This window comes from Lysinibacillus sp. NPDC056959 (genome assembly GCF_042674095.1).
In the GTDB taxonomy this organism is placed as follows: Bacteria; Bacillota; Bacilli; order Bacillales_A; family Planococcaceae; genus Lysinibacillus; species Lysinibacillus zambalensis.
Map to the genome: position 1 here is coordinate 8,249 of NZ_JBHURE010000009.1, position 55,707 is coordinate 63,955.

Consider the following 55,707-nt stretch of genomic DNA (forward strand, 5'->3'; position numbering starts at 1 on the left):
AGCGATCAAAATCGTGGATAGACGAGGCAAAGTCGTGGATACAACGGTAAAAATCATGGATAGGAGAGTCAAGGTCGTGGATAGAGCGATCAAAATCGTGGATAGAACAGTCAAGGTCGTGGATAGAGAGATCAAAATCGTGGATAGAAGAGGCAAGGTCGTGGATAGAGCGATCAAAATCGTGGATAGACGAGGCAAAGTCGTGGATACAACGGTAAAAATCATGGATAGGAGAGTCAAGGTCGTGGATAGAGCGATCAAAATCATGGATAGAACAGTTAAGGTCGTGGATAGAGCGATCAAAATCGTGGATAGAACAGTCAAGGTCGTAGATAGAACGAATAAAATGCAACGATAGAAGAACCGAAGTGACGGCGCTCGCCCGGAGTCACTTATTTTATTTTTAAAAAGAATTTTATCAAAGTGAAACCTTTTCATAGAGTTATTGACTCTAAGTATTGAAAGGAGGGAACAGCGTGGAACATGACTTATCAATCGTCAAACAGGCTATTGCAGGGAATAAGGAGGCTTTTGAGCAGCTACTTATTCTAGAGGAAGAAAAATTATTTTATACTGCGCTTTCTTATGTTGGTCAAAAAGAGGATGCTTTGGATGCGATTCAAGAAGCAGCGTGTAAAGCCTTTCTAACCGTTCATCAGCTAAAGCATCCGGAATTTTTCTCCACATGGCTGTTTCGAATTTTAATACATGAGTGCTATCGGTTACTAAAAAAAGGGAATAAAATTATCCCCTATGAAGAAAGTGAATTATTAAATCGTTTACAGGAGCAAGAAAATGTTATTGCGAATCCAATCGATTTATCGGAATCCATACAGCAATTGAATCATTCTCAGCAAATGGCCATCATTTTATTTTATTATCACGATTTACCGATTAAAGAGATAGCAGAAGTAATGGAAAAGCCTGTTAGCACTATTAAAACGTATTTGCATCGTGGAAAAAAACAATTAAAGCGTGAATTAGAAAGGAGTGCAACGTTGAATGAAAAAGCTATTTAATGAAAACGGACCCCTTCCGGAATTCCCAAGAGATGAGGTACGAGCAGCAATTAGCAAAGGAATCCAACAAGCAGAGGAGCAAACAAATATGAGTCAAGCCCCTATTCAAATGAAAAGAAAAAGTAAACGTAAACCGTTATTGTATGTAGCAAGTGCGGCAGCAGCATTTTGTATTATGGTAGGTTCAGCCGCTTATGTATCACCAACATTCGCAAGTACATTATCACAGCTACCAATCGTCGGTTCGGTATTCAGTAACTCTGGCTTCCTTGGGCTAAAACAAGCAAGTGAACAAGGGTTAACAAGCACTATTGGAGAAAAACAAACAATTAACGGTATTTCCGTAACGATTGATGAAGTCCTTTATGACGCGTCAAATATTACGGTAGGACTTACAATTGATTCTGAAAAGGAATTAAGTGATTATTACTTCGGGGCAGGACCAGACTTTACGATTAATGGTACAAACCCTGAAGTGAGTTCTGGTGGCTATGGTGAAAAAGTTATAAGTCCAACGGTCCGTACAGGCATCGCAACATTAGAAGTGAAGGAGGACATGCCGGATTCCTTTGAAATGGGCTTAACATTAGAAGGTAAAGAAGGGGAAAAGTTGGAATTTTTAGTTCCTGTTAAAAAGATTACGAATACTATTTATGTTCCTGTCAATCATCAGCAACAAGCAGAGGGCATTCAACTAGATGTGTCCAAAATTTCATTCAGCCCATCGGGTATAGCACTTGACTTTAAAGCTACTGAAAAGGGCACAATTGATAATGCTCAAGTAGGCGCATCGTTTATAGAATTCCGTATTACCGATCAGAATGGCAAGGAGATTACATCGCATTCAGGTGGGGGAGAAGGTCATTTCGATAAAGGAGTATGGAACTTTAGTAGCACCAAGTCCTTTGACCCGATTTCTGAGGATGTTCAAAAATTAATAATTACACCGTATTTAATGCTTCCTTCTGGCGGAGGCGGTGTACAATTTGATAAGAATGGCGCAGAAACAAAGATACCATTCGATCCGTCATCACTAAAAGAAGTAAAGTTCCAACCATTTACCGTAGAAGTACCAAAGCAAACTAAATAAACAGTCAAGCGCCAAATGCAACCTTTGTATTTGGCGTTTATTTTATGTTAGGTTATAGGGAGCAAGTGTAATGAAGGAGCGAATATATTGAAGATTTTTACATACAAACAACCAGCGGCAATTGAATCGACAGAGTTAGTAGAAATCGTTAATGAAGCGGGGGAAGTATCGTCTACTGTTCAACGTGTTTATTCAAGCGGACTGAAAAAGGTGTTTGACCGCACGATGGACTATCGTTATTTTGTACGTTTTGATGTGAGCGATGTCGCTGGTCAGGCTCTTTTTACATGTAAGAAGATGTCGCGACGTGGGCGAGTGCATTTTCGAGGGAAGGATTTCGTTACAGGCAAAGACTATATGATTGCCTATGATGGCTGGCAAATTATGATTCCTGATTTAATCATCACGGATGGCGTCCAACAAATAAAACTGAACAAGGAAATGGAGGACTGGTCAGTATTTTCTCTTGATGATCAACCGATTGCTCGTTGGCAGGCAGTTTTTTGTGAGACGCATTTTGAGATTACGCTGCAAATTGAAGACAACAGCCCTATACAGCATGAAGCCTTTTTTATTGCGATCGGACAGGCCGTGTTGTTTGTAGGAGCGTAATATGTTGATAAATTTGAAAAAGTGTCCGATAAACTGAAAGAGTTGGGTGATAAAATGAGAAAGTTGGGCGATAAATCTAGAAAGTTAGGCGATAATTAAAAAATAGCCCTGAATAAAGTTTGATTAACTTGATATGAGAACATATTTAAAGAGCGTGTTTTAAATTAATCAAAACACGCTCTTTATTACAGTATGTAGCCCTCAGGTCATTTCGATTTGAAGTGCCAACAGCTGCTCCAGCCCATCTTTTAATGGGGGTAGGGCCTCTCGGGCTGCCTCTTCAAGTTCCTCTATGCTACCGAAAATCCGGCATATTACCATTTCACATTCATAAATCTCTTTGCCTTTCAGCGCCTCGAATAGTGCCTGGGAAAGCTCAAGACTATCAATGGTTAGATTTTTGACTAGCGTAGCTTCATCAATCCCTCCAAGCAAAATGGATACAATTACCGGCATATGCTCCGCCTTTACGCCATGCGCCTCAATAAACGCCTCTGCATAGCCATCATGTGCTAACTGATGCTCTGTATCTACCATTTCCATATAGCGACATACCAACGGAAAATAAGCCTTGCTGTACAAGCCTAGTCCCAATACCGCATAAGTGCCTGGCATGACCGATTCCTCACTAGGCTCCACATCACCATACCATGCGAACTCTTCCATAGCTGTTTCCACATATTCTGCAAGCTTCGGAAACAAAGTAGGGTAGCTAAGTGCATTCGCAAAAAATTGATGTAGCTCGGACTTTGCCAGTTCCGTCACAGGAAGGAAGTTCTTTTGGCTACTCTCCAGTTTTAGCAGATAACTTTTGGAAAAACCTTGCTTCAAAAGATTGATAATGTAATCTAGCGCTTCTTTATATGCTAGTTCTTCTCCGGAGAGAATTCGGATTTCGATTGTTTGTGTAATATCGTTGTTTCTGCCTTCTATCAGCTCTCCACGATATGTACGAACAAATTTTCCACTGCCTTCTTTTAAATAAATAGCAGCCTCCTTGGAGCCCAGTTGGACTGCCAATTCCATATATTTTTGCCGGATATCTGGCTCAGTGAAGCCAATCTGTAATGCTGCATAAAGAAAGAACTTCATCTCGCTTATGTCTACGGAAGGACGATCTTCTTTCAAAGTCCAAATCATTCCATAATGACTGGATCGGGTAAAATGCTGCAGTAAAAAGTAATCCAACGCCCAATTTTTTAACGCATAAGTAGACCGACTAATCCAGTCATTTTTGAGCTCATGTTCATGATCTAACTTGTCGGATAGACGACGAATTAACGGATCAATTACTTCCACTTCCTGTTTCATCAAATCAGGGTTGAGCAAATGATTGGCGAAAAAGAAAATGTCAATCTTTACAGGCAACACGGGCAGATCAGAAAGAATCATTGTTTGAATAAAATGATCCAGCTTCTTTTGTAGTTGAATCAACTTGGCCTCATTCAACAGCTGTTTGTTAAGCGTTAATTTCGAATTCTCCCATTCAAACTCAAATACAACTTCAAACTTGTAATCAAAGAAATCGTGTCCTTGTTCCTCCGAGCGGAACAATTCGTCTACAAGCCTGCACAAGGCAGGAAAGAACTCCTCAGTTAGAAGTTCATCGGTTAACTCCATGATGTAAGTATCCGCTCCAAATTTATTCGAGCTGGATAAAAATTTGGAGAAATCGATATAAATTTGACCTTTAGACCAAGTAAACTTGCCTTTTCTCCACGCCACCCGGAGGTAGTTGTGAACTCCAGCTTGCAACGTTCTTTGATCCTTAAACTCATTGATTCTTTTACTTTCTTGTTTGTAAATTGTAGTGATTTCCTGCCATACCTTATTTAGAAAAGCTTCTACAGCCTGATTCAACGGTGTCTCCTCCTAATATTGCATTCTACTTTCTCAGTTAGATAAAAGATGTAATATTTCTTTATAGTATTGCTCTAAAATATATTTTACAAAATTTAACACGGAAAGCGAACATCTTTTTTAATAAATCTACCTTGCTCGTTAGTTGAATTATAAAAATTCCCCGAAAAAAATATCATACCTCTAAGAAATCTATAGAGGTATGATATTTCAAATAGAATCTTTTAAAGAGGGTCTGTTGTCATTCAAATATCAATCATTTCATTCGCTAATTTCTTACGACTAATCCAGTATCCTTGCAGTGTAAAGACAATGAGTGTCGCGACTAAAAAGACGATACTCGTCATACTTAATGTGAAGAAGTCATAGTACGTCGGAGCTCCTTCGTCAATAAAGCTCAACATTCTCGTTAACGCTAATCCAAGAATTGTTCCAACTACTAGACCATATAACACAAATGACAACACTTGCGTTAAAATCAGCTTGATTAATCCGCTAGGGGAAAGACCAATTAGTCGTTGAATCGCATAATCGACACGTTTTGAATAAATGAAGTGAAGCAATGTTTGCAATACACCAAGGCAAGTAGCGATAATCAAAATAACGAAGACGCCAACAAAAAGGCTCCAGCGTTGGAAGATCATTTCATCGTTTTGCTCGATAAATGTCTCTTTATCAGTAATTTTTAAAGCTGGCCAGCGTTCCTGTAAGAAAGTGAGGTCTGCTAATGCCTGCTCTGTATCATCTGCTTCCACCATAATGTCGGTAATTATAGTTGAATCTGATACTATAAAAGAGGACCAATCGACAAACAAATCTATATATTCTTTATAAGAATCAAGGGCTATATCAACGACCAGTAATTCACCAATTGGCACTTCATGCTGTAGTGTTTCATCAAATGTCCCCGCCATTATATGATCACCAACAGCTAATTGATGTTTTTTGGCAAGTCGTTCTGTAATGATCACCCCATTTTTAAAATCTCCTTTAAAAGCATCAAGCTTTTCTAATTGGACGTATTTTTCAACATCAATGGCCTCGAAATTACTACCTTCCCAGCCATTGTCACCTTCAAGCACTATATAAGGTGCGTTACTTCGTTCATAGGCATAGGACACGCTCGGCAATGCCTCAATTTCTTTAATCAAAGCTGGTGTAATAGTTGGATCTTCTAATTCATTATCAATTTTTATAGATGTTTCATATTGAGAGTTTATATATCTATATGAGTTTTGCTGATTCGTTTTAAATAAAGAGCTACCGAATATTAAAATGACCATTAATCCAACAATACTAAGCACAATGGGCATATTTTTTCGCACCTGTGGCATGAGCTGCTGACACGCTAAGTATGCTTCTTTGCCAAGTACAGCACGAATGGGCTTCAAGGAAATTTTGAATAGTTCTGTAAAGAGATACGGCATGATATAGAGTAAAATCCCACAGACGAGTAATGTGCCGATTAAAATCATGAGTGCCCCTTTGCCACTACTTGTCCCGACTTGATAAGCATTCGCAAATAAGAATAGGGATATGAATGCAACGATGCCCATAACAATCGTTTTCCATTTTGTCCAGCGTAAATTTAAATTTTCATTTTCTGTGGCGATTTGTAAAGGTAATAGACTAGCACTTTTATGAACTTGCCATTGTGTGATTAGTTGCAGTAATAAAAAACTTGCAATAGCAATCACGATAACGAAGATCATCGGTAAGTCAGTTTTTGCGTCTGGCATTTTCATCAAGGTAATTAACTTTGGTAGCCAACTTTTTATCACTAATAAACTGACCGATGTCCCTAGCAATACGCCAAAGCCAATGATGATAGATAATTGCAATTGTACTATGCGTCTTACTTGCTTAGTGGATGCGCCAAGTGCACGTAATACCATAAGCTGTTCTTTAATTTTGTAAAATAATAGCTGGAAGGTTGACAGTAGTAAGACACTAGAAATAAGTAAGATAAAGAATGACAATACAATTATAAAAATTATTAATGCTTGTAAATTTCTCTTAATATCATCGTAGTCGTTCATGATATCGATACGTAATGTGTCATCAAGCTGTTTCAAATCCGCACCAACTGAAGTAGCAACATTATCGTTTTCCGTTTTAATGAGTGCAAACATCCCTGCAGTTTCTGCATCACTATTATCCATCCACGTTTTCAACACATCATTTTGGATCAGGATTATATTAGGACTATCTGTGCCCTTTAGAGGTGGAAGGATTTCTTGGATTGTAAAGGTACCTGTTTTTGCTTCAGCGGAGTTTCCGACTGTTTTATTGAACGTAACGTTTAATGTATCTCCGACATCCTTGTGGAAGAGACGGGCCATATTCTCAGTAATTACAACATCTTTCGGTTCAAGATTATCATTAAAATGATAGCGGCTTTTCACTAAGTCATCGTTTTCAACACCAACAGTATAAAATGATGTGTTTTTTTCATTTTCAACATTTGTATGAGTTAATGACACACTAGAAACTTTTGTAATTCCAGGCATTGATGCGAAATTTTTGATTTGCTGTGAAGTTAACAGCCTATGTTGATCAGGATTATAACCGACCAGCAAATCCATTTCGCCATATAATGCTTGTATTTCTTCCTTCATTTGACTAGTAGCATTCAATATGTAAACACTCATTGTCATGACAAGGCAAATAGAAATGGTAATAATACTTATACTCGTTAATACATTTGCCCACGCTGCACGGAATAGCTTCAGAGCAATGGTACGCATCGTAAACATTACACATCACCTCTAGTAATCAGCTTGAACTTTGATAAAATGCAATCTAAATCCTCTACTGTTTGCTTATTTTGATAGGAATCCACAATGGCGCCATCATGGAAGAATAATACACGGTTTGCATAAGTAGCAACATAAGGGTCATGTGTCACGAGTAAAATGGTTTGATTCATATTGTTTTGCAAGTTTACTAACAGCTCTAAAATTTCATCTGTCGTATTCACATCTAATGCACCAGTCGGTTCATCGGCCAGTAAAATTGGCGGGTTTGCTATAATGGCGCGTGCTATAGCTACTCGTTGCTTTTGACCACCAGAAAGCTCATTAGGTCGATGCTTCGCCCATGCGGCAATATTGAGTTTTTCCATCATTTGCTGTACACGCACTTTAATCTCTTTACTTGGCACATCATTAAGGATAAGGGGGAGCGCAATATTATCTTCAACTGATAAATCCTTCAACAGGTGGAATGATTGAAAGATAAAGCTGATATTCTCTTTACGGAATTTCGATGCTTTTGGCTCTTTATAAATATCATGCGCTTCCTGTCCAAATAAGAATAATGCACCTTCAGTCGGTTCATCGATGGCACTAATCATATTTAGTAGTGTACTTTTACCAGAACCGCTTGTCCCCATAATGGCCACCATTTCACCTTGATAAATCGTACAATGGATATTTTTCAATGCATTGACTGTATGATGCTTTTGTTGAAAGATTTTTGACATCCCTTCAATACGTAACACTTCTGTTAAACGTCCTTCAGGAATTGAAATCGCATTAATAACTCCTTTCAACGGATTGAACCCATTCATCTATATATGCCCCCTTTAATTGTTGTCGTAAAGATTGTAAGCCTCGGCGAATATGAGTTTTCACTGTGCCCTCAGGACATTGTAAAATCACAGCAATATCCTTTACCGAGTAGTCTTGATAAAAACGTAATAGTAAAACCGTTTTATATTTTTCCTCTAGCTTGCAGAGTGCATGCCATAAATCTAGTTCTTCTTCGATATATGTAGGTGATGTACTATTGAGATCCTCTAATGTATGTGGTTCGACAAGCTGTACAGAGTTTTTCTTGGCAAGATAAGTTTTACAGCAATTAATAATAATGCGCGTTAGCCAGGTTGAAAAATATTGAGGATCCTTTAATTGAGGTAGGCCCTCATACGCACGGATAATGGTCTGTTGAAAAACTTCTACGGCGTCATTTTCATTTTGGACATAAACATAAGCCATTCGATATAGCTTATGTTGCTCTTGTTCAATAAGCTGATAGAAAGCTTGCTCATCTCCGTTTTGTGCTAACTGTACTAATGATTGTTGCTTTGTAGTAATGAAAATCGCCTCCTTCCGACTATTAGACTTGGCAACCCATCATTTCGATTCAAGTTTTTTATTTTATTGGAAATTTAGTAGGTTATCACCATAACGTAGGGTTGATTTCCGTTCCTCTAATGTTAATCTCCAAGTGTTGAACGAATATCAACTTATATACATAGCATAAGTTTTAACCAATGATTACCTAAATTTTGATGTTGTTCTGATTTTTAGCCAATGTCCAATTTATGGTTATTAATTTATTGCTATAATACCATTTATAGGTGGAAGTGATGGGCGTTTAAAAAGAAAAACGAAAAAAACTAACTAGAAGCATTTTAGAATTAAGGTGCAAGATGAAAAAAATTGCTGTTCAAAGGATACGTATTTTCGATCTGCTCTGTTTAGCAACAAGAAAATAGATACTTATAGAAGGAATTTACCTACCTTTACTAGAAGGTCTTATATAAACAATCATAAAGGGGTGATTCGTTGCGATTAACGAAAGGGATTTCAGGTTTTGATGCAGAGCATCTAATCGAACAGGATATGCGTACTTTCCAGTCGATGGTTTATCATTTAGTGACAAGCGAACAAGGAGCAAAAGCGTTGCAATTTATCGATCAGCCTCATTTTGTTTATATGCAAGCGGTGATTCAACTGGAGGATGAGCGTTTGACAATTCTCCATCATAGGCTGATGCCTTATATTGCATTTGCTAAGTTTGATGAAGAACTAAGCTTTCAATTTTTAACAAAAACTCACTTACACAAATATTTTCCGATGCGTAAATGCCTTCCAACTGATACATTAAACACATTGTTGACGCAAGATAAGGATTTGCACAGTTTATCTGAGGTGGAGTGGACCTATATTTCACACTTTGACAGTAAAACTATAGGGGATGTTATTTTTAATTATTGGGATTAATTTTTAAATAGAAGGAACAGCTTGTTTTTTAATGCTGTTCCTTTTTTTGTGTGTGTTAAAAGTACTAATTTTGGTGTTTAAGTAGTCCATCTGCTTTATTTTTCAGATACTATAATCTGCTATAAATTACATGAAAATTAACTAGTTATTTCATTTAATATATAAAAAATTCCTGATTCATCCAAATTCGCCTTTGAAGTGGTAGATTACTAATGGTATTCAAATTATGATAAAGCACAATTTGCATTGTAAAATAAGGAGAATTTGAAATGAATTTTAAGTCTATTAGTAAAAGAATCGTTTTTTCTTTCAGCATTGTTATAGCAATCGTCATTTTATACATTGTTTACAATAACTTTGCAATACAACAAAGCAATAACGCAACGGAAAAAATCGTTGATAAAGAATTGCAATTACTAATTGCAGATTATGAGCAAGCTCAAACGATTTCGCTAAGAATTGCTGCAGCTAGAGGGTATGTACTTTCTGGAGAAGAAAAGTATAAGAAGATTTTTGAAGATACTGTAAAGCATGCTGTTGAGAACGAACAAAAGCGTTTAGAAATTACAGAGTCAGGAGATTTCGCCAAAATTGCGGAAATGGCGAAGGAATGGAATAGCTATGTTGAAAAAGAGGTATTTGATGTTTATGATCGAGGTCAGAAGGAACTAGCAACGAAAAATTTAGCTTCTATGAGTGATAAGGCGACGGAAATACGTGAAGGCTATGAAGGATTAGCCGAGCATCGTAAGCAATCGATTAATGCGGCTGGCGCAGACATTATCAGTGCAGGAGAGACTAAGCAGCTGACAGGTGGTATCGTAGGAATTGTCATTGTGATCATTACTATTATGATTGCATTGTTAAGTGCTCGACTGATTTCAAGACCAATCATCGCTTTGACAAATCGTATGCAACGAATTACTGAAGGTGACTTAAGTGAACCTGCACTTGCTGTGAAGTCCAAAGATGAGATAGGACAGCTTACAGAAGCGACTAATAAGATGTCCGATATTTTGAATCGATTATTAAAGCAAATTCAAACAGTATCTAATGACGTAGCTGCGCATAGTGAAGAGCTTATGCAATCATCGATAGAAGTGAAAACGGGTACGGAACAAATTGTCGATACAGTTACTGAAATTGCAAGTGGCACAGAAGTGCAGGCGAGCAATGCATCAGATGTAGCGACAACAATGACAGAATTCACCCTAAAGGTGACAGATGTCAACAATAGTAGTACTGATGTTCAACAATATTCCCAACATGTTATGGCTTTAACGAAAGAGGGCCAAAGTTTAATGGATGCATCAACTGCGCAAATGACATCCATTCATCATATTGTGAAGGATTCTGTTTATAAAGTGGATGAACTTAGTAAACAAACTCAGGAAATTTCAAAAATCGTAGCTGTCATACAGGATATTGCTTCACAAACGAATTTACTTGCTCTTAATGCAGCAATCGAAGCGGCTCGCGCAGGGGAGCATGGTAAAGGGTTTGCGGTCGTTGCAGACGAAGTTCGTAAACTCGCCGAACAAGTATCCGTCTCCGTGGACGATATAACGGGGATTGTTCAAAAAATTCAACAAGATTCTAACACGGTAACTTCCTCACTGGAAACTGGCTATCATGAGGTCGAAAAAGGTACGGCTCAAATCGCATCTACAAATGAAACATTCACCCAGATTGCAGAGGCCGTTTACGCCATGTCAACGAATATTGATGGCGTGATGACAAAGCTAGAAGAGGTAGTACAAAATACCGTTACGATTAATAAATCAGTGGACGAAATTGCCGCCGTATCAGAACAATCCGCTGCAGGCATCCAAGAAACTTCAGCAACAATCGAACAAGCAGCAAGTTCCATGGACGAAATCAAAAATAGCTCAGCCAATTTAGCGGGCATGGCAGAAAATTTAAATGACCTTGTTAGGAAATTTAAATTGTAATTACATGTATTGTGTTTTGTAGCAATTGAATTATGTAAATCGGTTAAACCAGCAATCGGCGAGAAAATCGTGTGATTGCTGGTTTTTTTTTATTATGTGGTTTAGAAAGTAGGTTGAAATCAAAAGAGTAAATACCTTTATCAAATATAGTATTGTCACTCTAAATAAAAGCTGGTTGTAAATTATTTATCCAAAACTTGAATAACAAGAAGTTCAATGAGGCTATAAATAAAATAAAACCGACAATTAATTTCATGTTTTCATGAATAAGCTTCGATAAGGAGTGTGGAGATGGCGACACTTATTGTAAAGAGAGGTATTATGTACAAATACCAAAGCATTGGGCAGGCGATTCAAGAGGCAAAGCCAGGAGATTTTATTGAAATCCGGGAAGGAATGTATGAAGAAAGCTTTGAAATTTCCCAAAGGCTTACATTGTATGGAGTAGGAAACGTAATCATTAAAGGTGGCGTGTTTATACGCTATCAAACACTTGTGAATATGCGGAATTTGCGTTTTACGCAAGGGCAAGGTATTTATGTAAAGGGAGATTTACAGCTAGAAAACTGTGTTATTGAGCAGCAAATGGTGCAAACACAAGTAACTGTAAGCTTCGGAAGTTTAATGATGAAAAATGTTGATATATTAGCGAGTCCTATCAATCATGTTGGCTTACGTATTGATAATGGTTCGAGTGTTATTCTTGTAGATACGACTATCCAGCATCATAAGAAGGCTCAAATTATGGTGCAAAATAGTGAAATCACTTTGACGAATTGTATGCTGTTGGAAGGGCGAGCGAATGGCATTTATGCAATACGAAATGTGAAAATGGAGATGGTGGATTGTGAAATTCATGGACATCAAAAGGCACAAATTGTTGCAGCCTCCAGTTCAATTTCAATGATGAATACACTTATTCACCAAGGGCAAAGTATAGGGATTCAAGTTTTCGAGAACACGAAGCTATCGATGGATGGCTGTGAAATCAAGCAACATCAAGACACGCACTTAGTTGTTCATCAAAGTGAGATGTTCGTGACGGATTCTATCTTTTCTGATGGAGTGGGAAATGGCCTTTTTCTTGGCGAGAAATCGAAGGCGATAGTGTACGATTGTAAGTTTCATCGTAATGTGAAATCACAGTTGTTAATTGAAAATAGTAAAGTGGAGTTTCGTACATGTAGAATAGAAAAAGGAGAGGCGACGGGAGTAACGGTTGTTAATGAAGCGGATGTATCGATGACAGAATGTAATATCCAAGAACACCCGCAATTTCAAATGATTGTTGACGCCAGCGGGCTAATGCTCAATCAGTGCATGATTCAAATTGGGCAGGCAGGTGGTATTTATGGCAATGATCACGCTAAGATTACGCTCCAGAATACCATAATTCGAGAGCTCGAAAGTCACCATATTTATATTAATAACGCTCGGCTCTTTACTGATAATTGTACTTTCGAACATATTCGTGCGAATGCGATTACTTGTATTGATGCTATTTTTGAAATAGCAAATAGTAAATTTAAAAACTGTTATGAAGGTCCGTATGCAATCGTTTGGTCTGATCAGTCAATGGGCCGTTTTAAGCATTGTACGATTGATGAAGCGGATCGTCCATTTTTAGCGGTGTCCAATCAATCTTTACTTGAGATGGTGTACACAGATCTAGTTTCTGTAAAAATTCCCTCTATTGTACAGGGGAAAAGTCAATTATTTATCGAAGGGTATACGAAAAAGGCATTGTGGAAGAGTGATTCATCGTCGAGAATAATGTATTTGCAAGACAATAATAAAACAAAGCACAGTGTAATAAATCAAGCAGAAGCAGCCGACATGCAAATACTGGACGAAAGATTACAAATACAAGTTGAAAATTTACAAAAACTTAACATTATAGGTACCGAATAAATAAGTAGGATAAGTAGTTTCAATTATTTTGAAATTACTTTTTTTTATGGGGTAAAAGTACTGTAATAACCGTGTAAATAAATATGATGGATACGTAAAAAGACACTTCTTCATTGTTCATAGCCATTTATATTTGTATGTAAACGGTTTCTTTATAATGATATTTACACTGTAGCGTCGAATTCTAAAATTCGACAAAAGCACTTGTTATTTTTATAATAGAATTAGTGAATAACAAGTATCGATTTAGGCATTGTATTAAAATTATTATTAAATAACAATGTTTTTTTGCAGAGGTTAAAATTTTATTACATTTAAGTAGATTTTGGATTGTTTAATTTGTATATGTTATCCTGTAATCAAAGAAAAAAGTTCATGAAATGCTTTACTAGTTCGTTGTTTTAGTAATATGAAAAATGATTGTAAAATAATAATTGGATGAAGTAGAGGTGAAAAAGGAATGTTTGGGCTGACAAAAGAAGAAATTATGTTAATGCTTGAGAAGGCAGGATTAGAGGAGATACAAAAAAATGCAATTGCGGACATCCTGCATCTTAACAATTTGCGAATCGAGCAACAACTTGCATTTATTATCCATCTAGTAATGGACGAGCGCGAAAGAAGTATTGCGAACAATACATATTTAAATTAGAAAATATTGTAGGATAAGTAGCTATCTTTTTGACATATTCCATATGGTTTGTAATTGATGACAACCAGTGTGAAAAATAATAAACCTTTATTACGATTATATTATCCTACTTATAGATGACAAAAATCACAAGTGCTATTTCCTAAAGGCACTTGTGATTTTTTTTGAACATAAACCTCCCTTATGATTGGTAAAATTTGAAACTTTTTTATTTTTCAGAACGTAAAGAAATAAGATAGAAAAAAACGGGGAGGGGGAGTAGTTTGAAGCAAGCGCTAATGATACTCGATAAAAAATAAACCGGATGCATAAATAATCCCAACTTAGTAACGTATTTAAAAAATAATGACATAAACGAGTTAATAGTAACAGGTGCATTTATAGAAGGTTGTGTCACAGCAACTGTGAAAGGGGCTCTAGCTAGAAGTTTTGCTGTAACAGTTGTGAGAGATGCAGTTGCAGGTGCTACAGATCAAAGTAAGGAAACCGCCTTAACAAAGCTAGCTACACAAGACCTCTCAATCCTTATTTCTCAGCAGGTTTTTAAAAGCGACAATGACAAGGGGGAATTTTAAAATGACACTTTTACAACGATTAATCGAACAAGCTAAACAACCACGAGGATTCGTAGGCTCATTGATGTTGCGAATTATGAATAAGGCACATAGCGGTATGAATACTTGGCTCATGAAACAGGAAGCTGCAAATGATGGAGATATTGTGTTAGATATTGGATGTGGAGGTGGCAAAACGCTTCAATCCTTATCGAAAATGAATCCAAGTGGTAAAATCTATGGAATAGACTTTTCTGCGCAGGCGGTTAAAGATTCTACGAACACCAATCAAATGGATGTGGCAAATGGAAAAGTGATCGTAACGCAAGCAAGTGTTTCAAGCACTCCGTACAAGGATAAGTTTTTCGATACGATTACAGCATTCCAAACGCATTATTTTTGGCCAGATTTAGCAAATGATGTGAAGGAAGTATTTAGAGTGTTGAAGGACGATGGGAAGTTTATCATCATTTCGGAGCTCTATAAAATTAATTATCATATGAAAGCTTATAAAACTAAGCCTGAAATCAAGCAGTTGTTTGAAAGTGTTGGGTTTCAAACTGTTACGATACGAGAAAACACGCAAAAAGGTTGGCTTTGTATTACAGGAATTAAATGAATCATAGTAAATGGAGGATATATCAATGAAAAGATGTGAATGGGTCAAGCAAGATGAGCCTTTATATGTTGAATACCATGATAAAGAATGGGGTATCCCAGTCCATGATGATCAGCATTTATTTGAAATGCTTTGTCTAGAAGGAGCACAGGCTGGTCTTAGCTGGTGGACGATTTTACAAAAGAGAGAGGGCTACCGGGCAGCTTTCGACCAATTTGATGCTTCGAAAATTATTCTCTATACGGAGGACAAGCTACAGGAGCTTAGACAGGATTCTCGCATTGTAAGAAATAAGCTTAAAATTGCTAGTGTTGTAACGAATGCTCAAGCCCTTCTACGTATACAGGAGCAGTATGGATCCTTCTCTCAATATATTTGGGGCTTTGTAGACCATCAGCCGATCATCAATGAATGGTCGTCCATTGCAGACGTACCTGCTACAACAGAAATTAGTGAACGTATGAGCAAGCAATTAAAAAAAGACGGCTTTAAATTTGTTGGTAGTACGATTTGCTATTCATTTATGCAGGCAACAGGAATGGTAAATGACCATGTCGTCGATTGTATTTGTCGCGGTGAAGAGGTAGCTGATGAAAGTTGATGATATTAAGGCTCAATTAGTAAGGCAAGCAACGATTTTTGAAACGGGTGGTATTAGACCTACATATGACCTGCTAGAAAGCTGGATAGGCTTTGTAGGATGGTCATTACCTGCAGAGGAGTGTCCACAAGGGTTTCTGCCACTTGCTTCATTATTTTTAAAGGAGCTTCCTTTTGTACCCACATCGCTTCAACATATTGAGCTGCTAACGTTATTTATGAATGAAGAAATATTTGATCACCTCATAGAAGATGATCTTAGCCGTTTTTTTGAAATAAGAGCATATACTTCTTTAGAAGGTTTAGTCCAGCAAAATTGGCAGTATGACCGAATTCGAGCTTTCCCACTTATTCCGAAATGGATTGATAATGATTATCCGACATGGGATGGGGGAGGGATTCCGTCTGATGTGGAAGATGAAATTTTGAGGCTAGAGCACGAGGAGGATGTTGAGTACTTCGATGATATCGTTGAAGAAATATACGCCGTGCATAAAATTGGTGGCTATCCAGCTTTTTGCCAAAGTGGTCGTGATTATGGTGAGGAATTTCCGTTTGTACTCCAAATTGCCTCAGACGGGAAGGCATATTTTAATATCGTCGATAATGGGAATTTCTATTTCTTTTTTAATCGTGAGCTAAACGAGTGGCGTGTAGATTGCGATTTTTATTAGCGGTAAAATCATTTTACGTTCAAACAGCAATGTTACAGTGATGGCATGATGAGGAGGAATGAAGATGAGGAGACATACTTCGGAAGTTAGAAAAGTAAAGAAGGTGAGAAAAATGGAAAACAAAACAGTCATTAAGAGTGGTATTAGTTTTGGCTCGGTATTGGCGATTACTATTTCTTGGAGTGTCAATCATTCGATCATCTGGGCCATCATACATGGTTGTTTAAGCTGGTTATATGTCATTTATTACGCAATATTTAGATAGAATCCAATCAAAGAAGCGCAAATACGGTACCTGACACTGTGCAATTGTTTAGCGATACATTGCATCGTATACATACAATAACGAATGTGTACCTCGTTCATAACTTTTGAGCATTTAGCATAAATAACTAAGTGCTCTTTTTTTGATGAAAAGCTCATATTCAGAAAGATTACTAACATCTTTCCATGTATCGTAGTAGAAAGGTTGATAGGATGACACATCAAGTAACCGGCAAAAACAATTTTGATTTTAATGCTTCAGGCGTTGATGAAATATTACAAAATGTAGCGTATATATTATCTACTTTCGTAATTTCTTGCCCTTTGTACAGAGATTTTGGTTTTAGACTAGACACTCTTCCACCTTTCCAGCTTGCCAAAAGACGAAATACTGCACGTCTTTTAGAAAGCATTCAACGTTTCGTGCCACAAGTTATAGTAATAGATGTAGATTATCTTGGAGATGCATATGTAGGAAAATTAGAACCTGTTGTGAAAGTTATCGTTAATAAATAAATTTATAGGTGATTTTTGTCCTTTACAACAAATTTGCCAGGTGAATTAAATGGTAGCCTGGCAACTTGATAAAAATCATTTCGATCATTGCTGTACAATACGGGAAAAAGGAATAAATTCATGATTTAAAAAGAGAAGCGTATTCTATTAAAAAGATGGAATGGAGAGAATATATGAGAGGGTTCATTAAAAGCCTTTTTATTTTATTTTCCGTGATCGTAATAGCTGCTGCCTTGATTAAGTATAATCAACCTTCAAATGAAAGACCCGTTCAAAAAAATCCCGATACAAATTATAATGAAGAAATTGGTAAAAAATTACAAAATACGAATTTTACAAAAAAAATTATAGTAGCGTTACGAGCAGCAGGCTATTATCCAGATAGTACGATCGGCTACTTAATTGAATCTCCAAACAATCAAGTAATCACTATACCATTACATAATTTAGATAAATTAGAAAAAAGTACAGAAAGCGAAATCCAAAATATCGTCAATAGTATCGCGGAAACAAATGATCTTCAGCTGTTTATCGTTAATGTCAGACTTATTGATGCATTCACAACAAGTAAGAATGGATAAAGGCCTCTAACAAGATACGAAAATTTGTGTGCTATAATCAAGAAAAGAGGTGATTATTCTGAGAATTTTAGTTTTAGGCGCCACTGGACGCGTTGGAAGCCACATTGTTTCCCTAGCTTTACGAGATGAACATAGCGTTACAGCGTTAGTTCGTACCCAAAATAAGCTAAACGTAAATGATGAAAATTTACAGATTGTACAAGGAAATGTATTAAAAAAACAAGATATAGAAAATGTTATGGCGAATGTTGATATAGTGATTAGTGCATTAAACACGGACGGCACCAATACATTAACCAAGAGTATGCCGCTAATTCTTGAAGCAATGGAAAAACAGCATGTGAAAAGAATTATATCGATTGGAACGGCGGGAATTCTACAAAGTCGTCTGACACCAAATGTATTGCGTTACCAATCGAGTGAGTCCAAAAGAAAAACAACCTTTGCGGCAGAAGAGCATCATAAAGTCTATCAGTTATTGAAGAAATCAGACTCTGATTGGACAATCGTCTGTCCTACATACTTACCTGATGGTGAATACACGGGTACCTATCGCATTGAACAGGACTTTTTACCGGATGGTGGGGGAGAAATATCTGTAGCAGATACGGCAGAGTTTGCCTATCAACAAATTCAGAGTAAGGAATATGTGAAATCGCGAGTAGGTATTGCATATTAGATTTTTAAATAAGAATAAGAAGCGGACAAAATGAGACAGAAAAAAGACTGCGGTTAGTGGAAGTTTGGCAAATCTTGTTCAAATAAAGGGAGCGTTAATCAAAGAATGATTAACGCTTTTTTGTTGAAGTGAAGTGATATTCAGTCAGAGGAAACCCACAACATTATGCGAAATTACTCATACAATCAATTATTTGATGTGGCATGCAATGGTGTAATTTAATGAAAGAAGATCTCTTTCTACAATGGGTTCTCCACCTGCTTTTAGACACCTTTCACTTGCCAAATTAATTTCCTGTTGATTAAAAAATGATTGCACCCCAGTTAAAAACACTACGCCAAAAACAAGTAATAGACCAATTTTTAAAAATGGCCTTTTCATTTTATCGCTCCTTCTTTTGAACATGAAGTTCTCTACTTCAATACCAATGAATCCTTTACTCCTAGAAGTCACATAACTAATAATTACCGTTTTATGGTGATGGCTATTATTCACAGTTTAATGGAAGAACAGAGGGAAGTACATATTACATAATTCCTTAAACGTTTAATGTTTCTGTTGTTAAAGTATGAAATTAGGAAACAGGAAATGAATAGAGAAGGGTAATTGACAAGTTGTATACATTTGTATACACTGTAAATGTAATCGATATTGTATACGAATGTATACAACGAGAGGAGAATGAAAATGAGAAGTGAAAAAATGAAGGAATTTAGAGAAGAAGGACATCATCGAGGGGGACGTCATAGAGGAAGAGATGGCTCTCATCAACGCGGACCTAAAACTTTCCGTCGAGGAAGAGCAATCGCTTTTTTAGAGATGATGAATTTAAAGCGTGCAACGATTAAGCAACAATTAGAGCAACCAGAGTTTCAATCGATTCAGCCAATATTAGTAGGTGAATTAAAAGCCATTGATATGGTCATCAATGAATTCATTCAATTATTTGAAATACATGAAAGTGAAACGCTGGATACACCCGACAATCAACAGGATGAAAAATCTATAAACCATGATGAAGAAGGGGGTAACGTAAATGAAAATAATTAATACTTACATTGATTCTATGTTTCATACGCAAGACTCTATTTTAGAGGAGGTTATTACGTCCATTCAAGAAAACGGGATGCCCGCCATTTCTGTTTCTGCTTCTTCTGGAAAACTTTTAACAATGCTTGTCTCGATGACTGGTGCTAAAAACATTCTTGAAGTAGGGGCTCTTGGGGGTTATAGTGGGATTTGTCTAGCTAGAGGGTTCGGAAGTGATGGGAAATTAACTTCGCTAGAATTAGAGGAAAAATACGCGCAGCTAGCTTACAGTAATTTAACGAAAGCAGGTTTTGCTGAACAAGTAAGCTATATGACGGGACCTGCATTGCAAAGCCTCGAAAAGCTGGAGCAGGGCAATGAGCGATTCGATTTTTTCTTCATCGATGCTGATAAGGATAATTATGAAAACTATTTAAATTACTGTGTGAAGTTAGCAAAACCTGATGCGATGATCGTTACGGATAATGTCCTTGCTAATGGGAGTGTAGCAGACTCAAATGCCCAACCAAAACGTTATACGGAATTAATGAAGAAATTCAATATTGCAGTAGCAAACCATCCTCAATTAGAGTCGATTATTATTCCAATTGGTGATGGCATGACACTTTCAAAAGTGAAGAAGTAAGTACTATTTTGTTTCGAAGGCGCTGACGTATAGCATGTTAGTGCTTTTTTGTTTTACAATTTTGCTAGTCTACAAGTATAAATAATTAAGTATCCACCCGGCAATCCCAGCAATAATTCCAACAATAATTAAAATAATCCCATGCTTTTTCTCATAATAATCACTTCTTAAAACAATGCCCATACAAATGGTCATAATACCAAAAAACAATTGAAAAAAGACAAGTGCAAAGGAAGCGTTTAACCAACCAATTAGTAAGAGTAGGGATTTATAGTTCTTTTCAGAGTTCATACACATTCCTCTTTTCGTGTTATGTATATATATCATTTTATTGGAATGTTTTATTGAAAATACATGATTTAAATTGGATATTATTAGTAGTGTATAAAAAAGGAGAGCCACGATAATTTAGGGTTTCAATAAAAAATGACTGCAATCAAACATAAGCTTGGTTGCAGCTTAATTTCAAATTAAATTATTTTAATAAAAGTAGAGGGGGACGTCTCTTATTTAATTCAATCTTAAATGTACTATTGGATAAGGGCGACCTGAACTATCTGTTGGATCTTCACTGACAATTGTGAAACCATTGTTCAAATAAAACATCTTTGCGTTTTCATTGTCTTTATTAACATCAACAGACCTTCCATTAAAATCTCTAATAAGTTGTTGTATTATTTGTTTTCCATAACCTTTTCCAATTTCAGCAGGTTCTAAAAATAGCATTTCTAAATGCTGATGATTGGTACCTGAAAAACCTATCAATTCATTTTTCACGAACCAAAGTCTCACATCAAGATGTGGGAAATACATAGGGATTTCCTTTTTAATGTCTTCCTTATCTTTTAAACTTAAAAAATCATGGGTTTTGGAAACGGATCTATTCCAAAGATTTATAATAGTTTCATAGTCATTAGTTGTTGCTTGTCTGTTTTTCACAATGTTCTCTCCTTTTTCTCTTCATGTATCACAGAATTGAGCTTCATTCCTCCCACTTCTTCAGAGGTGGGAGGAATGAAATGCTTTTTTCTTTATAGAACATATATTTGTATTGTATATTGTGAATAATCAAAAAATAAAGGAGTGACGAGTAATGACGAAAGGGAAGAAAGATTGTTTTGTTATAGAACTCAAGTTACTTATAGATATATGGCAAAAGGATATCCTATTAAAACGTTTTGAAATTGCCCGTACACTCTATAATACAACTTTGTCTTATGCAGTAAAACAATATACTTTAATGCAAGAATCAAAACACTATCGAAAACAATTACGTTACTACCAAAAAGCGAAAAAATCTAATGATTCAAAAGAGTTGAAGCAGATCGCAAAAGAATTAGATAACATTCGTCAATCTTTTGGGTTAAGTGAATATCAACTGCATGCGTATATTAAAAAGCATCAACATAACTATAAAAAACATATAGATAGCAATACTTCTCAGAAAATCGCCTCTACTGTCTGGAAAGCGGTTCAAGATGTTCTATTTAAAGGGAGCAAAGCACACTTTAAACGTTACGAAATGTTTCATTCTGTAGAAGGGAAATCTAATAAAGCAGGCATTCGATTTAAAGAGAATATTGTCTATTGGAATGGATTAACCCTTCCTGTTCGTATTCGCAAACAAGATTTGTTTGTAAAAGAATCCCTTGCTCTTCATGCCATTAAATATTGTCGTCTAGTCAAAAAAGTGATTCGTGGAAAACATACTTTTTACGTACAACTTGTGATGGATGGGATTCCTCCTGCAAAGAGAATTCCATCTACAGGAGCCTTTCGGCATTCCTATCAAAAACAAAAACGAGTAGGTATTGACATTGGTCCTTCTACCATTGCGATTGTTTCAGAAGAAACCGTTTTCATCCAACAACTCGCTCCAGAAGTACCTTTATTGGAGAAACAAAAAAGACGTTTATTACGTAAGTTAGATAGAAGTCGTAGAAGTACCAATCCTAACAATTTCAAAAAGGATGGTACTATAAAACATGGCGTCAAACTCCGTTGGACATATAGTAAAAACTATCAAAAAACAAAAAAACAAGTAAAAGAGTTATATAGAAAGAAAGCTTCCTACATCAAAGAAAACCATGGTGCATTAGCAAATAGAATCTTGTCTCTTGGCGATGAGGTGTACATCGAAACCATGCATTTTAAAGGATTGACAAAACGTACAAAAGAAACCAAAACAAATATACAGGGCAAAATCCAATCCAAAAAGCGTTTTGGAAAAAGCATTGGGAATCATGCCCCTGCTATGCTAGTGGAAATCATCAATCAAAAATTAGGTTACACAAAGCAAACAATACAGAAAGTAAATACGATAACCTTTAAAGCCAGTCAGTATAACCATGTGACGGATCGTTATGAAAAGAAAAAACTCCATCAACGTTGGAGTCAAATTGGAAGTCATCTCGTACAAAGAGATTTATATAGTGCGTTTTTACTGATGAATAGTGATACAAATTTACAACAAACAGATCCAGACTTATGCAATAAAACGTTTACTACCTTTTTAAAGTTACACAATCAACATATAGAAGACTTGAAACCAGTAAAGAAAACATTCCCTCTTAGCTTGGGTATCAAACAAATCAAGTGAGGAGTATTCCTCCGTAGGTAGAGCTACCTGCCTTCGTTAAAACTTATTGCCAACACAACATCGGTTGTGTAAATAAGAAAGTCTTATGGAACAGAAGATAAGTCAAAGATGTTGTACACAGGACATGGCAACACCATCTGTGGAGAGCTTTGTAACGCTTCTTAAGTACATAAGAACCCCACTGCTTTAGCTGTGGGAGTAGTCAGGCTCCTTTCCATTTTTTATTTGAAGATTTTAACGATATAGCACCAATCTATATAAAATTTCATTTTTTAATTTCCTTTCAAATTAGGGGATTTGTTGTTACAATTTTATGTAACGAAAATTGTAACATATGGCAATAGATGAAACAAAAAAGGACCACCACAATAGTAGTGACCCTTAGTATCAAGTCAGGAGGTGTAAGGCTAAATTAGCTTTACACTACTATTTATATGATGGTGAAGCAATTAAAGTTAGTTTTGTGCCTTCAAACTAGATTTATTTTTAAACTTATTACAGCAGGTGTCCAAACACTCGTTAAAATAGAGGAACTCAGTCAAAGTGCGGCAATACCGAAATCGTATCGACCTAGCACAAATACGATTCCGGATGCAATTGTGTGATTTATTGATAGGATACCACTATCACAAAATCCTCGACTTAACTAATTTTAGTTCCGTTTGGTACAGGTTGGTCAGGCGCTAATAAAATCACATCTCCTTCTATCGGAACGCCACCAATCACTAAAACTTCTGATTTAAAGCCTGCTACACGACGGGGAGGGAAATTAACGATTGCTACTACTTGCTTATGAATAATTCCTTCAGGTGTATAGTGTTTAGTAATTTGAGCAGAAGATTGCTTGAGTCCGATTTCTTCCCCAAAATCTATTTTCATTTTAATGGCAGGAACCTTTGCTTTCGGAAGTACCTCAGCTTGGATCACAGTACCAATTCTAATATCAAGATTCATGAAGTCTTCTATAGTGGCCATAAAAAAACTCCTTTATTTAATTTTCAATTTGTATAAATTCTTGTAAATTCTTTTCGATGAAATTATTTATTTTTTCTATAGTAGTTGGATAAATATTTTCGAACATTACATAAATCGATTCAAATGATGCATGGAGCTCTTTGTTATGATTTAATTCATCACGAGTGATTGAAAAATTCTCTAACGTACTAGGGTGGTTATGTCGTTTTAACTTCTTTCAGCGAGTGTAGAAACACCCGTTGAAAGAAGTTAAAACCTCCGGCGGATGTCACGGAATCAGAAAGGAGTTCTTTGTGCAAGCACAAAGCTGATTCCTGACGCAATTATGCCGAGGCATAATTGATTTCTTGCCCTATTTTCTCAAGGAGTAAAAGAAAGGATTCATCATTAAAATAATTTAAACATGCTTTGATAGCTGCCCAACTTTTAGGTTGAGCCATAAAATAAGCACTCCACCAATAAAATTCGATAAGAGATTCACTAATATGGGTATAATAAACATTAAACATAAATAATGCTTTTTGGCCTTCCGAAAGTTCCTCATAAAAATGTTCTTTCACACAGATATTCGTTTCTTCGGACATTCTTACCTTATAAATTTTAATTAGTGGTTCAAAGCACCTTTGATGTAGACTGGGGCCATTAAAATCAAAATCTTCTTCTCTTACCTTTATTATCAAAATAATCACACTCCTTCCCGATAATATAACATTATGGCTTGGAATGTGCAGCGTTATTTGCTTACATTTTGGACTGTTATTTGTTTTGTACAACTAAAAATTACAAAAATTAAAGCATTAGTTTAAACCTCAACTAATAATTTATTGTAAGAAAATGGATTAAATATTATTGGCGTTGTATAATTAAGTTCAGTATTTTCAAAAAAACTAAAATGGAACGGAAGTGGGAAGAGATGAAACAAATTATCGCATTAGGAGGAGGAGGCTTTTCTATGGAGCCTCATAATCCTTTATTAGATACATATATTTTACAGCAGTCTAACAAAGTTAATCCTAAGATCTGCTTTGTTCCTACTGCAAGCGGGGACTCAGAAAACTATATTGCAAGATTTTATTCTTTTTTTAACTCACAACAATGTACACCGTCCCACTTATCACTTTTTTCACCTCCAACGCGAGATTTAGAAAGTTTTATTATGGAAAAAGATATCATTTATGTCGGGGGAGGAAATACTAAAAACCTTTTAGCTTTATGGAAGGACTGGTCGTTAGATAGCATGTTTAAAACTGCTTGGCATGAGGGAATCCTATTAACAGGCATTAGTGCTGGGTCAATTTGTTGGTTTGAGGAAGGAATAACAGATTCATTCGGGGGAGAGTTAGAGCCGATAAAATGTTTAGGGTTTCTTCCAGGTAGTAATTGCCCTCATTATGATGGAGAAATCAATCGAAGACCAGCCTATCATAATTTGGTGAAAGCTAATAAACTGTCATCTGGAATTGCCGCAGATGATGGAGTAGCCGTCCATTTTATCGATCAAGAAATTCATAAAATCATTAGTTCAAAACCAAATGGTAAAGCCTATAAGGTCTCGTTGGATAAGGATATCAAGGAGGAAGAGCTAGTTGTGGAATATTTAGGGCATGTATAAATAATTACGAAGCTTTAAGTAAGCCACTCATGCCTTTTCCTGACTAGGATAGGCTTATTCATTGAAAAGAAATTAATCGTTACTACTAGCCATATAGAATAAAAAACACGTAACCTCTTAGTATCTTGTACTAATGAGGGGTTACGTGTTTTTAAACGTTAATGAAGCAATAAGAATGTCTAATTTTTATGAATAAGAGATTTTACGCCCTTTACCAAAAGGAATACATAATGGTGTGCCAAAAATAGGATCATTCGTCATTTGACAATCTAGATCAAAAACATGCTTTACCAACGTCGTCGTCATGATTTCTTCAGGTCTTCCTTGCTGGAATACGCCTTGGTCGCGAACCGTTATGATGTGGTCAGCATATCGACATGCTAAGTTAATATCGTGTAAAACCATAATAATTGTTCGTTTTTGCTGTTGATTTAATTCAAATAATAAATCTAAAATTTCTATTTGATGTGTTAAATCTAAGTAAGTAGTTGGTTCGTCTAAGAGGATAATATCTGTATCCTGTGCAAGTGTCATGGCAATCCAGGCACGTTGACGTTGACCGCCTGAAAGCTCGTCCACCGGTTTATCCTGTAAATGATCAACACCTGTTGCTTTTAAGGCGTTTAACACTATTTGTTCATCTTTTTCTGTCCATTGCTTGCGCCAGCTTTGATGTGGGTAACGACCTTGCTTAACAAGCTGTAGTACTGTTAATCCCTCTGGTGCTACTGGTGATTGCGGAAGAATAGAAAGTTTTTTAGCTACTTGTTTAGTCGATAATTTAAAAATATCTTGACCATCTAATAATACAGAGCCGTTTTTAGGCTTTAATAATCGAGCAATGGAGCGTAAAAGTGTAGATTTTCCGCAACCATTGGCGCCAATTAGCACAGTAATTTCATTCATTGGAATAGATAAATTCAGATTTTCAATGATATTGGAATCACCATAATTTAATGTAAGTGATTTAGTTTCTAAAGTTGTAGTCATGAAATTTGACTCCTTTATTTTCTAGGGTTTCTAAATAATAAATAGATGAAATAAGGAGCACCAATGGCAGCCGTAAACACACCCGCTGGTACTTCTAAAGGACTAAATGCTGTTCGTCCGATAATATCTGCAACCATTACAAGTAATGCGCCAATTGCAGCAGATGTAGGAATTAATACACCGAATGAAGGCCCTACAATGCGTCTCGCAATATGTGGTGCCATTAAGCCGACAAATCCTATCGCTCCTGCAAACGCAATCGCACTAGCAACTAGACTTGAGCTCAAAATTATTAGAAAGAGTCTTGCCTTTTGTACAGACTGTCCTAAACTAGCTGCCGTATCATCGCCCAATTCTTGAACATTTAACTGTCGGGTAATAAAAAATGTTATCAGTAGTAGAACTAGTATTAAGGGAACTACAATTTGAACTTGATTCCAATCAGCACTTTTGACGCTCCCTGTAATCCACTTATTGGCTTCACTAGCTTGATAGATGGGACCAATAATCATTAACATCGTCGTAATGGCCTGCATAAATGCAGAGACTCCGATACCAATTAACACAAGACGGGTCGGTGTCACACCATCTTTCCAAGCAAATACGTAAACAATAAGTCCAACAATGGTTGCTCCGATAAAACCTGCGAGGGGTAACCATTCAATACTAACTGTTAAAGAATGATTGGAATCACTAAACATTGCTAAAAAACCTACGACTGCCGCTCCGCCACCTGCAGAAATACCGATAATATCAGGGGAGGCTAGTGGGTTTTTAATAATTCCTTGTAATATAGCGCCCGCCACTGCTAAAGCCATTCCAGCAAAAGCAGCAAGAAAAATTCTTGGCATTCTGAAATCAACAATAATTAATTGATCGAACTCAGAACCGTAGCCGAACAAAGTTTGGATCACCGTAAAAGGATTTATAAACGAATCACCAAATGAGGCACTAAAGAAAAAAACGGCTAGTGTCATGATGCTAATAAACGTAAGTTTTTTAGAAGCTTTAACATCAAGTAAAAACGAGATTTTATTTTGTAGTAAACGTACTGTTTTTAACTGTTTCATTATTTTTTTCCACCTTTTCGCGCAAGGTAAATAAAGAATGGGGTACCAATCATCGCTGTCATTACTCCTACTGGTACTTCTTGAGGCATAATGATATAGCGGGCTGCCACATCGGCTATTAGTAAAAGAATACCACCTAATAGTGCAGCCATTGGAATGAGCCAACGATGATCTGTGCCAACAAACTTCCGCGCAAAATGGGGTACCACAATTCCAACAAACCCTATAGGACCAGCTATCGCAACTGAACCACCTGCTAATAAAATGACAATAATACCTACCATCAACTTCATCAATCCTAAAGGTAATCCTAGGCCTCTCGCTACATCGTCCCCAAGAGCAAGTATATTCATTTTAGATGAGATTAATAGAGCACCAATCCATCCAATCACTAAATAAGGTATTACAGATAATAGAATTTCAAACTTTCTGCCTTGCACGGAACCAGCTAACCAAAACAATACTTGTTCGAGTGCTGCTTCGTTTGTTGCAAGTAATCCTTGCGTAAAAGAAGCAAATAATGCACTAATAGCGGCACCTGCTAACGTTATTTTGACTGGCGTTACCGCGTCTCGTCCAGTCGAGCTAATAGCATAAACAGATAGAGCGGCTATTGCAGCACCTAAAAATGCAATCCATGCAAAGGCTTGTAAACTTGACACATGGAAGAAAATCATAGCAAATACGACCGCAAAGCCAGCTCCAGCATTAATTCCTAATATTCCTGGTGATGCTAAAGGATTTTTCGTCAACGTCTGCATGAGCACGCCTGTAATAGCTAAGGAAGCACCTACACAAGTAGCGATAAGAGCTCTTGGAATACGGACATTTTGAATAATAATATGTTCGTTAGAATGATTAAACTGTGTAAAAGAGTCAATAGTCGTTTGGATGGACGTATTTGCATAGCCGTATACGATACTTATTCCGATACAAAGAAGTAGGAGTAATGTTCCTACAATTAAAGCAATTGTTTTTGAAAAATTATTTTTTAAAATCATATAAAGTTGTACTCTTCTTTCAATAGAATGTGCTTGCATATTAGTAAAAAAATTATTGACAATGATAGATTCTTACAATATGCTTAATTTCGTTCTCAAGTAGATGAAAGTGATTCTCATTATCGTTAAATCTGCTTAAACATTCTATCATATACATTGGGGGAAGAAAAGATGCAAAAGGCATTTCAAAAACTACTAGTTTTGCTTGCTGTTGTCGCTGTATTTGTTTTAGCTGCATGCGGCAATAACAAGGAAAACACGAAAGAAGAAAGTTCAACTAAGAGTAATGCTTATAGTGTCGAACATGCAATGGGGACAACTGAAGTTAAAGACACACCAAAACGAGTTGTCGTTTTAACAAACGAAGGAACAGAAGCACTTCTTGCTCTAGGTATTAAACCAGTAGGTGCAGTACAAGCATTTTCAGGTAATCCTTGGTATGACCATTTAAAGGATCAGTTGGAAGGCGTAGAAGTTGTTGGGGTTGAGAGTGAAGTTAACATTGAAAAAATTGCTTCTTTAAAACCAGATTTAATCATTGGAAATAAAATAAGACAAGAAAAAGACTATGCAAAATTAAGCAAAATTGCTCCGACAGTCTTCGCAGAGACATTACGCGGTGATTGGCAAGACAACTTTAAACTTTATTCAAAAGCGGTAAATCAAGAAGCTAAAGGCGAAGAAGTTTTAAAAGCATATAATGATAAAGTTCAAGCTGTCAAAGAAAAGCTTGGCGATAAAACGAATCAAGAGGTGTCATTCGTACGCTTTATGGCTGATAAATCTCGAATCTACTATACAGATTCATTCTCAGGCGTTATTTTTGATTCATTAGGATTTAAACGTGTACCAGAACAAGCGGAACTATTTAAAGATAATGCGAAATTAGGAAAATTAGCTGTTGAGGTAGGAAAAGAAGTAATTCCTAAAATGGACGGAGATGTACTTTTCTACTTTACTTACATGCCAACAGGTGATGATACAGCATTAGCTACTGAAAAAGAATGGACAGAAGATCCACTTTGGAAAAACTTAAGTGCAGTACAAAAAGGGAATGTCCATAAAGTTGATGATGTAATTTGGAACACAGCTGGCGGCATCCTTGCAGCAGAAATTATGCTAGACCAAATTGAAGAAATTTTTGTTAAATAACAAAGATAACCTATATTATAAAACGCTATACTTTCATCGACGATGATGATTGTATAGTGTTTTTTATATACTCAATTCCTATGAGGTATCAGGCTCTACCCAAATTTGCAAGTCGCTTTATGTTCTCCGAATTATACATAGACCCTAGTTCGATAAAAAATTCACCTTATAGAGAAACAAAAGAGAGGAACTATGCGTAAAATAAAGGTAGGGGGGATTTAGGGTGAAATATTTGGGAATTGGTGTTTTCTTATCACTATGTAGTGTTTTCCTATCGAAGATTTTGTGGGGAATGGAAAAAATTTATGTAGTCCCAGGAGCAGTTGGCTGTATTTTTATTGTAATTTCAATGGTTTTTTCAGGGTCCATGGCTAGTGGGGATCGGATGAGGGCAAACTTTGCTACCGAAACTACAGAACATCGGGACGAACGGCATAAAATCACGATAAATTCCTTATACATTGCTTTACCAAATATTATTGTTGCGGTTTTATTTTATTATTTAAATAAATGATTAAGATTTTTGAGTACCTTACGTATAATGAAAAAAGCTTCTAATGAAGTTGAAATCAATAATAAAAGGTCACTCGGACAAAAGTGACCTTTTTTGATTTAACTGTAGTATGTTAGGCTGGTAAGTTATCCTACTATTACTATTGATGTTATTTAGCAATAGAGAGTATGGAATGATTGAATGTAACAATGATAATTAGCATTAACTTTTATTATTAAAAATCTGAATAGTAGTAAAAGACTTCATTAATAATTCATGAATGTTGCTCCGACAATAATTAAAAGAATAAAGAGGACAACAATTAGGGCGAATGCTGAGCCGCCGCCGTAACCACCGCCGCCACCGCAGCCGTAACCGCCGTAACCACCGTAACCACCGTAACCACCGCCGCCATATCCTCCATAACAGCCACAGTTACCATAATTTCCACCTTGGTAGTATCCCATAAAATATCCCTCCCTTCTACAATCTATAATATGTTCATGTGTAGAAAGGAGGGGAGGTATTCATCTAGATTTTACTCAATTTCGTTTGAAAAATAGGAAAATTGATCATGAGGAATTACTCCAGAAAAAGGAACACCAACGCTAAAGGTTCCTCGGATTTTTGAGTTTTTTTAGAAAGTAGAGCACGTTACTTATGACATTTTGAGAAAAAATCATTTTTATAGAATAATAAAATTGAAACCATTACAAATTTCAATCGTATATAATAAGGAAGATTTTTGGAGGTGAATGTACTATGCCATTTATTGGATGGGCCATACTTACTTTTTCAATTGTATGTTACTTACCTTTTTTTATATGGCTTTCTGCTAGTTATCTTAGAAATGGGGATCAATCAAAAAGAAAAAATAACTATTGGTTATTCTTAATGATAGCTGGATTATTAAATTCATTGAATTTATTTTTGTTTAAGATGAAAGATACATATATCTTGGCAGTAATAGTCATTATCATTTTATTATCGAGCTTATACATGTTCTTCATCGTTCGGCAAGATAAAAGAAAAGCGATGGAATGACTAACGAAACGTTGGGAAAATTTGTTGCTCCAGTACATAAAAAAAGTATCCCCTTGAATGTAGACTAATTCAAGGGGATAAATATAAAATCTAGAAAGTTCTTCGCTATCTAGAGGATTCGATTTTACCTCTGCTTTTTAAAATTGCTTCTGTTCTAATACCCGCGTTGAAAACGGACACTATCATAATAAGGAAAAATAGAATTTGAATGAACCTATCTGCTGTCCAATAGCCCAAATAATTCATAAATACAAAGATGACAAATAAAATAGCAGTAACAATGGGGGAACAAAGGCGTAATTTACGAGACATTACATATCCTCCTTTTTATGTTAAAGATCTATATTCTAAGGTTAACATAAAAAGAGCCTAAGAAAGACTCTTTTTAAAGTGGTTTATTCATTAATTGTTTCAGAACCAAAGTTGCTATTGTGCCTAGACATATACAAACGGCATAAATAATACCGCTAATGATACCAAAAAAATCTAAACCAAAAGGTAAAAGAAAAGTAGCAATACCTACTATGTATGAGAATAGCCCAAATAGCTTAGCTAGTTTATTTTTATCCCCAAAAAAGCTTTCTTCTTGGTAACCCGCAATAAGCCACAGTTTCTTTTTTATATGGGTAAGATAACCCATGAAAACAAAGATTAAAGAAAGAACTATACATATGATATAGCCAGCAATCATTTTCGCTACCTCACTTATTTTAGGACTAGTAAATATACGAATAAAACAAAAATAGGTTTTCCAAATTATTACTGGAGGTAATCTGTTTCGAAGGTATTTCATCATAATAAACTGTGATGACTCTCACTAAATTTGAAAATGCTTATATATTTATCAGTATAAGTATAAAAATATTAGGGGAATTAAAATAACAATGAAAGAGAAGTAAAAAAGGGTCACTCGAACCAAAGTGACCCTAAACCACAAACTAGGAGGGCAAAGCTAAGTTAGCTTTACACTACTATTAATATGATTTGGTAGCTATGTTTGTATAGTGAAATGCCTCTGAATTAGATTAAAAAATTAAGTCTATAGATGATGTTTAAAAATTGTGTTTTCATCACTTTTTTCTACATGATTTCCTTATTAATTTTAAGGCGATACAAGTAATAAGCATAGCAGGTAAAATAAAGAGCTATAAGACTGAAAAAAGAAACCTAGTTCATATAACCAAACATCGCTAGTGCTAGAAGACTGAAGCCGAATAAATTAATCATCAAATCAAATGCTTTTGATTTGGCATTTTGACTTAAGTCAATATTTCTTTCATCTTTTTCCTCAATAAGTTGTTCCTTTGTTTTATTCTTTTCATCTAGCAATTTAGTAAAGCCCATACCTAATAGCATGACTCCGCAAAATCCAACAGTTGATAGATGAGGTATTTAAAGAGGGGGGCCCTTCTTCTAACAAAACATTTGAAGACATAAAAAAGGCTCCCGGCCTAAATATTTCGACCAGGAGTGAGCCATTTCACACAAAACTATTTTTACATATAAGAAGGTTTGCTACGTAAAGCCGCTTGTAATACTACATTTGAAAATTCATGGTCATTGATAACATAAGGTACTTCGTCCGGCTCAACCCAAATGCGCGAATCGTTTCATGTTCTCGAAGAAACGGGAGACAGTCTTGAACTTCCATACAATAAAACATTTGATAACCGATTAACGGGTACTTTCCATCAGCTTTGAATAAAGGATTCTCTTCGTGGCTGACTTCAATTGCTCCTATATAGTTGATAGAACCCTTTACATAGCCTTCTTCAAATGCCTCTCTATGAAATGCTTCTTCAGGTGATTCTCCATTTTCTATATGACCGCCAGGAAAGTTAAATCCTCGCCCGTCTACAAGAACTAACAAAACATACCCATTATAAAAACAAACTCCGTGTACACTTGTTACTTTCCTGTAATCGTGAATATTTTTATTTGGGTACCACGTCAGTTTAAGATAATGTCCGCCCCAGTCCACGTAGGTTTGGTTGTTCATATGTTGCCTCCTTTTTATTTAGGAACTCATTATATGTCCATTTTAGTTAATGAAAATATATATGTATAATCCTTTAATAAAAAAATACAAGTTTTAAGGGGCCAATCTGGAAATAAAGCGCAAAAGCTGGCGAGTGAGGCTGGGGGTTCATTAACTAAACAAAATACAAAAAGAGTCACATTTAACTAGGTGTGGCTTTTTCTTATGCATCTAATAGCTATAAAAAGAAACAATGAAAGTCATCTTAATGCCAGATCACTAAGGTGCAGCGATATTTGACATCAACTATACGCAATGAAAGAGGTGATACTATGCAAATAACAAATGGTAAATGGATTTTTGATTCTGAAGTGATCGATGAAGTTGCGAACAAAATACAACGAGATGAGCAGGAGCGAGAGATGGTAAATGCTTTTGCTCGCTATGCCTACCTTCGATACAAGCAGATTCGAGATAGTGTAAATCCTCGTAAATGTAGATATATGAGGATTGATCAAGTGCGTGAACAATTAAAATCACCAGCGAAGCTACGAATAGTGAGCAGTCGATTTTCTATTTCAGAAGAAGAAGTTGTTTATATCGTAGATTTTGTGAAAAAGTATTTGAAGTATGTTAAATAAATCAAAATCTCCCGGTCATAAAAATTAACCCGGGAGATTTTCTTTGTTTGTTGATTTTGATGTTGTAGCCTCTTAGGTTTGTTAAAAAGGTCGAAAGGATATCATTTCTCATCTCTCCACACTATATAGTATGATAAAGTGTAGAATTAAGGAGCGTGAGAATATGAGATTCATTAAATTCCTTCTAGTTATTGTCATTGTCCTCGGTGCCATTGGTTATGGGGTTTATCATTATGGTGTGAAGTTTGCATCCGAAAAAGTCGTTGATACAATTTCTTCAGAATTAGAGGAAAGTGGTCAAATGGATGAAATTAAAACTACGATTGAAAGCGACCCTCAATTAAAATCATTTATGGAAGAGGCCAAAACTGCAGATAGTAGCAAGTTACCGTTTACAACTAAAGAAGAGGCGACAAAAGTAATCATTCAAAAAGTGGGCATTTCGGAGCTTAATAATATAAGAACAAAAGTACAAAATGGTTCAATGACGAAAGAACAAATCATTCAAGAGATGGAAGGTAAATTAACAGACGAAGAAATTTTGGCACTAAAAGTAATCGTCTATAAAGAATTATATAAATAAAACGTTTACAGACTATAAAAAATAAAGATACAGGACATGCCATTGTAGCGTGTCCTATTTTTTTGCTTTCTAAAGTGATTTTAATGAAAATATTTGTCCCTTATTTTGTGAAACAACTGTATATAAATGAGAGAGGAATCTCATTTTTTTATTTACCCAAAGAATTTACAAGGAGGGGCATCATGGCAATATTTAGGGTTCGCAAAAAGGAGAATTTTGTTGTGTTAGACAAAGGATTTTTGAATGACATTCGTTTAAGCTGGAAAGCAAAGGGGTTGCTTGCTTATATGTTGTCTTTGCCAGATGATTGGTCATTTAGTATTTCTAATTTAGCCACTCATAGCAAATGCAGTCGTGAATCCACGGCTAACACTATAAAGGAGTTAATGAAAGCGGGCTATATTCATAAGATGCAAGCTAGAACAAACCACGGGAAATTCGGGAAATTGGAGTTGTTCGTGTTCGAAACACCAAGAACTGAACCGTATAGTAAAAAGCCGATAACGGTTAATCCGTCTCCGGAAAAACCGATAACGGATAAACCTCCACTACTAAGTAATAATAAATCATTAAATAATAATGTACTAAATAAAAATAATGATGATGATAGAAGGGGGCATATCACTGGTGAAAACCTTCAAAAAACACAAACGGCATTCGAGTTTTATGAGCAAAATGGCTTTGGTTCTCTAGTCGCTTATGTCACTAACAAAATCGATCATTGGATTGATGATCTGTCAGAGGACCTTGTTATACATGCTATGAAGTTAGCGGTGGAAAACAATGTGCTTCGTTGGAATTACGTAGAAAAGATTCTTCAAGATTGGAGTAATAAGAAGGTGACATCCATTGAGGAAGTAGAAGCGGACAATCTACAATTTGCAGCTCAAAAACAACAACGACAAAATCATACTAATCGATCTACTCATCAAAAATATAAAGAGATAGTCCCCGAATGGTTCCATCAACGTCGTCAAAATGACAGTGAGATAGAAGTAACTCAAGCTATTGACTTTGAAGCTGAACGTCAGAAAATTTTGGAAACATTTAAGAACATAACAGGAGAGCAAGGTAAATAATATATTAAACTAGGTTTATAAGTAGACAATTTTTTTAGCTAACTATCTTGGCCCTAAAATTAATGTAGTGAAATGATAATCTATACTTTTTAGTAACGAGGGACCTTACTCAAATTCCTATTGAGCAGGTCCTCTAATATATCAGTGAATACCTTATATTGCTTAATATGGTACTATAAAATAGGAGTTTACTAGACGCAAAGGGGCATACTTATGAACGCACATTTCAACTTTACGGATTTCCCCGTATTAGCAACAGAACGTTTCATATTACGAAAAGCACAGGAAAGTGATTGTTTTGATCTTTTGGAGCTTTATTCAACTGAAAGTGTTGTGAAATACATACCATTGGAACCTTTTAATTCAGTGGAAGATTCAAAAAATGAAATGAATTGGTATGAAAAGATTTACGAAGACCAGAGTGGCTTACGATGGCTTATAGAAGAACCTACAACTAAAAAAGTAATCGGAACATGTGGTTTTTTAAATTATGAAAAGGCTCATAATCGTATAGAGATTGGTTATGATTTAATTCCTTCTTACTGGGGGAAGGGCATAATGAAGGAGACATTAAGTAGTATCATTCATTTTGCTTTTACTAAGATGAACATGAATAAAATAGAAGCAAAAGTCGATCCAGAAAATAAATTATCCATTAAATTATTGGAAAAATTAAATTTTTATCAAGAAGGTATATTAAGAGAGCATGAATTTGAAAAAGGAAAGTATGTAGATTTAATTAATTTTTCCATTTTGAAAAGGGATTATTTGTAATTTATAGTTCTGTTGATCTAAATTTTACAGTAAAGCCTCAAGTATGGACTACTTACTTGAGGTGAAAATTTAGCTTTAATCTTGATGGAAATGGGGTGCTCGCATTATGTTGAAATTTATTGGCTCTGGAAGTGCGTTTAATACGAAATTAGGTAATAATTCAGCTTATTTTAAAGCAGGGAATCAGATGTTGCTGATTGATTGTGGTAGCAATATTTTTCACCGCATTAAGGAAAATAATTTACTGGAAGGTATAGAACACATCCATGTATTGATCACGCATACTCATGCAGACCATGTTGGAAGCCTTGCTGATTTTATATTTTATAGCTATTATTGCCATGGCGAAATGGCAAAACCGAATGTTTCTGTTTATGCCGTTCATGATGTGAAAATTGAAGAATTGTTGACCATGAATGGTATTAACCCAGAAGTTCATTGTTTAACAAAAATATTTCAATCAGATACACAGTACTCATTAAATTTCTGTAACGTACTATTCGAAAGATCTAGTCATGTTAAAGAGATCCCTTCTTATTCCATTGAATTATGTATAGATGACAAACTTATCTATTATACGGGAGATACAAATAGCCTAAAAGCATCTTTAGGAACTCCACATAAATCGGATAAGGTCTACGATTATGTTTATGTTGATACTTGTAAAGCTGATTATGAAGGCAATGTACATTTATCATTACGAAAACTTAGCGAGTTGGTTCGTCCTGATTTACGTCCAATATTTTGGTGTATGCATTTAGATGAGAGTTTTGACCGTCAAGAAGCTGAAAGGTTAGGGTTTAATGTTGTAAAGAACGAGTTTTAAGAAAAAAGGGGGGAGCGATTTATGGAAATTGATTTATTAGTAAATCAGCCACAGCATATAGAAGATGTTGCAAAAATGGTCTACAAGGAATTTGTAGTACCAACTAGCAGTAAAAAGACATATGAAGAAGTTGTCGAATTTTTCAAAAGAACATATGTAAATAAATTTCCAATTACTTTTATAGCAAATGTAGATGGCCAATGTGTAGGAACAGTATCTGTATTTGAAAATGATTGGAAAGAAAGACCCCAATTTAAACCTTGGTTAGCATCTTTATTTGTTGAACCTTCATATCGAAGTCAAAAAATAGGTTTTTATTTAATCAATGCTTTGCTAGAACATATGAAAAAAATAGGTTATACAAAAGTATTTTTAAAAACAGAAAATGCTGCAGTTTATTATGAAAAAAGAGGTTGGGAGCGTATTGAAACAGTATTAGGTGAACAAGGCGACCGTATCGATATTTTTATATATACACTATTGAATGATGAGAACAATTATTAAAAAGTTATCCTTCAAATTAAACTACTTTATCATGTTCTTGTTCGCAGAAAGCAACCCATAGAAGAAGTCAGCGTTTTTTACTGTATGAAAGTGGCTAAAAATGGTTTGTCATCACTTCTGATGAAAAATTGAATTGATTTCAGAAAGGGGGAGAGAAGAATGGGATTTTTAATTCTAATAATGGGATTAATCTTTTTAGGGGTGGTCATCAACATCTTGAAAAAGGAATCGTCAAATCATGATCAATCAGTAAAAAGTCATTCCAATCATTCGGGTACCCATGTTGATTATAGTTCAACAAGTACATTTGTCTCCGCAGAAAATTCAAATACACACAATTGCTCTGACAGTGCTTCTAGTTTCAATGATACGTCTAGTTGCAGTGATAGTGGTTCATCGTCGGATTAAGGTGTTGTAAAAATGGTCCTTCCACATCAGCATTCTGCATAATAATTTAAGGCATGCATATTTTTTGTCATCAATTAGTTTGCTTTACAACATAAAAAGCTGTAGCGTATGACAACGCTACAGCACAGAATTGGTCTTGCCCTAATAATGGCTTAGCCATTAACAGCATTATAACATAACGTATGATTAATCAAAGTTTTAATGAGAATATATTTCAGTGAATTGAATATAACGTTGGATAGTTGACACAATTGTGATTTAAAAAGCTATTCTTTTATTGTTTCATCAAAACTTTTTCGGCCAGGATTCACTTTATTTACGGTTATATTTAATTTACTTATTGTATCTTTTGTTAAAGGTATCTTGCCATCCTTGTGTATTTTTTTCCACATTTTCACGTCTTTTCGGTATAGCTGCTCGGATAAGCGGAAAACATCAACATCTATGTTTAAGCTCTCTTCATATGTTTTTGTAATATCTGTTTTAACAGCCTTAATAATACCTTTTCTTATTTGGTCGGTGTTTATCTTTCCTTTGAAACCATTAATGATCGCATTGAATTTTATATCAACTTCAAATGTTACTTCATTGTTTTTTACAATTGGTTTTATATCTGTACTTAATTTTTCTAAATCGACTGTTAAGTATTCTTTTTCTTTATTGTCTAATTTAAAGGTTACTTCTCCACGAGTTTTTTTATGAAACATCCATTGAATACCTCTTGCATCCCCGTTATCTAGATAGCCTTTAAATCCATCTTTTGAAATTACTCCAACACCTGTTAATTCAGTTTCCTTAGTTGGCTCTTCGGTCGTCTCCCAACTTTTGCTAATTGAGACAAGTGGTATATTCACCTCATGACCCGGTTCATTTAACGCGATGACTAGATTTCGTAAATCAACGGGCTCTACATATGTTTCAATTTCTTTTGTATGCAATGGATTGCTTAGTTTTGAAGCTGTTAGTGATTTATTTAATAACGGTGTGATTAAAAAAATATCTTTAATAGGTTCTTTTGTAATATAAGTTAATATTTGATATCTTGTTTCTCGATGGCGTAAAAAACTGTCAATAATAGCAATGCCTTTCTCACTTTTTAATGCATTCTCTGAAAAAAGAAGGTAAGTCAAATGTCCCCAAAATACTTCTTGGTCAATGGAGCGATATAATTTAAAAAAGGCTTCTTCCATCGTTTTTCCTTTAGCGTACCCTATCTCTGATTGTGGTCCTTGAGGACTAGGTCCTTCAGATTTAGCTACATTAGCAAAATTGATGATTTGCATATATATTTCATATTGACCATCTTTAAAATCGACGCCAATACCGTCAACATAGTACATTCTTTGTGGTTCAGAGACATCCCAGCAACCTGAAAGCAATAGTACTGCAGTTAAACTGACAAGTAACGTAATTTTTTTTTTCATTTTTTGATCCCTACTTTTAGAAATTCCTGTGTAATTTTGAGGACTTAAGAAGTTATGTTTATAGTTTGGACAAAAAATAAGAGGATTATAAGCAGTGAAAAACGTAGGATAGCTGCAATTAGTCATTAATATAAAAGTCCAGGACTCATTTGTATAATGATACCTGGGCATGTGTGGAAAAAATTTTATCGTGCAATAACGAAAAAAAGTAAAGAGTGATGGTTATATTCCTTTATGATCGCGAATTTCTATAATAGTTCCTTCAGGTGCTTTTAATTTACAAAGCTGACCATTTTCAACTTTATAAATAATTTCACCATTTTTACGAATAAAATGAACGTTCATTTCCTTTAATCGTTCTACTTCTTGAAGTAGATTATCAACCCATAAACAAAAATGTACAATACCTTGAGTATTTGAATTACATGCTTCAAGTTCTTCATCAAATTTCCCGGTTTGGAGTTCTATATAAAAGGTTCCAAGCTTTAACCATGTATTGAAATGTCTATCGTGGAAATTCGGCGACTCCTGTACTAGTTCAAAACCTACTACATCTGTGTAAAAATTTAAAGATTCTGCATATGTATTTGTTTGGATGCAAATGTGATGCACATATTTTTCAACCATAAAGTATTTCTCCTTTTATTGAAGCTGCTTTATCAATGAGCTATTGCTAAATTATACCAAAATTGCTGATTACTGAAGAAATAGCGTAACATTTAGCTTTCATTCGTACAAGTATAATTTGCGACAAAATGGATAATTTATATAGCGGAGGTGATAATTTTGACAAACAAAGAGCGCAAAACAAGTGAAGAAGAACAAGTAGAATTTGGAGCAGATTTAAGCCCTGACGATTTAGATGTGCGTGAAGAAAATGAATTAACTAAAGAGCAAATGGACAATGCAAATCAAGAAAAACAACAAAACGTAAACACTTCCCAAAAACGGTATAAAAAATAAAGAAGATGCATATAATTTTCTACCACAATCTTTTGGTTGTGGTAATTTTGCATACATTCATATACATAGCTGGGGAAAACTTATTTGTTAATTAACAAAACTCCTTTAAAATCAATAGTAAAGAATTGGAGAGGGGATAAAATAAGAATCACAATTAAAGTAAGAAAGGATAAAAAGAATGACGACTAAATTTAAAATTGAACGCCCGCTTATTCCGAATGATTTGCCTCAAGGAACCTTTGAAGACGTTTTTTATGATGAAGAACCTTATCTATCGCATCAATTGATTACGAATACAAGTAGAGAGAATGATAGTATTGACCGTTTAATTGTATCCAAAGTACTGTTTCAAAAAGTATCTTTGATTCACTCGAATTTCAATAAAATTGATATGACGGATGTAATCTTTGAAAACTGTGACTTATCTAACTCAACATTTAACGAAGGGATTATCCATCGAGTTACGTTTAAAAACTGCAAACTGTTAGGTGTTGATTTCTCAGAGGCCCATTTAGGAAACGTTTCTTTTGAAGGGTGTATCATGAATTTATGTAACTTTGGCCTAGCAAGATTTAAACAAATTTGTTTTGATCAGTCATCATTACGTAGTACAAGCTTTTACGACTGCCAATTTAAAAAAGTGAAATTTGAACACTGTAACATAGATGAAGTTGATTTTAGCGATACACCACTAAATAATGTGGATATTAGTACTTGTAAATTTGAACGATTAAATGTAACGATAAAAAATTTAAGTGGCTGTGTGATCTCTACTGAACAAGCGATTGGCTTTGCTGAATTGCTAGGTTTAAAGGTTAAACGATGATATCAAGCCTGGCCATTTGCAAGATCATAACATTAGGTATATTTCAAATAGCTTTTAAGAGTAAGCCTTTTACACATCTGTGAAGGGTTTTTTCTGACTGCCGAAATGAACGAAACTAAGTTCTTCAGTATTAATTGCATATGTATCAACGAAATTACACCAAACAAAATAGATTTATTTACGAGGGAGATGCTTGAATAAAAGCATCGCTATAGAATTTATTAACATGACAGTTTGCTATTTCTTTTCATACTTTTTACTATCCCATGCCCAATTTGCAAAAGCATAAAAGAGTACAAACAATAACGCAAAGAAAAAATTTTCAAGTAAAGACCAATTTCCATTTCTGAAATAATCCCAAATCGTTCTAAATGAAAACATTATTAAAAAACAAATGATATATATGTATTTTCTTTCAAACGGCATTTAAATCACCTCTGTATACATCATATGTATATATTAACATAAAAAAATACACAGCGTTTTTCATAGACATGAAATTCGAAAAGATGGAACAATAATGGCCACTCATATAAGAGTGACCTTCTTTTGTTATATTCTAGTACTCGCTTGTACTGTTAAATTTTATTCCAGATGACCATAAATTGTGCTGCTTCCGATTCGAGCGCAATTAGATGATCTTCAGTAGAAGGTTCTTCTGAAATTAATCGTCCTTTTTGGACGTTTAAAATTGCCGGTTTTATAGTAGGTGAATGCTCAATGGTGAATTCTGATTGGTTTAATAATGTCAAAGATGAACGGCATTTATTTTTATCAATTCGTTCGTCCTTCCCTTTGAAATATAACTTGATTAAGTGTGGAACACCATCAATCATTAATCCAAGTTCTGGTGATGAGCGAACAGTTAAATATTCGCTATACCAATTGGATTTGCCTGGTTCAAACCATTCAATTTCTTTATTTTTAATAAATTTTAAATGAGCTTTCACTGCTTCTAGGTAATTTTTTTGTCTTGTTTGAGAAGCCTTTTCAGCAAGATCAAGCAAGTAATCGTTACTAAATTTTTTCTCGTGAAATTTTCGGATACCATCCCGTAAAGGTTTCCAGTAATCAAAAGCAGGATTGTATTCATCTTGATATTTTATTTGTCTAACCATTGAGGTTTTACCAGTAACGCCTTTGAAAGTAAAGTCTGTAAATTGTGTAAGACCGATAGATACTTTTTTTGAAGACATTCATAACAGCTCCTTTTACAAATTAAACGTCAAACCACTGTTTTCGCAACAATTCAAAGCCATTTATCAAAATGATGAAAGCCTAAAATACGCATCTGTTTTATATCTCTGGACAGAAAAAGGGGCGTAGCTACATGCTATATCGCTAAACACCGGACACGTAGCAGCAGTCAAGATGCTATGGAATGGAGATTTTATATGGTGGATTTCATGAAAATAATTGATCATAGAAGATTATAGTAGCGATTGAAAGAGTATATGACAGGATTCGTAGTTTAGAAGCATGTTAGTTAGAAAATTGATGACATGGGAGTGGAAAGGTCATTAATGGCCTGCAACAGTAAAAGGTGACGGAACGAGTGATCGTTTATGAGTGATATAAGTGATGGATCCAGAGGGGGCCGAGAGTGTAGGTTAACCATTATAAAATTGGTGTACTAATAATATTTCATACAGTCAATAAAAAAGCTGCCTAACAGTTACCTGTTAAACAGCACATGGATATTGTAAATATAAAACAAAAAACAGGAAAAATCAACAAATTTTTTGTTTTTTTTTGCTTCTGCTAACTGATTTAGCAAAGCTTGACTGGAAATGAATATTTTCACCAGTAAAAATGCCAGCCGCTGCGTCAACAATGCATAGCAGTCAAAGATCTCAAGAACAATGCACAACAAAGTGGGATGTGGACGTCGAAATTTGGCGTGAATAAATCATTGAAGTTCCATTTTTAGGAATGATAAAATAAGTGATATAGAGAGAATGAAACAAATGAGTTTAGTAACGTAACCATAAAAATGTCTGAAGAGACTAGGTTGTTCCATACAGCCACCATCTTTTATTTTGAAAAAAATAACCAGAAACTAAGTGAGCTAATATTGGAAAAAATCTATTAAATTGGAGGTTATAGTTCTATGCCATTATTCAAGTACGGAGTGTTAAAAGGTAAAGTTGTTGATGTGAGACCTGTGGATTCATTTGACAAAACCCCTCATTACCAAGTGCATATTCGGGCAACGAAAAAGGACAAAAACGAGGAGAATTATAGGATTGCAATCAATGTCGCCTCAAAGGTAAAGCCATCAGAAGTCCTGTATTTTGTGAGTGAAGATTTTAATTCGAGTCAAATTACCATTATCCCTAATTTCGAAGAAGGATTTACAGAGGTTACTAGTGAAAATCATGAAATTGCATTAGATTATATTCGTGGTGGTTTATTTGATCCGTCAAAAATGATTCCTCTCCCTGCAACAGAAAATGGACCAGACAATGACTTAAATGAAAAAGTGAATAAGTATATACAAGAGGCTATGACTAAAAAAGCTACCGTTTACGCTTACGGTGAAAAGTTTAAAAATGAAGATAAAGTAGATAAATATTTTGGCTTTTCTCCAGGTAGGGGCATTCATGATATTCATATGAATCAAGGGAATAGTAGGGATTTTAGGAAAGACGATGGGATATGGCAAGATGGTGGTGTCCTTATTCATTTTGAGGAGGAAAACAGATGGGTTGGTATATTCCTTGCTTTCCAATCGCAGTCTTGGTGTACAGATGACCATGGACATGCTACGAAGCCAGTTAGTGTATGTAACCATACTAATAGAAAATCAGCGATAGAAATTTAATACGAAGAACACGATAGATTGCCCGGGAACTCAATTAAATTTTGAGCCTGGGCTTTTTATATGTGCACAACATGTTTTGATTAAAAATTATGTTTTTAATGGTATTTGATAAAGATCGAATGGAGAGAGGCTATTCCTTTTCTACACGTTACGCCAAATGCTCATACTTTTTATATACCATACGAAAAGAAGTAAACGCAGCATAAGCTAGCGTTATTTTTTATGCCCTCCACAGATAATTGTGGAGGGATTTTATATTGCAAATAATAAAATAAAGTATGAGTTATGCGAGTGATTGAATGGTTACAATTTTTTTTAGAATCAGGTAGTTCAAAGTTAATAGATATATTTTAGCGTTAATTTTTGAGTGTCAGTATAATGTATTAAAATGATAAAGTTTGTTTTCTGAATATTTTGTAAATTAATGTTAGTTGTACTTGTTTATGCAATTCCTGTAGCACTTCTGTTGCCGGAACCGCTAGGGATTCGCACATTGTATAGATTGTTTTTTGGATTCTGAATCATTTTAAATTGACTAATGATGATAATTGTATAGATCCATTAATTGATTTTTCAAAGGCATAATCCAACGAGAGGAGAAATGAGAAAATGACTTATATTATAGAAAAACGCTTAATGTCCGCATTGCCGAACTTAGCTTTAACTGCAGTTAAATATGTTATTGCTCATGAATCTGGCAATCCGAATAATAATGGACCGAATGCTTTGGAAAATGAAATAGCTTTTATGAATCAAAATAAAGCCAATGCTTTTACTTCTCACTGGATAGGCGGTGGTGGACGGATCGTGCAAGTCGCACCAGTTAATCGCGTGCAATATGGCTGTGGTCCTAAAGGTAATCCGCTTAGCTATGCACAAGTAGAGTTGGCTCGAACAAATGACAAGGAACAATTTAAAAAGGATTACGCTGCTTATATTTGGTTACTAAGAGAACTTGCAAAAGATGCAGGTTTACCAATTGTACTTGATAGTAGTGGCAATGGTATTAAGTCGCATCGTTGGGTCACAGATACTTTAGGTGGTACAACGCATAGAGATCCATTTCCGTATTTACAAACTATGGGAATCACAGATGAACAATTCAAACTAGATATTAAAAATGGTTTGGATCAACAACAACCAGATAAGGATGATGACATAATGCAATTTACAAACGCAACTACAAAAGCAGCAGTTCGTGATTATATTAAACAATCTGTAGATAAAAAGCTAATTGATAAGTCATGGTTAGATAAATTTGACCAAGGAACTTTGACAGGTGGCGATTTTGAAGGACTAAAGATCATCATTAAACAGCGTGGTGGCTAACAGCAATGCCCAGGTACTCAATTAATTTTGAGCCTGGGCTTTTAAAAAAGGAAATAGACATAATCGTCTATTTCCTGTTCCATAGCTTTTAATTTTGCTTTATGTTTAGCTTTTGGAATCGAGTGAAACTGCTCGTATCGACACATACTACATGAGCAATGAATTTTACCTTTACTCAATCTGCCGCGTTCAGGCATGTATTCACTTTCTCTTAACATAACGTCTTTTAAAATGGTCCATTTCTTTCGAATAATTCGCTCTCTCTGATGGCGAATATAAGCTTTTGAACGATTTTTCATACATATCAGCTCCCTTGAGAAACCCAAGCTTGCATGGAGGTCAAAGGATGTAACGGCACTCCCTACAAGCTTGGTAGGTAGCTGATATATTGGATTAATTGATTCATAGGTTCATTCCTTTTTAAGAAAAAGCCGCAACGTTTTCACACGCTACAGCTTCGAATTGGTTATGCCCTTTGATGGTGTTCACGACATTATTATATCACAATACAGAAGGGAAACCTATGTTGAAAGGGCAAAAAAAGGTAACGAAAGAAAATTTATTGCAATGGACCTCTCTATTTACTTCCGTTTTAAGGAAATAACCTGTTTGGGGCAATAAAAATAACACTGGCTTATGCTACGTTTACTATGAAATTAAATACTTTGTAGATGGTCAAAAACTTGTTAAAGGTAATTCTCTCTTTTTGTCGAATTGAGTAGATGAAAGGAGAGGATTCCTGTGCAAGAAGTAAAAAGCAGTCAAGAAACCATCATTGCAGAAATCAGAGCGTACCAAGAATTTATCGATGAATGGGAACAAGAATTATTGAAGGTACAAGCTGATTTGGATAAAGGCAAAGAAAGAGTTTTGCTATTAAATGAATTAAAACAACGTGTTACACCTGGCTCAAGAACTGAAACCGTAAAGGCAAATATTGATATAGTTGTGGATGAAGTAGTAGAGCTTACTAAAAAAGAATCTCACTTAAGTGGGAATATTAAAACTTATCAAGAGTTTGTAAATGAATTAAATAAAATGCTTTAATATCAAGCCTTCCACAGATAATTGTGGAAGGCTTTTTTATGTAAAAGGAGTTTACAATATGGAAGGCATGAATTCATTCTTCATTAGACATCTTTTAAAACAGCATCTATTAATCGTCGATCTGATTTATATTTTGCTCTGTTTGGCTGACCTTCTGCTCTACGTATATCTAAAGTATTTAAGTTAGCTATAACAGAGAAAAGAGTACCAAATTGTTGTTCTTTTAGATTTAAACAAACATGACCCTTGGTTTCCGACATAATGGATTGTGCAATGGTAAGATCCATACTATTTACATTGTGTTTAAGACGGGTATCTAATGTTTCAAAACGCTCTTTTGATTTGCTCCAATTCCAACTTTCGGTTAATGATGTACTTTCGTGATGATTTGTACAATGAATGTAATTATTAGTAGGAAGGCGTACTTGATAACTATTAGGAGTAACTTCTACAACTGCCATATTCCCAAGAGGATCTGCTAACAAATAGTTATTAGCCACCGAACTCGGGAATCTTTTTAACACGTCTATTCCTTCATCTACCGTACGACAATTTTCTAAAATATATTTAACAGCCAAATAAAAATTCAGACCAGGTTTAATCCCATCATGAGGAACGGATGAAATCCCAACAAATAAACCGTGTTCGTTTATCCCATCAACTTTTCCAATAAAGCAATCTGATTGTCCGAGATACTTATTTTTATCATCAAAACAAACAAGTGAGGACTCTGTAATATTTTTAAGATTAAAGAGCATATCATAATTTCGGCCAATAAACATTTCTTTTCCGTTATAGGCGGAAAAAATACTGCATTGACCTGCCAATTCGAATACGCCAATACTTAAGAGAAACGAGCTTACTTCTTCAAATGAAGAATGACAACCTTCAGCAAATCCTTGTATCTCTTTCACAATATGGGGATCAAAATCTGTAAGAATTTGTTTGCACGACTCCCCATATTTTAATTTTTCTTCCGTTACTTTCGGAAACCTAAAACCATTTTTATAAAGAATTTCAGCATAATGCTTTCCTGCCTCATAAGAATTTCCTTTTAATCTCGGATGATACATCGTAATTCCCTCCATTTATTTATGTATGTAAAAAGAATAAACTCTCCAGTAGGGGGAGAGTGTACCCTGTAATTATTAGATAACTCTAAACACAAAGGCCCAGGCGCTCATGAAAATTTGAGTACCTGGGTCTTTTATGTTTATTGGTCATACGGTCTGTGTTTTTTACGAAGTGATTCAAGCTCATCTTTTTTCTCTATTAGTATGCTTTTTAAAAACATTTTAGGTTGTTCTTTAGCTGTCTTTAACTTTCCGTCTTTTACTAATTGCCCCAATCGAACTTTTGATATTTCCAACAGCTCAGCTGCTTCGGTTGCAGATAACAATTCTTCATTTAGAAATTCAAGAAGTTCCTCAGCTGATCCAAATGTGTATTCCATTTATTCACCTCGATTCCGTACAACACAATTAATACATATTCTAATCTAAGCATTTTATATAAGTAGGTTAGTTATAACTTTATTGAGAAGGAGGGGTTAACCTCCTTTAAGTGACTTATTTTTTATTTACTGGCACAACTACTGTTACTTTTTCTCCAATAAATCTGTTATCTTTTGAAGTACTATCAAATACAAATTTTAATTCTTTGACACCTTCTAAACCTTCTTCACCTAAATCAAAAATAACCTCACCTTTTTGTATTACTTTACCAATAAACTCAGATTCAAAAGAGGAAATCATAACATTTGAATCAATTTGACGTTTTGTATCAGTGATCATTTTAGTTGTGCTTGGATGGAAATCAACGGTATCGTCAGATAAATTTTCTCCTGTAATAGAGAGGATAAGTACATTTGTTTCAGCGGCTGTTTCAATTAGTTCAGGATTTTGTGCAACAAGTTTAGCTGTTTTCATTTCATCAATTGAAAATTCAACATCAGCACTTTTATATTTTTCATTTGGTCCTTCATATAAATCAGTGATTGTATATGTACCTGCAAAATCATTTTTCACTACATCACCAACATTCGCTTCTGTTAAATTATCAGCTTTATTCGCTTTGCTTTCTTCTTTAATTTCAATGTTAGTAGAACCTGTTTCAGCTGTTTCAAGTGAAGCTGCATACTTAGCAAATTCATTATCTTCCATATCGCCATTCATTTGTAATAAAAACAGTCCACTTTGGTGAGTGTGAGAATAAAACAAAGGACCTGAATTTCCTAATTCATCATAATAACTCTTTGCCTTTTTTAGATTTTCTTCATTATCGAATAAAAATAATCGACCACCTGAATCATCACCAAGTGAAGGAATTAAAACTCGTTTGCCTTCTTTTCGGATGTTTCCAAATTCACCTTTTGGTAAATCTGAAACTTCACCTAGTTCTAGACCATCTTTTTTAAAATGTTCCAATACGTCATCAACTGTTTTGGCTAGAACTTTTTGTGGTTCTTCAGCTTTAGTACCATTTTCTTTTTGCGGTTCTTCCTTAGCTTTGTCTTCTCCACAACCAGACAATCCTAAACTTAATACTAATGCTGCACTAAAAATTAATTTTTTCTTCATATATAAAAACCTCCCTCAATATTACCATTCTAGGTAATATTGAGGGGAAAGTACATAAAAAAGACAAAATGGATAGTTATCTTAGAATATACGGCTGTATGCGTGCCTTCACTTGAAAGAAGTGAGAGCCATTTTTATTCTTACATTAGTGCACGTTCACTTTACATGTGTTTCTATAAATAAGGTAAATTCTCCTTTAAATTTATATGGAAATAATCGAAAAATAGGTATAATTTATTATGTATATTATAATTATTATTACTTTAGGAAGTGTTTTAGAATGTTTTTTTAATTGGTATTAAATCATATTTTTAAAGCTGAAACAGAAGAAAAAAAGTTGAAAGCTTCCGTTATTTATGGTTGGTCTTTAATAGCTGTCGCTGTAATATCCTTTTTCCTGATAAGCATTGAAAATAAATCTATCGCTGAATTATTTGCTTTAATATTTTTAGTAGTAATCATACTATTCATAACTAGATATAACTCTGTAAAACCTTTGTTGGGTGCAGCGTCGGCCGGTATAAGCGTTGTTGCATTTACAGCAGTATTGGAATCAATTTTTTCTAGACGAAATGATAGTTCTGCAACAATGGGCGCTATTTTTGGCGTATTATTAGTTCTTGATTAATTATTACTAAAAATTGTATCATGTCATTATTTTATTTATCCCGTGAAACTTATAGATTATATAATTACAAAATAAAATGTACAAGCCTAGAAGAAACAGTTTGATTTACAAATATTTGAAGTTGCATCTAACAAGGTGTGGCTTTTTATTATCCTTCATATTTATTATAGATATATTATTCCATACGCGTTATGATTAATTGGATGGATTTACCTAATTTTGAATTAATCGAAAACGGTGCAGATTCATTAAATCAAAAAAAGAAGGTATGCTAAATGTTTAAAAACCGACCTAAACTAGGCTACATAGTCAACTTAGTGGTTACAGTTATTTGTATTATGATTCTTCCAATGTTTATTCTAAAAAGCCATCCGTTTTACGGATTCATTTTGGGATTGATCCTTGCCACGATAATTAATTCTCTTTTAGGGGCAAAATGGATGCCTGAACGAAAATTATTTAATCAATAAAGTAGAGATTAAATAGTCAATACTGTGCAATAAAAGGATGAAATTATGTAATACTGAAATATTTGAAGGGTGGAGATCTTGCTACTCTTTTTTATTTTCTTCGGCTAAGAAGAATATTTAGCAGATTGTGAAGATTAGTCATGTTCATATGAGCATGGCTTTTTATTATGCCTTGAAGACTGTATCAAACAGCCATAAAATAATCGGAGGCTAGTTCAATGACTACTATGTACCGTTAGGAAGGTTACGATACTGAATGGAGCAACAGGGATTAGTTATTGTCCACTAAATTTACTAGGGATTGAAGGCCGTATCCAAACCGGAAGCTACGAGGGACAAGATGGTAAGCGTGTTTACACTACTGATGTGGTGGCGGACAGCATTCAGTTTTTAGAGCCGAGAGCAAACTCAGCTGGTCAACCGAACGCTTCCCAGTATCAAGGACAACCGAATCCATATCAGCAACAGCAACCGTCACAACAATATGGAGGACAAGCTTTAGGAACTAACCAACAATCATATGGCGGTAGTCAACCACAACAACAATTTAGTGGAGCAACGCCTGGACAAAATTCATTCGGAAACAATTCTTATCAGCAAAACCAACCACCGTTGAATCAGCCGAACTATACACGAGTGGATGAAGACCCATTTGCAAACAGCAGAGGACCGATTGAAGTTTCAGAAGATGATTTGCCGTTCTGATGGGAGGAGATATATCGGTGCCAAAAATAATTAGAAAACCAGCAAATGTCTATTTGGATTTAAACGATTTATACGAAAGCTACTCACAAGCAGCAACAATTTTCTTTGATGGTGAGCCGTATGAACGAAAAGGTATAATTTCAAGTCGTGACGCTACTATTCATGTCTATCGTTGTGAGAAGGAGCTTCACACCTTAAATATTCACATGCATAATGGCTTACCATACTGGGTCGAAGGTGTTTATGAGGTGCTTAAGGTGCAGGCTGAATGAGTAGTTGTAAAAGATGTGGTCGTAAATTACGGTCACAAAAATCAATTGATGATGGTATGGGGCGGCGATGTAAGAAAAGAGCGAAACAAAAAGCGGAAGATGCAGAATTTTTAAAAATTCAAATAACTATTTTTGATCCTGAATTTTCATATGGGGGTGTAATCGATGCAAGGACGTTGCATACAGGCACCTGAAAAATCCAACCTTGTGGAAGGCGAAATATATTATGTGTATACCCATGGAGGATTAGCTTATAAGGTTAGCGGATTTCCTCGTCCAGGTTCTCATTTTGGAACGTATCAAAAAAAACGTTTCGAAGTCATAACAGAGGAATGGCCACTTGAGCCTTCCTCACCATTAGAGCAATTAGAGTTAGAGGAAGGCTTGGTATACGAAGCGGAGCTAGTTTGGAAACGAGATGGTTATTGTGCAGACTTAGGTAAGTACTTTATTAGAGCAACTTATGGTTGCTACGCAAATAAGCATGATTGCTATTTTTACGCTGATTCAGAGCTGAAACAACCAATAGGAAGGTTCCCTCTTCATTGGTTTACAAATATACATGAGCATGGGGTAGAAGTTATAAAAGAATTGCCACAAGAACAATGGCAACAGATGGACTTGTTTAATATATAAGCGCTAACAGGAGGTTTAAAATGGCTTATAAAAATACTTCATACGCCAATCGAGGAGCGGCTTTTGAACGTTTAATTATTATGGCAAACAATAAATATCGCAACTCAGGTATAGCGGATATACGAAAAGTACCTAGGCAATACAAATTACTAAAGACAATGGACGTTTTGTCGAAGGGCGGAAAGAAAAAGCAGAATGGGTCGATTTTGCCGGAGTATATAAAGGCCGATCTGTTGCCTTCGATGCGAAGGAAATAAGCAATGCTAGTTTCCCACTTAAAAATTTATCTAATCACCAATACGAACTACTAGAATCATGGCATAAAAATAACGCGTTTTCGTTTCTCCTTGTGAGTTTTCGTAAATATAACAAAACATATCTTCTGCCTTTTGAGGTGCTACAAATGAACTGGGAAGCGGCTAAAAATGGTGGTCGAAAATCAATATCATACAAGACCTTTGAAAATGAGTGTATTGAGGTTAAGTCGAAGGATGGATATAAGCTGCATTATTTGGATTCGTTAGTGGTATGACGCATGAATACAGTTCGCAAGGAAGTTAAACAGCGTAGAGCAAGGCTAATCAATCAGCAGGACCACATAGCTTTTCTCAAGTGCAGAGGATGTCCGAAATGTAAAGCCTATGATCCAACAAAGAAATGCAGAAGATGCAAGACTTATATGCAGCTACGAAGCATTGGGAAAGAGCTTGAGCAGATTAGTAATTTGCGTAGGTGGGTTAAGTGAAAGATATTGTGCAGTATGGGAAGTTAGGAGCATCAAATTTGATGCTCCAATATCAGTATTCTTAGTCTTCTTCGGGTTCCATAAGAAGGGTAATTGTACGGTTAGATAGGTTTGCTTTATATCTTGAATTATATCTAGTACATGGTACTTCAAATGAATCTTCCTCTGTTATAAGAGTTAATGATTGGTCATCGTCCCAATCGTGTATACAAAATTTATTTGGATTATCAATGCTAACGTATACAGACATAGTTTCGTGTGCTACTAGAGTCCAGCCATTTGTTAAAGCAGTTTTCTTTGTTTTCGATGTTTCCGATGTTATGAATATATTCAATATTATCCACCCCAATATATAAGATGTTACTAGTATAGGAATTTATTTAACAAAAGACCATGGTTATGTTAACCATCCAAATATTAGTTGTTTTTTTACTGAACAATATGAGAAAAAGAAAAAGCCGCAGCGTTTGCAGACGCTACAGCTCGAATTGGTTTATGCCCTTTGACGGTGCTTACAACATTATTATATCACACCGTAGGAGGGCAAACCTATGAAACAAGGGCAAATTAAAGTTACAAAAGAGAATTTACTTCAGTGGATTGAAAATTATCGTTGGATGGTTGAAACAATTGAGGAAGCAAGGCAGCCAGTAGCTAAGGTTGATAACAACAGTTACATTGGTGCTAAAACAGCTATGTATGGCATTGAGGCAACATTGCCAAAGGCTAGTGGTGGTACGAGTGATCCAGTATTTACAGAAGTACAACGTCGTGTATATTCGCTAAATTATCGAATTAAGGAATATGAACAAAAGATTGCAGAGGTGCAAAAACGCATTCCTTACGTTATAGGTGATAGAGAGTTTGAGGTTCTTCATAGACTGCTAGATGGCGACAGCATGAGAGCTATTGGTAAGCACATGAAACTATCAAGTACAACGATTATACGCACAAGAGAATGTATAGTTAAACAAATGTTGATGGGGGCCTAATGCACCTACTCTGCATGTATTAATTTTTAGAATGAAACCATACTTCACTTATCTCAACATTTTAGGAGTGATTGTATGTCGAAAAACAGATTTAAGAATATTGTCTTTGAAGGTGGGGGTGTTAAAGGGATTGCTTATATTGGGGCATTAGAAGCATTAGAAAAATCAGAGGTGATCAGTAGTATTCAAAGAGTAGGTGGGACATCGGCAGGAGCTATTACAGCATTAATTGTAGGATTAGGGATTAAATCTAAAGATATGCTAGAATTCATTAAAGGTAAAGACCTTCAGACCATAGAAGATAATGATGTGCTAGATGTACTTGACGTCGCCAGATTATTAACCAAATATGGATGGAATAAAGGTGAAGTAGTAAGAAAATGGATTGGGGAAGCAATAGAATTTGCAACTGGTAATGTTAATTCAACCTTTGAAGATATAAAACAAGTTCAAAAAGAAAAAAATTTTAAGGATATGTACTTTGTAGGTACTAATTTATCAACACATTCTTACAAAATCTATTGCCACGAACTTACACCAAAAACTCGGTTAATTGATGCTGTTGAAATTTCGACGTCAATACCACTCTATTTTACAGCAAAAACGGATGAAGAAAGAAATTATTATGTTGATGGGGGAGTTTTAATGAACTACCCAATTAGACTTTTTGATGAAAAGGGTTTTATTGAAGACACCGAATTATGGTCTGTACAAGATGTTGAAGTCCCAAAAAGCTATAAATTGGCAAATGAGAAAAAGACTGAACTAGTCATTAACAATATTACAGAAACTGAATATAAACCTAATCTTGAAACTATTGGATTTCGATTAGAATCAGAAAATAAAATTCTTTTTTATCATACAAAAGAAGCAGTTGTTAATGAAATTAACAACATCTATGATTTCACAAAACACCTCATAAAAACCCTAAGGGAATTTAAAAACTATACATATCTAAATGATATTGATATGTCTAGAACAATTTTTTTAGATGTAACTGGAGTTAATACAACTGATTGGAACATTTCACCTGAGAAAATGGAGAAAATAATAGCTAACGCTTATAATAGTACGAAAACTTACTTGGAGAAATTCGAGATTAATGTTTCTGATTATTCAGAGTGAAATCTAAGATTGAAAACCCAATTCAGCTAGATAAGAATCCGTTTTGACTTTTTTTCAAAGTAACTTTAGCTAATATAAACTACTCAATTACTCGGTTAAAGGGTGTATTGTTTAACAAGCGTCTCTTTTTATCATCAAAAGGGGGCTTTTGTTAAATATTCGATTTACGAAATATAAAAATAAAAAACCAAAGTTGATTCCTACTTTTTGTAGATTCACTTTGGTTTTATGTTGTTTTGAAAGTTTGGCAACAATTTTTAAGAATCCGCCTTATTAAATGTATCAAATGACGCAAATGTATCATTTGTATCAAACGTTACTCTATATGGATGTGTGAATTTAACGTGTAAAATGGAGGGGAGGTCGGACAGGTAAATGTTTCTTTCCTTGGTATTTGTGAATTCCTAAATATTAGGGAAAGACAGACCGACGACCGACCTGCGCCTCATAAACTTGTTCGAGGCAAGACAAACACGGCCGGCCCATTTTTTTATTAGATTAGGTATCTTAATTAATATAAAAGGCTAAAAATTGCTGAAGTAGTGGTTTATATGTGAACTTCGTCCACATTCCATGATTCAGTCAAACTTACTAAAACAAACTTACTGAGCAACAAGTGCACGGAAAAGCACTATAAATAAAACGCAATTCGCTTTACAAATATAACGTGGTGCAGCTCTACCACGGTTCTGAAAGTGAGCTAACTCGACAATTAAATATTTAAAGCAGTAGAGCCTTTGTCAAAAAGATGAATGCATTTATTTACTATTTTCTTATTATCATAGTATTCTATATAAAATGGGTAAGTTGATATAAACTTACATATTTCGGAATAATGATATAAGGGAGAAGTTTTGTATGGACATTGCTAAAATAATATTAACATTTATTTATAAGATAAAAATAATTTTGTGGCCAATATTTTTATTAAGTATTGCACTTACATTTATGCCAGGGAAATGGATAACATATCTATCAATAAATGATTTAGTGAATAAAAATAAAGCGTGGATATCAATAACTCTGTTAATAAGTTCGGCATTTGTTTTAGTAGAGTTGTTTTTATTAGTTAAAAACGCATTTACCAGTCACTTTGCAAAAAGAGAAGCTAAGAAAAACATGAAAAATCGTTTATTAAATCTTTCG

Annotated in this window: 67 protein-coding genes and 1 pseudogene (1 of these 68 running past the window's edge); 43 read left to right on the top strand and 25 right to left on the bottom strand. The window is 35.1% G+C overall.

Translation table 11 applies throughout. The features are described from left to right. The 4 genes from ACFTQ7_RS12440 to ACFTQ7_RS12455 form a co-directional block, all read left to right on the top strand. The coding region (locus ACFTQ7_RS12440) for a hypothetical protein (protein WP_386829023.1) at window positions 1-358 on the top strand (358 nt) is incomplete at its 5' end. Between the two features lie 118 nt (window positions 359-476). Continuing rightward, the gene (locus ACFTQ7_RS12445; protein WP_386829024.1) at window positions 477-1,019 is read left to right on the top strand and encodes a sigma-70 family RNA polymerase sigma factor; all 543 of its coding nucleotides are present in this window, start codon (window positions 477-479) and stop codon (window positions 1,017-1,019) included. Continuing rightward, complete coding sequence (locus ACFTQ7_RS12450; RefSeq protein WP_386829025.1) at window positions 1,003-2,109, top strand: DUF4179 domain-containing protein; 1,107 nt, start codon at window positions 1,003-1,005, stop codon at window positions 2,107-2,109. The genes ACFTQ7_RS12445 and ACFTQ7_RS12450 overlap by 17 nt, the downstream gene beginning before the upstream one ends. 87 nt (window positions 2,110-2,196) lie before the next feature. Further along, window positions 2,197-2,721, top strand: coding sequence for a tubby C-terminal domain-like protein (locus ACFTQ7_RS12455; RefSeq protein ID WP_386829026.1), 525 nt, complete (start codon window positions 2,197-2,199; stop codon window positions 2,719-2,721). A 201-nt stretch (window positions 2,722-2,922) separates the two neighbouring features. Here the strand turns inward: ACFTQ7_RS12455 and ACFTQ7_RS12460 are convergent, their stop codons facing one another. The 4 genes from ACFTQ7_RS12460 to ACFTQ7_RS12475 all read right to left on the bottom strand — a co-directional run bounded on the left by ACFTQ7_RS12460 (window position 2,923) and on the right by ACFTQ7_RS12475 (window position 8,684). Beyond that, entirely contained in the window at window positions 2,923-4,581 is a 1,659-nt protein-coding gene (locus ACFTQ7_RS12460; protein ID WP_386829028.1) for a DUF6138 family protein, read from the bottom strand. A 245-nt stretch (window positions 4,582-4,826) separates the two neighbouring features. Then, window positions 4,827-7,337 carry an ABC transporter permease gene (locus ACFTQ7_RS12465; protein ID WP_386829030.1) on the bottom strand — a complete coding sequence of 837 codons (2,511 nt, stop codon included), beginning with the start codon at window positions 7,335-7,337 and terminating at the stop codon, window positions 4,827-4,829. Then, a complete protein-coding gene (locus ACFTQ7_RS12470) occupies window positions 7,337-8,065 on the bottom strand; it encodes an ABC transporter ATP-binding protein (protein ID WP_386829244.1) in 729 nt (242 codons plus the stop codon). Before ACFTQ7_RS12470 ends, ACFTQ7_RS12465 begins: the two co-directional genes overlap by 1 nt. A gap of 52 nt (window positions 8,066-8,117) precedes the next feature. Then, window positions 8,118-8,684, bottom strand: a complete 567-nt coding sequence (locus ACFTQ7_RS12475) for a sigma-70 family RNA polymerase sigma factor (RefSeq protein WP_386829246.1) — start codon at window positions 8,682-8,684, stop codon at window positions 8,118-8,120. Window positions 8,685-9,152: 468 nt separating this feature from the next. Between ACFTQ7_RS12475 and ACFTQ7_RS12480 the strand changes: the two genes are divergently transcribed. From ACFTQ7_RS12480 to ACFTQ7_RS12535, 12 genes are all read left to right on the top strand, one after another. Beyond that, window positions 9,153-9,590, top strand: a complete 438-nt coding sequence (locus tag ACFTQ7_RS12480; RefSeq protein WP_386829032.1) for a hypothetical protein — start codon at window positions 9,153-9,155, stop codon at window positions 9,588-9,590. 269 nt (window positions 9,591-9,859) lie between these two features. Further along, the gene (locus ACFTQ7_RS12485; protein ID WP_386829034.1) at window positions 9,860-11,542 is read left to right on the top strand and encodes a methyl-accepting chemotaxis protein; all 1,683 of its coding nucleotides are present in this window, start codon (window positions 9,860-9,862) and stop codon (window positions 11,540-11,542) included. 291 nt (window positions 11,543-11,833) lie between these two features. Beyond that, window positions 11,834-13,453, top strand: coding sequence for a right-handed parallel beta-helix repeat-containing protein (locus tag ACFTQ7_RS12490; protein WP_386829035.1), 1,620 nt, complete (start codon window positions 11,834-11,836; stop codon window positions 13,451-13,453). Between the two features lie 460 nt (window positions 13,454-13,913). Next, window positions 13,914-14,105 (top strand): hypothetical protein, encoded by a 192-nt coding sequence (locus tag ACFTQ7_RS12495; protein WP_079560942.1) that lies wholly within the window; start codon window positions 13,914-13,916, stop codon window positions 14,103-14,105. 308 nt (window positions 14,106-14,413) lie between these two features. After that, window positions 14,414-14,680 (top strand): cysteine hydrolase family protein, encoded by a 267-nt coding sequence (locus ACFTQ7_RS12500; RefSeq protein WP_386829248.1) that lies wholly within the window; start codon window positions 14,414-14,416, stop codon window positions 14,678-14,680. 1 nt (window position 14,681) lies between these two features. Beyond that, window positions 14,682-15,278, top strand: a complete 597-nt coding sequence (locus ACFTQ7_RS12505; protein WP_386829037.1) for a class I SAM-dependent methyltransferase — start codon at window positions 14,682-14,684, stop codon at window positions 15,276-15,278. Window positions 15,279-15,303: 25 nt separating this feature from the next. Further along, the gene (locus tag ACFTQ7_RS12510; protein WP_386829039.1) at window positions 15,304-15,879 is read left to right on the top strand and encodes a DNA-3-methyladenine glycosylase I; all 576 of its coding nucleotides are present in this window, start codon (window positions 15,304-15,306) and stop codon (window positions 15,877-15,879) included. Further along, window positions 15,869-16,552, top strand: a complete 684-nt coding sequence (locus ACFTQ7_RS12515) for a DUF1963 domain-containing protein (protein WP_386829041.1) — start codon at window positions 15,869-15,871, stop codon at window positions 16,550-16,552. Before ACFTQ7_RS12510 ends, ACFTQ7_RS12515 begins: the two co-directional genes overlap by 11 nt. Window positions 16,553-16,616: 64 nt before the next feature. Then, window positions 16,617-16,817: a hypothetical protein gene (locus ACFTQ7_RS12520; RefSeq protein WP_079560948.1), complete on the top strand. Its 201-nt coding sequence runs from the start codon at window positions 16,617-16,619 to the stop codon at window positions 16,815-16,817. A gap of 212 nt (window positions 16,818-17,029) precedes the next feature. Next, on the top strand, window positions 17,030-17,332 hold the full coding sequence (locus ACFTQ7_RS12525; protein WP_349658346.1) for a hypothetical protein: 303 nt from the start codon (window positions 17,030-17,032) through the stop codon (window positions 17,330-17,332). A gap of 173 nt (window positions 17,333-17,505) precedes the next feature. Next, window positions 17,506-17,913 (top strand): hypothetical protein, encoded by a 408-nt coding sequence (locus ACFTQ7_RS12530; protein ID WP_386829043.1) that lies wholly within the window; start codon window positions 17,506-17,508, stop codon window positions 17,911-17,913. 58 nt (window positions 17,914-17,971) lie between these two features. Then, complete coding sequence (locus ACFTQ7_RS12535) at window positions 17,972-18,592, top strand: NAD(P)-dependent oxidoreductase (RefSeq protein ID WP_386829250.1); 621 nt, start codon at window positions 17,972-17,974, stop codon at window positions 18,590-18,592. 189 nt (window positions 18,593-18,781) lie between these two features. Here ACFTQ7_RS12535 and ACFTQ7_RS12540 read toward each other — a convergent pair whose 3' ends face one another. After that, a complete protein-coding gene (locus tag ACFTQ7_RS12540) occupies window positions 18,782-18,973 on the bottom strand; it encodes a hypothetical protein (RefSeq protein WP_386829045.1) in 192 nt (63 codons plus the stop codon). 306 nt (window positions 18,974-19,279) lie between these two features. Here ACFTQ7_RS12540 and ACFTQ7_RS12545 point away from each other — a divergent pair, with 306 nt between their 5' ends. Beyond that, window positions 19,280-19,642, top strand: coding sequence for a hypothetical protein (locus ACFTQ7_RS12545; protein ID WP_386829047.1), 363 nt, complete (start codon window positions 19,280-19,282; stop codon window positions 19,640-19,642). Then, window positions 19,629-20,267: an O-methyltransferase gene (locus ACFTQ7_RS12550; RefSeq protein WP_386829048.1), complete on the top strand. Its 639-nt coding sequence runs from the start codon at window positions 19,629-19,631 to the stop codon at window positions 20,265-20,267. The genes ACFTQ7_RS12545 and ACFTQ7_RS12550 overlap by 14 nt, the downstream gene beginning before the upstream one ends. 69 nt (window positions 20,268-20,336) lie before the next feature. Here the strand turns inward: ACFTQ7_RS12550 and ACFTQ7_RS12555 are convergent, their stop codons facing one another. Then, window positions 20,337-20,558 carry a hypothetical protein gene (locus ACFTQ7_RS12555; protein ID WP_386829050.1) on the bottom strand — a complete coding sequence of 74 codons (222 nt, stop codon included), beginning with the start codon at window positions 20,556-20,558 and terminating at the stop codon, window positions 20,337-20,339. A 219-nt stretch (window positions 20,559-20,777) separates the two neighbouring features. Beyond that, complete coding sequence (locus tag ACFTQ7_RS12560; RefSeq protein ID WP_386829051.1) at window positions 20,778-21,206, bottom strand: GNAT family N-acetyltransferase; 429 nt, start codon at window positions 21,204-21,206, stop codon at window positions 20,778-20,780. Between the two features lie 154 nt (window positions 21,207-21,360). Here ACFTQ7_RS12560 and ACFTQ7_RS12565 point away from each other — a divergent pair, with 154 nt between their 5' ends. Continuing rightward, window positions 21,361-22,866, top strand: coding sequence for a hypothetical protein (locus ACFTQ7_RS12565; RefSeq protein ID WP_386829052.1), 1,506 nt, complete (start codon window positions 21,361-21,363; stop codon window positions 22,864-22,866). A gap of 642 nt (window positions 22,867-23,508) precedes the next feature. Here ACFTQ7_RS12565 and csaA read toward each other — a convergent pair. Together csaA and ACFTQ7_RS12575 are read right to left on the bottom strand one after the other, a co-directional pair. After that, complete coding sequence (csaA, locus tag ACFTQ7_RS12570; RefSeq protein WP_386829054.1) at window positions 23,509-23,841, bottom strand: chaperone CsaA; 333 nt, start codon at window positions 23,839-23,841, stop codon at window positions 23,509-23,511. A gap of 323 nt (window positions 23,842-24,164) precedes the next feature. Next, complete coding sequence (locus ACFTQ7_RS12575; protein WP_386829055.1) at window positions 24,165-24,521, bottom strand: hypothetical protein; 357 nt, start codon at window positions 24,519-24,521, stop codon at window positions 24,165-24,167. Between the two features lie 233 nt (window positions 24,522-24,754). Between ACFTQ7_RS12575 and ACFTQ7_RS12580 the strand changes: the two genes are divergently transcribed. After that, the gene (locus ACFTQ7_RS12580; RefSeq protein ID WP_386829056.1) at window positions 24,755-25,453 is read left to right on the top strand and encodes a Type 1 glutamine amidotransferase-like domain-containing protein; all 699 of its coding nucleotides are present in this window, start codon (window positions 24,755-24,757) and stop codon (window positions 25,451-25,453) included. Window positions 25,454-25,639: 186 nt separating this feature from the next. Here ACFTQ7_RS12580 and ACFTQ7_RS12585 read toward each other — a convergent pair whose 3' ends face one another. From ACFTQ7_RS12585 to ACFTQ7_RS12595, 3 genes are read right to left on the bottom strand one after another with little or no spacing between them, the layout of a single operon-like run. Beyond that, window positions 25,640-26,443 (bottom strand): ABC transporter ATP-binding protein, encoded by an 804-nt coding sequence (locus ACFTQ7_RS12585; RefSeq protein ID WP_349658337.1) that lies wholly within the window; start codon window positions 26,441-26,443, stop codon window positions 25,640-25,642. A 14-nt stretch (window positions 26,444-26,457) separates the two neighbouring features. Further along, a complete protein-coding gene (locus ACFTQ7_RS12590; protein ID WP_386829059.1) occupies window positions 26,458-27,513 on the bottom strand; it encodes a FecCD family ABC transporter permease in 1,056 nt (351 codons plus the stop codon). After that, on the bottom strand, window positions 27,513-28,514 hold the full coding sequence (locus ACFTQ7_RS12595) for a FecCD family ABC transporter permease (protein WP_386829060.1): 1,002 nt from the start codon (window positions 28,512-28,514) through the stop codon (window positions 27,513-27,515). The genes ACFTQ7_RS12590 and ACFTQ7_RS12595 overlap by 1 nt, the downstream gene beginning before the upstream one ends. Before the next feature lie 171 nt (window positions 28,515-28,685). On the opposite strand from ACFTQ7_RS12595, the gene ACFTQ7_RS12600 reads away from it, so the two are divergent. Together ACFTQ7_RS12600 and ACFTQ7_RS12605 are read left to right on the top strand one after the other, a co-directional pair. Then, window positions 28,686-29,666, top strand: coding sequence for an ABC transporter substrate-binding protein (locus ACFTQ7_RS12600; RefSeq protein WP_349658334.1), 981 nt, complete (start codon window positions 28,686-28,688; stop codon window positions 29,664-29,666). A gap of 223 nt (window positions 29,667-29,889) precedes the next feature. Continuing rightward, entirely contained in the window at window positions 29,890-30,180 is a 291-nt protein-coding gene (locus tag ACFTQ7_RS12605) for a DUF5316 domain-containing protein (RefSeq protein WP_386829061.1), read from the top strand. 245 nt (window positions 30,181-30,425) lie between these two features. Here ACFTQ7_RS12605 and yjcZ read toward each other — a convergent pair whose 3' ends face one another. The 5 genes from yjcZ to ACFTQ7_RS12630 all read right to left on the bottom strand — a co-directional run bounded on the left by yjcZ (window position 30,426) and on the right by ACFTQ7_RS12630 (window position 33,202). Next, complete coding sequence (gene yjcZ, locus ACFTQ7_RS12610; RefSeq protein ID WP_386829063.1) at window positions 30,426-30,626, bottom strand: sporulation protein YjcZ; 201 nt, start codon at window positions 30,624-30,626, stop codon at window positions 30,426-30,428. A 682-nt stretch (window positions 30,627-31,308) separates the two neighbouring features. Then, on the bottom strand, window positions 31,309-31,515 hold the full coding sequence (locus ACFTQ7_RS12615; RefSeq protein WP_386829065.1) for a hypothetical protein: 207 nt from the start codon (window positions 31,513-31,515) through the stop codon (window positions 31,309-31,311). A 73-nt stretch (window positions 31,516-31,588) separates the two neighbouring features. Beyond that, complete coding sequence (locus ACFTQ7_RS12620; protein ID WP_386829067.1) at window positions 31,589-31,894, bottom strand: DUF3784 domain-containing protein; 306 nt, start codon at window positions 31,892-31,894, stop codon at window positions 31,589-31,591. Window positions 31,895-32,370: 476 nt separating this feature from the next. Next, entirely contained in the window at window positions 32,371-32,559 is a 189-nt protein-coding gene (locus ACFTQ7_RS12625) for a hypothetical protein (protein WP_386829069.1), read from the bottom strand. A gap of 181 nt (window positions 32,560-32,740) precedes the next feature. Continuing rightward, complete coding sequence (locus ACFTQ7_RS12630; RefSeq protein WP_386829071.1) at window positions 32,741-33,202, bottom strand: NUDIX hydrolase; 462 nt, start codon at window positions 33,200-33,202, stop codon at window positions 32,741-32,743. Window positions 33,203-33,513: 311 nt separating this feature from the next. Here ACFTQ7_RS12630 and ACFTQ7_RS12635 point away from each other — a divergent pair, with 311 nt between their 5' ends. The 6 genes from ACFTQ7_RS12635 (at window position 33,514) to ACFTQ7_RS12660 (ending at window position 37,588) form a co-directional block, all read left to right on the top strand. Next, complete coding sequence (locus ACFTQ7_RS12635) at window positions 33,514-33,822, top strand: hypothetical protein (RefSeq protein WP_197142438.1); 309 nt, start codon at window positions 33,514-33,516, stop codon at window positions 33,820-33,822. Between the two features lie 163 nt (window positions 33,823-33,985). Next, complete coding sequence (locus tag ACFTQ7_RS12640) at window positions 33,986-34,405, top strand: hypothetical protein (RefSeq protein ID WP_386829073.1); 420 nt, start codon at window positions 33,986-33,988, stop codon at window positions 34,403-34,405. Window positions 34,406-34,587: 182 nt separating this feature from the next. Beyond that, the gene (locus ACFTQ7_RS12645; protein WP_386829075.1) at window positions 34,588-35,484 is read left to right on the top strand and encodes a DnaD domain protein; all 897 of its coding nucleotides are present in this window, start codon (window positions 34,588-34,590) and stop codon (window positions 35,482-35,484) included. Window positions 35,485-35,697: 213 nt separating this feature from the next. Continuing rightward, complete coding sequence (locus ACFTQ7_RS12650) at window positions 35,698-36,258, top strand: GNAT family N-acetyltransferase (protein WP_386829077.1); 561 nt, start codon at window positions 35,698-35,700, stop codon at window positions 36,256-36,258. Window positions 36,259-36,364: 106 nt separating this feature from the next. Next, entirely contained in the window at window positions 36,365-37,084 is a 720-nt protein-coding gene (locus ACFTQ7_RS12655) for an MBL fold metallo-hydrolase (protein ID WP_386829078.1), read from the top strand. A 21-nt stretch (window positions 37,085-37,105) separates the two neighbouring features. Next, on the top strand, window positions 37,106-37,588 hold the full coding sequence (locus tag ACFTQ7_RS12660) for a GNAT family N-acetyltransferase (protein ID WP_386829080.1): 483 nt from the start codon (window positions 37,106-37,108) through the stop codon (window positions 37,586-37,588). A gap of 674 nt (window positions 37,589-38,262) precedes the next feature. Here ACFTQ7_RS12660 and ACFTQ7_RS12665 read toward each other — a convergent pair. Further along, window positions 38,263-39,420 carry a Ger(x)C family spore germination protein gene (locus ACFTQ7_RS12665; protein ID WP_386829082.1) on the bottom strand — a complete coding sequence of 386 codons (1,158 nt, stop codon included), beginning with the start codon at window positions 39,418-39,420 and terminating at the stop codon, window positions 38,263-38,265. Between the two features lie 222 nt (window positions 39,421-39,642). Continuing rightward, entirely contained in the window at window positions 39,643-40,047 is a 405-nt protein-coding gene (locus ACFTQ7_RS12670; RefSeq protein ID WP_386829084.1) for a VOC family protein, read from the bottom strand. A 150-nt stretch (window positions 40,048-40,197) separates the two neighbouring features. Here ACFTQ7_RS12670 and ACFTQ7_RS12675 point away from each other — a divergent pair, with 150 nt between their 5' ends. Then, window positions 40,198-40,383 carry a hypothetical protein gene (locus ACFTQ7_RS12675; protein WP_386829085.1) on the top strand — a complete coding sequence of 62 codons (186 nt, stop codon included), beginning with the start codon at window positions 40,198-40,200 and terminating at the stop codon, window positions 40,381-40,383. A gap of 178 nt (window positions 40,384-40,561) precedes the next feature. Beyond that, the gene (locus ACFTQ7_RS12680) at window positions 40,562-41,209 is read left to right on the top strand and encodes a pentapeptide repeat-containing protein (protein WP_386829087.1); all 648 of its coding nucleotides are present in this window, start codon (window positions 40,562-40,564) and stop codon (window positions 41,207-41,209) included. Window positions 41,210-41,787: 578 nt separating this feature from the next. Here the strand turns inward: ACFTQ7_RS12680 and ACFTQ7_RS12685 are convergent. Then, window positions 41,788-42,405, bottom strand: coding sequence for a hypothetical protein (locus ACFTQ7_RS12685; protein WP_386829088.1), 618 nt, complete (start codon window positions 42,403-42,405; stop codon window positions 41,788-41,790). Window positions 42,406-43,319: 914 nt separating this feature from the next. On the opposite strand from ACFTQ7_RS12685, the gene ACFTQ7_RS12690 reads away from it, so the two are divergent. Together ACFTQ7_RS12690 and ACFTQ7_RS12695 are read left to right on the top strand one after the other, a co-directional pair. Then, on the top strand, window positions 43,320-44,033 hold the full coding sequence (locus tag ACFTQ7_RS12690) for a DUF2278 family protein (protein ID WP_386829090.1): 714 nt from the start codon (window positions 43,320-43,322) through the stop codon (window positions 44,031-44,033). A 609-nt stretch (window positions 44,034-44,642) separates the two neighbouring features. Next, window positions 44,643-45,362, top strand: coding sequence for a peptidoglycan recognition protein family protein (locus tag ACFTQ7_RS12695; protein WP_386829091.1), 720 nt, complete (start codon window positions 44,643-44,645; stop codon window positions 45,360-45,362). Between the two features lie 41 nt (window positions 45,363-45,403). Here ACFTQ7_RS12695 and ACFTQ7_RS12700 read toward each other — a convergent pair whose 3' ends face one another. Next, the gene (locus tag ACFTQ7_RS12700; protein ID WP_386829093.1) at window positions 45,404-45,661 is read right to left on the bottom strand and encodes a hypothetical protein; all 258 of its coding nucleotides are present in this window, start codon (window positions 45,659-45,661) and stop codon (window positions 45,404-45,406) included. A 442-nt stretch (window positions 45,662-46,103) separates the two neighbouring features. On the opposite strand from ACFTQ7_RS12700, the gene ACFTQ7_RS12705 reads away from it, so the two are divergent. Beyond that, window positions 46,104-46,409 carry a hypothetical protein gene (locus ACFTQ7_RS12705; protein ID WP_386829094.1) on the top strand — a complete coding sequence of 102 codons (306 nt, stop codon included), beginning with the start codon at window positions 46,104-46,106 and terminating at the stop codon, window positions 46,407-46,409. A gap of 83 nt (window positions 46,410-46,492) precedes the next feature. Here the strand turns inward: ACFTQ7_RS12705 and ACFTQ7_RS12710 are convergent, their stop codons facing one another. From ACFTQ7_RS12710 to ACFTQ7_RS12720, 3 genes are all read right to left on the bottom strand, one after another. Continuing rightward, on the bottom strand, window positions 46,493-47,482 hold the full coding sequence (locus ACFTQ7_RS12710; RefSeq protein WP_386829095.1) for a C45 family autoproteolytic acyltransferase/hydrolase: 990 nt from the start codon (window positions 47,480-47,482) through the stop codon (window positions 46,493-46,495). Between the two features lie 140 nt (window positions 47,483-47,622). Then, the gene (locus ACFTQ7_RS12715; RefSeq protein WP_386829097.1) at window positions 47,623-47,862 is read right to left on the bottom strand and encodes a DNA-binding protein; all 240 of its coding nucleotides are present in this window, start codon (window positions 47,860-47,862) and stop codon (window positions 47,623-47,625) included. Window positions 47,863-47,977: 115 nt separating this feature from the next. After that, window positions 47,978-48,988: an LptM family lipoprotein gene (locus ACFTQ7_RS12720; protein WP_386829098.1), complete on the bottom strand. Its 1,011-nt coding sequence runs from the start codon at window positions 48,986-48,988 to the stop codon at window positions 47,978-47,980. 292 nt (window positions 48,989-49,280) lie between these two features. Here ACFTQ7_RS12720 and ACFTQ7_RS12725 point away from each other — a divergent pair, with 292 nt between their 5' ends. The 7 genes and pseudogenes from ACFTQ7_RS12725 (at window position 49,281) to ACFTQ7_RS12755 (ending at window position 52,231) form a co-directional block, all read left to right on the top strand. Further along, the gene (locus tag ACFTQ7_RS12725; protein ID WP_386829100.1) at window positions 49,281-49,616 is read left to right on the top strand and encodes a hypothetical protein; all 336 of its coding nucleotides are present in this window, start codon (window positions 49,281-49,283) and stop codon (window positions 49,614-49,616) included. A gap of 758 nt (window positions 49,617-50,374) precedes the next feature. After that, window positions 50,375-50,791 (top strand): annotated as a pseudogene (locus ACFTQ7_RS12730) (single-stranded DNA-binding protein); the annotation flags it as partial. Window positions 50,792-50,808: 17 nt separating this feature from the next. Then, window positions 50,809-51,063, top strand: a complete 255-nt coding sequence (locus tag ACFTQ7_RS12735) for a hypothetical protein (RefSeq protein WP_386829102.1) — start codon at window positions 50,809-50,811, stop codon at window positions 51,061-51,063. Next, a complete protein-coding gene (locus ACFTQ7_RS12740) occupies window positions 51,060-51,257 on the top strand; it encodes a DUF6011 domain-containing protein (protein ID WP_386829103.1) in 198 nt (65 codons plus the stop codon). The genes ACFTQ7_RS12735 and ACFTQ7_RS12740 overlap by 4 nt, the downstream gene beginning before the upstream one ends. Then, complete coding sequence (locus tag ACFTQ7_RS12745) at window positions 51,229-51,699, top strand: hypothetical protein (RefSeq protein WP_386829104.1); 471 nt, start codon at window positions 51,229-51,231, stop codon at window positions 51,697-51,699. The genes ACFTQ7_RS12740 and ACFTQ7_RS12745 overlap by 29 nt, the downstream gene beginning before the upstream one ends. Window positions 51,700-51,719: 20 nt before the next feature. Then, on the top strand, window positions 51,720-51,956 hold the full coding sequence (locus tag ACFTQ7_RS12750; RefSeq protein WP_386829105.1) for a hypothetical protein: 237 nt from the start codon (window positions 51,720-51,722) through the stop codon (window positions 51,954-51,956). Further along, on the top strand, window positions 51,845-52,231 hold the full coding sequence (locus ACFTQ7_RS12755) for a Holliday junction resolvase RecU (protein ID WP_386829252.1): 387 nt from the start codon (window positions 51,845-51,847) through the stop codon (window positions 52,229-52,231). Before ACFTQ7_RS12750 ends, ACFTQ7_RS12755 begins: the two co-directional genes overlap by 112 nt. Window positions 52,232-52,505: 274 nt before the next feature. On the opposite strand, the gene ACFTQ7_RS12760 is transcribed toward ACFTQ7_RS12755, so the two are convergent. Next, window positions 52,506-52,778, bottom strand: coding sequence for a hypothetical protein (locus ACFTQ7_RS12760; protein ID WP_386829106.1), 273 nt, complete (start codon window positions 52,776-52,778; stop codon window positions 52,506-52,508). Between the two features lie 217 nt (window positions 52,779-52,995). Here ACFTQ7_RS12760 and ACFTQ7_RS12765 point away from each other — a divergent pair, with 217 nt between their 5' ends. The 3 genes from ACFTQ7_RS12765 to ACFTQ7_RS12775 all read left to right on the top strand — a co-directional run. Then, complete coding sequence (locus ACFTQ7_RS12765; protein ID WP_386829107.1) at window positions 52,996-53,436, top strand: hypothetical protein; 441 nt, start codon at window positions 52,996-52,998, stop codon at window positions 53,434-53,436. A 75-nt stretch (window positions 53,437-53,511) separates the two neighbouring features. Beyond that, the gene (locus tag ACFTQ7_RS12770; RefSeq protein ID WP_386829108.1) at window positions 53,512-54,561 is read left to right on the top strand and encodes a patatin-like phospholipase family protein; all 1,050 of its coding nucleotides are present in this window, start codon (window positions 53,512-53,514) and stop codon (window positions 54,559-54,561) included. A gap of 858 nt (window positions 54,562-55,419) precedes the next feature. Next, window positions 55,420-55,707 carry the 5' portion of a super-infection exclusion protein B gene (locus ACFTQ7_RS12775; protein ID WP_386829110.1) on the top strand. Its footprint extends 93 nt past the window's final position, so only the first 288 of its 381 coding nucleotides appear in the window; its start codon is at window positions 55,420-55,422; its stop codon lies off the right edge, out of view.

What these genes read in the sequence shown, in the direction of transcription:
- ACFTQ7_RS12450 (WP_386829025.1), top strand. Translation starts at nt 1,003, where the DNA reads ATGAAAAAGCTATTTAATGAAAACGGACCCCTTCCGGAATTCCCAAGA.
- ACFTQ7_RS12465 (WP_386829030.1), bottom strand. Translation starts at nt 7,337, where the DNA reads ATGTTTACGATGCGTACCATTGCTCTGAAGCTATTCCGTGCAGCGTGG.
- ACFTQ7_RS12470 (WP_386829244.1), bottom strand. Translation starts at nt 8,065, where the DNA reads ATGTCAAAAATCTTTCAACAAAAGCATCATACAGTCAATGCATTGAAA.
- ACFTQ7_RS12485 (WP_386829034.1), top strand. Translation starts at nt 9,860, where the DNA reads ATGAATTTTAAGTCTATTAGTAAAAGAATCGTTTTTTCTTTCAGCATT.
- ACFTQ7_RS12490 (WP_386829035.1), top strand. Translation starts at nt 11,834, where the DNA reads ATGGCGACACTTATTGTAAAGAGAGGTATTATGTACAAATACCAAAGC.
- ACFTQ7_RS12495 (WP_079560942.1), top strand. Translation starts at nt 13,914, where the DNA reads ATGTTTGGGCTGACAAAAGAAGAAATTATGTTAATGCTTGAGAAGGCA.
- ACFTQ7_RS12505 (WP_386829037.1), top strand. Translation starts at nt 14,682, where the DNA reads ATGACACTTTTACAACGATTAATCGAACAAGCTAAACAACCACGAGGA.
- ACFTQ7_RS12510 (WP_386829039.1), top strand. Translation starts at nt 15,304, where the DNA reads ATGAAAAGATGTGAATGGGTCAAGCAAGATGAGCCTTTATATGTTGAA.
- ACFTQ7_RS12515 (WP_386829041.1), top strand. Translation starts at nt 15,869, where the DNA reads ATGAAAGTTGATGATATTAAGGCTCAATTAGTAAGGCAAGCAACGATT.
- ACFTQ7_RS12520 (WP_079560948.1), top strand. Translation starts at nt 16,617, where the DNA reads ATGAGGAGACATACTTCGGAAGTTAGAAAAGTAAAGAAGGTGAGAAAA.
- ACFTQ7_RS12525 (WP_349658346.1), top strand. Translation starts at nt 17,030, where the DNA reads ATGACACATCAAGTAACCGGCAAAAACAATTTTGATTTTAATGCTTCA.
- ACFTQ7_RS12530 (WP_386829043.1), top strand. Translation starts at nt 17,506, where the DNA reads ATGAGAGGGTTCATTAAAAGCCTTTTTATTTTATTTTCCGTGATCGTA.
- ACFTQ7_RS12540 (WP_386829045.1), bottom strand. Translation starts at nt 18,973, where the DNA reads ATGAAAAGGCCATTTTTAAAAATTGGTCTATTACTTGTTTTTGGCGTA.
- ACFTQ7_RS12545 (WP_386829047.1), top strand. Translation starts at nt 19,280, where the DNA reads ATGAGAAGTGAAAAAATGAAGGAATTTAGAGAAGAAGGACATCATCGA.
- ACFTQ7_RS12550 (WP_386829048.1), top strand. Translation starts at nt 19,629, where the DNA reads ATGAAAATAATTAATACTTACATTGATTCTATGTTTCATACGCAAGAC.
- ACFTQ7_RS12555 (WP_386829050.1), bottom strand. Translation starts at nt 20,558, where the DNA reads ATGAACTCTGAAAAGAACTATAAATCCCTACTCTTACTAATTGGTTGG.
- ACFTQ7_RS12565 (WP_386829052.1), top strand. Translation starts at nt 21,361, where the DNA reads ATGACGAAAGGGAAGAAAGATTGTTTTGTTATAGAACTCAAGTTACTT.
- csaA (WP_386829054.1), bottom strand. Translation starts at nt 23,841, where the DNA reads ATGGCCACTATAGAAGACTTCATGAATCTTGATATTAGAATTGGTACT.
- ACFTQ7_RS12580 (WP_386829056.1), top strand. Translation starts at nt 24,755, where the DNA reads ATGAAACAAATTATCGCATTAGGAGGAGGAGGCTTTTCTATGGAGCCT.
- ACFTQ7_RS12585 (WP_349658337.1), bottom strand. Translation starts at nt 26,443, where the DNA reads ATGACTACAACTTTAGAAACTAAATCACTTACATTAAATTATGGTGAT.
- ACFTQ7_RS12590 (WP_386829059.1), bottom strand. Translation starts at nt 27,513, where the DNA reads ATGAAACAGTTAAAAACAGTACGTTTACTACAAAATAAAATCTCGTTT.
- ACFTQ7_RS12595 (WP_386829060.1), bottom strand. Translation starts at nt 28,514, where the DNA reads ATGATTTTAAAAAATAATTTTTCAAAAACAATTGCTTTAATTGTAGGA.
- ACFTQ7_RS12600 (WP_349658334.1), top strand. Translation starts at nt 28,686, where the DNA reads ATGCAAAAGGCATTTCAAAAACTACTAGTTTTGCTTGCTGTTGTCGCT.
- yjcZ (WP_386829063.1), bottom strand. Translation starts at nt 30,626, where the DNA reads ATGGGATACTACCAAGGTGGAAATTATGGTAACTGTGGCTGTTATGGA.
- ACFTQ7_RS12615 (WP_386829065.1), bottom strand. Translation starts at nt 31,515, where the DNA reads ATGTCTCGTAAATTACGCCTTTGTTCCCCCATTGTTACTGCTATTTTA.
- ACFTQ7_RS12620 (WP_386829067.1), bottom strand. Translation starts at nt 31,894, where the DNA reads ATGATTGCTGGCTATATCATATGTATAGTTCTTTCTTTAATCTTTGTT.
- ACFTQ7_RS12625 (WP_386829069.1), bottom strand. Translation starts at nt 32,559, where the DNA reads ATGCTATTAGGTATGGGCTTTACTAAATTGCTAGATGAAAAGAATAAA.
- ACFTQ7_RS12630 (WP_386829071.1), bottom strand. Translation starts at nt 33,202, where the DNA reads ATGAACAACCAAACCTACGTGGACTGGGGCGGACATTATCTTAAACTG.
- ACFTQ7_RS12635 (WP_197142438.1), top strand. Translation starts at nt 33,514, where the DNA reads ATGCAAATAACAAATGGTAAATGGATTTTTGATTCTGAAGTGATCGAT.
- ACFTQ7_RS12640 (WP_386829073.1), top strand. Translation starts at nt 33,986, where the DNA reads ATGAGATTCATTAAATTCCTTCTAGTTATTGTCATTGTCCTCGGTGCC.
- ACFTQ7_RS12645 (WP_386829075.1), top strand. Translation starts at nt 34,588, where the DNA reads ATGGCAATATTTAGGGTTCGCAAAAAGGAGAATTTTGTTGTGTTAGAC.
- ACFTQ7_RS12650 (WP_386829077.1), top strand. Translation starts at nt 35,698, where the DNA reads ATGAACGCACATTTCAACTTTACGGATTTCCCCGTATTAGCAACAGAA.
- ACFTQ7_RS12655 (WP_386829078.1), top strand. Translation starts at nt 36,365, where the DNA reads ATGTTGAAATTTATTGGCTCTGGAAGTGCGTTTAATACGAAATTAGGT.
- ACFTQ7_RS12660 (WP_386829080.1), top strand. Translation starts at nt 37,106, where the DNA reads ATGGAAATTGATTTATTAGTAAATCAGCCACAGCATATAGAAGATGTT.
- ACFTQ7_RS12665 (WP_386829082.1), bottom strand. Translation starts at nt 39,420, where the DNA reads ATGAAAAAAAAAATTACGTTACTTGTCAGTTTAACTGCAGTACTATTG.
- ACFTQ7_RS12670 (WP_386829084.1), bottom strand. Translation starts at nt 40,047, where the DNA reads ATGGTTGAAAAATATGTGCATCACATTTGCATCCAAACAAATACATAT.
- ACFTQ7_RS12680 (WP_386829087.1), top strand. Translation starts at nt 40,562, where the DNA reads ATGACGACTAAATTTAAAATTGAACGCCCGCTTATTCCGAATGATTTG.
- ACFTQ7_RS12685 (WP_386829088.1), bottom strand. Translation starts at nt 42,405, where the DNA reads ATGTCTTCAAAAAAAGTATCTATCGGTCTTACACAATTTACAGACTTT.
- ACFTQ7_RS12690 (WP_386829090.1), top strand. Translation starts at nt 43,320, where the DNA reads ATGCCATTATTCAAGTACGGAGTGTTAAAAGGTAAAGTTGTTGATGTG.
- ACFTQ7_RS12695 (WP_386829091.1), top strand. Translation starts at nt 44,643, where the DNA reads ATGACTTATATTATAGAAAAACGCTTAATGTCCGCATTGCCGAACTTA.
- ACFTQ7_RS12700 (WP_386829093.1), bottom strand. Translation starts at nt 45,661, where the DNA reads ATGAAAAATCGTTCAAAAGCTTATATTCGCCATCAGAGAGAGCGAATT.
- ACFTQ7_RS12710 (WP_386829095.1), bottom strand. Translation starts at nt 47,482, where the DNA reads ATGTATCATCCGAGATTAAAAGGAAATTCTTATGAGGCAGGAAAGCAT.
- ACFTQ7_RS12715 (WP_386829097.1), bottom strand. Translation starts at nt 47,862, where the DNA reads ATGGAATACACATTTGGATCAGCTGAGGAACTTCTTGAATTTCTAAAT.
- ACFTQ7_RS12720 (WP_386829098.1), bottom strand. Translation starts at nt 48,988, where the DNA reads ATGAAGAAAAAATTAATTTTTAGTGCAGCATTAGTATTAAGTTTAGGA.
- ACFTQ7_RS12740 (WP_386829103.1), top strand. Translation starts at nt 51,060, where the DNA reads ATGAGTAGTTGTAAAAGATGTGGTCGTAAATTACGGTCACAAAAATCA.
- ACFTQ7_RS12745 (WP_386829104.1), top strand. Translation starts at nt 51,229, where the DNA reads ATGCAAGGACGTTGCATACAGGCACCTGAAAAATCCAACCTTGTGGAA.
- ACFTQ7_RS12750 (WP_386829105.1), top strand. Translation starts at nt 51,720, where the DNA reads ATGGCTTATAAAAATACTTCATACGCCAATCGAGGAGCGGCTTTTGAA.
- ACFTQ7_RS12765 (WP_386829107.1), top strand. Translation starts at nt 52,996, where the DNA reads ATGAAACAAGGGCAAATTAAAGTTACAAAAGAGAATTTACTTCAGTGG.
- ACFTQ7_RS12770 (WP_386829108.1), top strand. Translation starts at nt 53,512, where the DNA reads ATGTCGAAAAACAGATTTAAGAATATTGTCTTTGAAGGTGGGGGTGTT.